General features: G+C 40.9%; 44 protein-coding genes, 1 tRNA gene and 1 pseudogene. 23 read left to right on the top strand and 23 right to left on the bottom strand.

Annotation, left to right across the window (positions count from 1 at the left end; all coding sequences use genetic code 11):
• The first annotated feature begins 489 nt into the window (after nucleotides 1-489).
• Nucleotides 490-918: a hypothetical protein gene (locus tag SC428_RS20385; RefSeq protein WP_180355076.1), complete on the top strand. Its 429-nt coding sequence runs from the start codon at nucleotides 490-492 to the stop codon at nucleotides 916-918.
• Nucleotides 919-993: 75 nt separating this feature from the next.
• On the opposite strand, the gene actP is transcribed toward SC428_RS20385, so the two are convergent.
• The 3 genes from actP to acs all read right to left on the bottom strand — a co-directional run bounded on the left by actP (nucleotide 994) and on the right by acs (nucleotide 4,973).
• Nucleotides 994-2,643, bottom strand: coding sequence for a cation/acetate symporter ActP (gene actP / locus SC428_RS20380; protein ID WP_070927482.1), 1,650 nt, complete (start codon nucleotides 2,641-2,643; stop codon nucleotides 994-996).
• On the bottom strand, nucleotides 2,640-2,951 hold the full coding sequence (locus SC428_RS20375; protein ID WP_070927484.1) for a DUF485 domain-containing protein: 312 nt from the start codon (nucleotides 2,949-2,951) through the stop codon (nucleotides 2,640-2,642). Before SC428_RS20375 ends, actP begins: the two co-directional genes overlap by 4 nt.
• Before the next feature lie 66 nt (nucleotides 2,952-3,017).
• On the bottom strand, nucleotides 3,018-4,973 hold the full coding sequence (acs, locus tag SC428_RS20370) for an acetate--CoA ligase (RefSeq protein ID WP_318710002.1): 1,956 nt from the start codon (nucleotides 4,971-4,973) through the stop codon (nucleotides 3,018-3,020).
• A gap of 529 nt (nucleotides 4,974-5,502) precedes the next feature.
• Here acs and sodA point away from each other — a divergent pair.
• The 5 genes from sodA to SC428_RS20345 all read left to right on the top strand — a co-directional run bounded on the left by sodA (nucleotide 5,503) and on the right by SC428_RS20345 (nucleotide 11,242).
• Nucleotides 5,503-6,129 (top strand): superoxide dismutase [Mn], encoded by a 627-nt coding sequence (gene sodA / locus SC428_RS20365; protein ID WP_070927488.1) that lies wholly within the window; start codon nucleotides 5,503-5,505, stop codon nucleotides 6,127-6,129.
• 318 nt (nucleotides 6,130-6,447) lie between these two features.
• Nucleotides 6,448-8,145: a molecular chaperone HscC gene (locus SC428_RS20360; protein WP_318709999.1), complete on the top strand. Its 1,698-nt coding sequence runs from the start codon at nucleotides 6,448-6,450 to the stop codon at nucleotides 8,143-8,145.
• A complete protein-coding gene (locus SC428_RS20355; protein WP_318709997.1) occupies nucleotides 8,145-9,563 on the top strand; it encodes a J domain-containing protein in 1,419 nt (472 codons plus the stop codon). Before SC428_RS20360 ends, SC428_RS20355 begins: the two co-directional genes overlap by 1 nt.
• Before the next feature lie 61 nt (nucleotides 9,564-9,624).
• Complete coding sequence (gene yiiM, locus SC428_RS20350) at nucleotides 9,625-10,305, top strand: 6-hydroxyaminopurine reductase (RefSeq protein WP_140182497.1); 681 nt, start codon at nucleotides 9,625-9,627, stop codon at nucleotides 10,303-10,305.
• Between the two features lie 16 nt (nucleotides 10,306-10,321).
• Nucleotides 10,322-11,242, top strand: coding sequence for a LysR substrate-binding domain-containing protein (locus SC428_RS20345; protein WP_070927497.1), 921 nt, complete (start codon nucleotides 10,322-10,324; stop codon nucleotides 11,240-11,242).
• A gap of 25 nt (nucleotides 11,243-11,267) precedes the next feature.
• Here the strand turns inward: SC428_RS20345 and SC428_RS20340 are convergent, their stop codons facing one another.
• A complete protein-coding gene (locus tag SC428_RS20340; RefSeq protein WP_283126582.1) occupies nucleotides 11,268-12,143 on the bottom strand; it encodes a pirin family protein in 876 nt (291 codons plus the stop codon).
• A 478-nt stretch (nucleotides 12,144-12,621) separates the two neighbouring features.
• On the opposite strand from SC428_RS20340, the gene SC428_RS20335 reads away from it, so the two are divergent.
• Nucleotides 12,622-13,812: a lactate oxidase gene (locus SC428_RS20335; RefSeq protein WP_318709993.1), complete on the top strand. Its 1,191-nt coding sequence runs from the start codon at nucleotides 12,622-12,624 to the stop codon at nucleotides 13,810-13,812.
• Nucleotides 13,813-13,860: 48 nt separating this feature from the next.
• Here SC428_RS20335 and trpS read toward each other — a convergent pair whose 3' ends face one another.
• The 11 genes from trpS to pilM all read right to left on the bottom strand — a co-directional run bounded on the left by trpS (nucleotide 13,861) and on the right by pilM (nucleotide 23,617).
• On the bottom strand, nucleotides 13,861-14,898 hold the full coding sequence (trpS, locus tag SC428_RS20330; RefSeq protein WP_070927501.1) for a tryptophan--tRNA ligase: 1,038 nt from the start codon (nucleotides 14,896-14,898) through the stop codon (nucleotides 13,861-13,863).
• 19 nt (nucleotides 14,899-14,917) lie between these two features.
• Nucleotides 14,918-15,610 (bottom strand): phosphoglycolate phosphatase, encoded by a 693-nt coding sequence (locus SC428_RS20325; RefSeq protein ID WP_070927503.1) that lies wholly within the window; start codon nucleotides 15,608-15,610, stop codon nucleotides 14,918-14,920.
• Nucleotides 15,607-16,281 (bottom strand): ribulose-phosphate 3-epimerase, encoded by a 675-nt coding sequence (rpe, locus tag SC428_RS20320; RefSeq protein ID WP_070927505.1) that lies wholly within the window; start codon nucleotides 16,279-16,281, stop codon nucleotides 15,607-15,609. The genes SC428_RS20325 and rpe overlap by 4 nt, the downstream gene beginning before the upstream one ends.
• 34 nt (nucleotides 16,282-16,315) lie before the next feature.
• Nucleotides 16,316-17,200 carry an adenine-specific DNA-methyltransferase gene (gene dam / locus SC428_RS20315; RefSeq protein ID WP_140187129.1) on the bottom strand — a complete coding sequence of 295 codons (885 nt, stop codon included), beginning with the start codon at nucleotides 17,198-17,200 and terminating at the stop codon, nucleotides 16,316-16,318.
• An 80-nt stretch (nucleotides 17,201-17,280) separates the two neighbouring features.
• On the bottom strand, nucleotides 17,281-18,192 hold the full coding sequence (locus tag SC428_RS20310; RefSeq protein WP_318709984.1) for an SPOR domain-containing protein: 912 nt from the start codon (nucleotides 18,190-18,192) through the stop codon (nucleotides 17,281-17,283).
• Between the two features lie 318 nt (nucleotides 18,193-18,510).
• Nucleotides 18,511-19,599, bottom strand: coding sequence for a 3-dehydroquinate synthase (aroB, locus tag SC428_RS20305; RefSeq protein ID WP_070927509.1), 1,089 nt, complete (start codon nucleotides 19,597-19,599; stop codon nucleotides 18,511-18,513).
• A gap of 32 nt (nucleotides 19,600-19,631) precedes the next feature.
• A complete protein-coding gene (aroK, locus tag SC428_RS20300; protein ID WP_070927511.1) occupies nucleotides 19,632-20,153 on the bottom strand; it encodes a shikimate kinase AroK in 522 nt (173 codons plus the stop codon).
• A gap of 506 nt (nucleotides 20,154-20,659) precedes the next feature.
• Nucleotides 20,660-21,706, bottom strand: coding sequence for a secretin N-terminal domain-containing protein (locus tag SC428_RS20295; protein ID WP_070927513.1), 1,047 nt, complete (start codon nucleotides 21,704-21,706; stop codon nucleotides 20,660-20,662).
• Nucleotides 21,696-22,247 (bottom strand): hypothetical protein, encoded by a 552-nt coding sequence (locus tag SC428_RS20290; protein ID WP_318709978.1) that lies wholly within the window; start codon nucleotides 22,245-22,247, stop codon nucleotides 21,696-21,698. The genes SC428_RS20295 and SC428_RS20290 overlap by 11 nt, the downstream gene beginning before the upstream one ends.
• Nucleotides 22,237-22,779 carry a PilN domain-containing protein gene (locus SC428_RS20285; protein WP_070927517.1) on the bottom strand — a complete coding sequence of 181 codons (543 nt, stop codon included), beginning with the start codon at nucleotides 22,777-22,779 and terminating at the stop codon, nucleotides 22,237-22,239. Before SC428_RS20285 ends, SC428_RS20290 begins: the two co-directional genes overlap by 11 nt.
• Complete coding sequence (pilM, locus tag SC428_RS20280; RefSeq protein WP_140187122.1) at nucleotides 22,766-23,617, bottom strand: pilus assembly protein PilM; 852 nt, start codon at nucleotides 23,615-23,617, stop codon at nucleotides 22,766-22,768. Before pilM ends, SC428_RS20285 begins: the two co-directional genes overlap by 14 nt.
• Before the next feature lie 116 nt (nucleotides 23,618-23,733).
• Between pilM and mrcA the strand changes: the two genes are divergently transcribed.
• Complete coding sequence (gene mrcA / locus SC428_RS20275; protein WP_318709975.1) at nucleotides 23,734-26,265, top strand: peptidoglycan glycosyltransferase/peptidoglycan DD-transpeptidase MrcA; 2,532 nt, start codon at nucleotides 23,734-23,736, stop codon at nucleotides 26,263-26,265.
• Between the two features lie 87 nt (nucleotides 26,266-26,352).
• Here mrcA and nudE read toward each other — a convergent pair whose 3' ends face one another.
• Nucleotides 26,353-26,904 (bottom strand): ADP compounds hydrolase NudE, encoded by a 552-nt coding sequence (gene nudE / locus SC428_RS20270; protein WP_070927523.1) that lies wholly within the window; start codon nucleotides 26,902-26,904, stop codon nucleotides 26,353-26,355.
• 499 nt (nucleotides 26,905-27,403) lie between these two features.
• Between nudE and SC428_RS20265 the strand changes: the two genes are divergently transcribed.
• From SC428_RS20265 to pckA, 4 genes are all read left to right on the top strand, one after another.
• Entirely contained in the window at nucleotides 27,404-29,497 is a 2,094-nt protein-coding gene (locus SC428_RS20265; RefSeq protein WP_070927525.1) for an IgaA/UmoB family intracellular growth attenuator, read from the top strand.
• Between the two features lie 50 nt (nucleotides 29,498-29,547).
• Entirely contained in the window at nucleotides 29,548-29,958 is a 411-nt protein-coding gene (hslR, locus tag SC428_RS20260) for a ribosome-associated heat shock protein Hsp15 (protein WP_070927527.1), read from the top strand.
• A gap of 25 nt (nucleotides 29,959-29,983) precedes the next feature.
• Entirely contained in the window at nucleotides 29,984-30,856 is an 873-nt protein-coding gene (gene hslO / locus SC428_RS20255) for an Hsp33 family molecular chaperone HslO (RefSeq protein ID WP_070927529.1), read from the top strand.
• Between the two features lie 204 nt (nucleotides 30,857-31,060).
• On the top strand, nucleotides 31,061-32,680 hold the full coding sequence (pckA, locus tag SC428_RS20250; protein ID WP_318709966.1) for a phosphoenolpyruvate carboxykinase (ATP): 1,620 nt from the start codon (nucleotides 31,061-31,063) through the stop codon (nucleotides 32,678-32,680).
• 63 nt (nucleotides 32,681-32,743) lie between these two features.
• Here the strand turns inward: pckA and SC428_RS20245 are convergent, their stop codons facing one another.
• Nucleotides 32,744-33,442 carry a pirin family protein gene (locus SC428_RS20245; protein WP_070927533.1) on the bottom strand — a complete coding sequence of 233 codons (699 nt, stop codon included), beginning with the start codon at nucleotides 33,440-33,442 and terminating at the stop codon, nucleotides 32,744-32,746.
• A gap of 548 nt (nucleotides 33,443-33,990) precedes the next feature.
• On the bottom strand, nucleotides 33,991-35,190 hold the full coding sequence (locus tag SC428_RS20240) for an NAD(P)/FAD-dependent oxidoreductase (RefSeq protein ID WP_272580621.1): 1,200 nt from the start codon (nucleotides 35,188-35,190) through the stop codon (nucleotides 33,991-33,993).
• Between the two features lie 465 nt (nucleotides 35,191-35,655).
• Between SC428_RS20240 and pitA the strand changes: the two genes are divergently transcribed.
• Nucleotides 35,656-37,143 (top strand): inorganic phosphate transporter PitA, encoded by a 1,488-nt coding sequence (gene pitA, locus SC428_RS20235; protein WP_272580620.1) that lies wholly within the window; start codon nucleotides 35,656-35,658, stop codon nucleotides 37,141-37,143.
• Nucleotides 37,144-37,255: 112 nt separating this feature from the next.
• Here pitA and uspB read toward each other — a convergent pair whose 3' ends face one another.
• Nucleotides 37,256-37,591, bottom strand: a complete 336-nt coding sequence (gene uspB / locus SC428_RS20230; protein WP_070927568.1) for a universal stress protein UspB — start codon at nucleotides 37,589-37,591, stop codon at nucleotides 37,256-37,258.
• Between the two features lie 708 nt (nucleotides 37,592-38,299).
• On the opposite strand from uspB, the gene uspA reads away from it, so the two are divergent.
• Nucleotides 38,300-38,734 carry a universal stress protein UspA gene (gene uspA / locus SC428_RS20225; RefSeq protein WP_070927539.1) on the top strand — a complete coding sequence of 145 codons (435 nt, stop codon included), beginning with the start codon at nucleotides 38,300-38,302 and terminating at the stop codon, nucleotides 38,732-38,734.
• Nucleotides 38,735-39,003: 269 nt separating this feature from the next.
• Nucleotides 39,004-40,335 (top strand): NADP-specific glutamate dehydrogenase, encoded by a 1,332-nt coding sequence (gene gdhA / locus SC428_RS20220; protein WP_070927541.1) that lies wholly within the window; start codon nucleotides 39,004-39,006, stop codon nucleotides 40,333-40,335.
• 77 nt (nucleotides 40,336-40,412) lie between these two features.
• Here gdhA and rsmJ read toward each other — a convergent pair whose 3' ends face one another.
• Together rsmJ and prlC are read right to left on the bottom strand one after the other, a co-directional pair.
• Nucleotides 40,413-41,177 carry a 16S rRNA (guanine(1516)-N(2))-methyltransferase RsmJ gene (gene rsmJ / locus SC428_RS20215; RefSeq protein ID WP_070927543.1) on the bottom strand — a complete coding sequence of 255 codons (765 nt, stop codon included), beginning with the start codon at nucleotides 41,175-41,177 and terminating at the stop codon, nucleotides 40,413-40,415.
• Nucleotides 41,170-43,212, bottom strand: coding sequence for an oligopeptidase A (prlC, locus tag SC428_RS20210; RefSeq protein WP_070927545.1), 2,043 nt, complete (start codon nucleotides 43,210-43,212; stop codon nucleotides 41,170-41,172). Before prlC ends, rsmJ begins: the two co-directional genes overlap by 8 nt.
• Before the next feature lie 254 nt (nucleotides 43,213-43,466).
• Here prlC and SC428_RS20205 point away from each other — a divergent pair.
• The 7 genes and pseudogenes from SC428_RS20205 (at nucleotide 43,467) to SC428_RS20175 (ending at nucleotide 49,581) form a co-directional block, all read left to right on the top strand.
• Nucleotides 43,467-43,561, top strand: a tRNA-Sec gene (locus SC428_RS20205).
• 209 nt (nucleotides 43,562-43,770) lie between these two features.
• Nucleotides 43,771-44,988 (top strand): tyrosine-type recombinase/integrase, encoded by a 1,218-nt coding sequence (locus SC428_RS20200; RefSeq protein ID WP_104873094.1) that lies wholly within the window; start codon nucleotides 43,771-43,773, stop codon nucleotides 44,986-44,988.
• 119 nt (nucleotides 44,989-45,107) lie between these two features.
• A complete protein-coding gene (locus tag SC428_RS20195; RefSeq protein ID WP_231405885.1) occupies nucleotides 45,108-45,320 on the top strand; it encodes a hypothetical protein in 213 nt (70 codons plus the stop codon).
• Between the two features lie 395 nt (nucleotides 45,321-45,715).
• On the top strand, nucleotides 45,716-46,300 hold the full coding sequence (locus SC428_RS20190) for an antirestriction protein ArdA (protein ID WP_104873093.1): 585 nt from the start codon (nucleotides 45,716-45,718) through the stop codon (nucleotides 46,298-46,300).
• Between the two features lie 357 nt (nucleotides 46,301-46,657).
• Nucleotides 46,658-46,970 (top strand): annotated as a pseudogene (locus SC428_RS20185) (ArsC/Spx/MgsR family protein); the annotation flags it as partial.
• Between the two features lie 272 nt (nucleotides 46,971-47,242).
• Nucleotides 47,243-48,721, top strand: a complete 1,479-nt coding sequence (locus tag SC428_RS20180) for a SulP family inorganic anion transporter (RefSeq protein ID WP_173914478.1) — start codon at nucleotides 47,243-47,245, stop codon at nucleotides 48,719-48,721.
• Nucleotides 48,722-48,723: 2 nt separating this feature from the next.
• Complete coding sequence (locus SC428_RS20175) at nucleotides 48,724-49,581, top strand: universal stress protein (RefSeq protein WP_104873092.1); 858 nt, start codon at nucleotides 48,724-48,726, stop codon at nucleotides 49,579-49,581.
• A gap of 71 nt (nucleotides 49,582-49,652) precedes the next feature.
• Here SC428_RS20175 and SC428_RS20170 read toward each other — a convergent pair whose 3' ends face one another.
• A complete protein-coding gene (locus SC428_RS20170; protein ID WP_104873091.1) occupies nucleotides 49,653-51,650 on the bottom strand; it encodes a BCCT family transporter in 1,998 nt (665 codons plus the stop codon).
• A 169-nt stretch (nucleotides 51,651-51,819) separates the two neighbouring features.
• The gene (locus SC428_RS20165; protein WP_173914476.1) at nucleotides 51,820-52,449 is read right to left on the bottom strand and encodes a recombinase family protein; all 630 of its coding nucleotides are present in this window, start codon (nucleotides 52,447-52,449) and stop codon (nucleotides 51,820-51,822) included.
• A 176-nt stretch (nucleotides 52,450-52,625) separates the two neighbouring features.
• Here SC428_RS20165 and SC428_RS20160 point away from each other — a divergent pair, with 176 nt between their 5' ends.
• The gene (locus tag SC428_RS20160) at nucleotides 52,626-55,652 is read left to right on the top strand and encodes a Tn3 family transposase (RefSeq protein ID WP_272675323.1); all 3,027 of its coding nucleotides are present in this window, start codon (nucleotides 52,626-52,628) and stop codon (nucleotides 55,650-55,652) included.
• Nucleotides 55,653-55,862: the final 210 nt, after the last annotated feature.

Below are 55,862 nucleotides of genomic sequence, written 5' to 3'. Positions count from 1 at the left end.
ATGCCGAACTCAGCAGTGAAACGCCGTAGCGCCGATGGTAGTGTGGGGTCTCCCCATGTGAGAGTAGGGAACTGCCAGACATTAAATTAGTGAAGAAGCCACCCATTGGGTGGCTTTTTTGCGTTTGAAAAGAAATAATATTTTTCATAAATATGATATCGATAAGTAAGCTTTATAACTTTAACAATTAGTTTTTCATAAATTAATTTGTTTAAATGTTAAATGGTGTCTTTTTTAGTTAGACAGCTTTTATAATTTGGCTATTGATATCAATATATAAGCTATAAAAAATGATTTTATGATCACTGATTTTGTTGTTTTATGTTTTCTATTTACCTGCCTTTCTTAAGATACTTTCTCATTAAAATAGATAATAAATGTTAAATTGATGTTGCAAAAAGTTAAATATATACTAGTAAGAAGTAACTTAATCAGATGTTATGAATGTTTTTGCACACGGTAATGCACTTATTTATCAAGGTGAATAAGATGAAAAATATAAAATCTGTTAATAGCCAAGTATTTAGGGATATTGTTGCTGTTAGTAAGCAAAAGGAGCTTGAATTCAATAATGGACAAGATGGGGCAATAATATTATCTCTATTAGTGATGTTTTTTACGCCCTTTTTATTGCTTAATGAAGTACGCCAGTTTCTACAAATAGATTACAGTTTTGCTGCTATGGCTAGTATCGCGGTGGTTAGCCTTATATTAACCGTTATTCTTTATAAGGTGTTTAAGATTAGCCAAAAATTTGCGGATAAAGAAACATCATTAAATTCATTGTTATCAATGTATGTACCTAATAATAAAGCTGAATTTGAGCGTTTTAAAGCAGAAACAAGAAATGAACCAACTCATTTTTTTGAGTTGGTAAATGAGTGGATAAGTACCGAAAAACTGACCTATGCAAAATAACTCAGTTTTATAGGATTAAAAAAGCGGCTCAATTAAGAGCCGCTTTTTTATGTTTCTTTCTAGAGGTAGTAAAGGTTAATGTGTTTTGCCTTGTTCAATCCCCAAACCAATTTGAGAGCGAACAAACTGTTCTCTAAAACGCTCTCTTTCCATTTTGCCGCGCTCTGAGTTATCCGTTACAGAGAATAGCCACGAAGCTACAAATGCGACAATCATTGAAAAGAATGCCGGATACTCATAAGGATAAATCGGTTTTTCATGATGTAAGATGCTGACCCAAATGGTTGGACCTAAAATCATAAGCACAACCGCAGTAATTAAGCCTAGCCATCCGCCAGCTAAGGCGCCACGAGTGGTCAGTTTTTTCCAATACATGGATAGCAGTATGATAGGGAAGTTACAGCTTGCCGCGATAGAGAAGGCTAAGCCAACCATGAAGGCGATATTTTGGTTTTCAAATAAGATCCCTAATCCGATGGCAACGAATCCTAATATAACGACGGTTATTTTAGATACGCGTAATTCTTCTTTTTCGTTAGCTTTACCATCTTTAATCGCCATTGCATAAAGATCATGGGATACAGCCGAGGCACCGGCTAATGTTAAACCAGCCACAACGGCGAGTATAGTGGCAAATGCAACCGCAGAGATAAATCCAAGGAAGAAATTTCCACCGACTGCATCTGCAAGGTGTACTGCCGCCATATTGGTTCCACCAATAAGCTTACCGGCTGCATCTTTAAAGTCTGGGTTTGCACTAACAAGAACTATCGCACCGAAACCGATGATGAAAGTGAGAATATAGAAGTAGCCAATGAAACCTGTTGCATAGAATACGCTTTTACGTGCTTCTTTCGCATCACTAACGGTGAAAAAGCGCATGATAATATGAGGTAGCCCTGCGGTACCAAACATCAATGCTAAGCCAAGTGAAAGCGCAGATATCGGATCAGAAACTAAGCCTCCTGGACTCATAATCGCGATGCCGTTTTTATGAACTTCTACCGCTTCTTTAAATAGTGTATTGAAATTAAAGCCAACATGTTTCATGACCATGACAGCCATAAATGTTGCACCGGCTAATAAGAGGATTGCTTTGATTATCTGTACCCATGTTGTCGCTAACATCCCACCAAATAGGACGTACAACACCATGAGGATCCCAACGATCACGACAGCGATATGGTAATTCAAGCCGAAAAGCAATTCGATCAGTTTACCTGCACCAACCATTTGCGCTATTAGATAGAGGGCGACAACAACCAGTGAACCTACAGCGGATAAGATCCTTATTGGCCTCTGTTTTAATCGATATGAGGCTACATCAGCGAATGTATAGCGACCGAGGTTACGCAGACGTTCTGCAATAAGAAATAGAATAATTGGCCAGCCGATTAGAAAGCCGATGGAGTAAATCAGCCCATCATAGCCTGATGTATAAACTAGAGCTGAAATACCTAAGAATGATGCAGCAGACATAAAATCGCCGGCAATTGCCATTCCATTTTGAAAACCGGTAATTTTACCGCCAGCAGTATAGTAATCTGAACGGGAGCGAGTTCTTTTTGAAGCCCAGTAAGTAATATAAAGTGTAAATCCGACGAATAACAAGAACATAATAATGGCTTGAATATTGACCGGCTGTCGCTCAACATCGCCCGTCAGTGCATCAGAGAATGCTGCTGAAGAGGCAAAAAGTAGGATAAGGGGTAAGATTTTTATCATTTTTGCACCTCTTTTAGTATTTCAGCGGTTAAGCGATCATATTCACCATTTGCACGAATAACATAGATACCGGTTAATACAAAGGAGATAACGATGAGGCCCACACCGACAGGAATGCCACGGGTGATATAAGAACCTTCAGAGATTGGTGTTCCTAGCCAGCTAGGAGCAAAGGCAATAAGAAAAATAAAACCGACATACAGTATTAATGTGATAGCTGACAACAACCATGAAAATCGACCACGTTTCCTTACCAATTCTTTAAAGCGAGGGTTATTCTCTACCTGTTGATAAGCAGTAGCATTCATCAGAGTTCTCCTCTGTTATACGTTATACTTTATGTAAGGCCGCTCAATAGAGACGGCCTTTTGGCGTTATGACATACTCATTGATTGTTTTTCTTCGAGTAGTTTTTCGACAACACCTGGATCTGCTAGCGTAGAGGTATCTCCTAAGTTACTAGTATCACCTGATGCAATTTTTCGTAGGATACGGCGCATGATCTTACCAGAGCGGGTTTTCGGAAGAGAATCCGTCCAATGTAGAACATCTGGGGTTGCGATTGGGCCGATTTCTTTACGTACCCAATTGCGGACATCGGTATACAACTCAGGTGATGGTTCTTCCCCTGAGATTAAAGTGACATAAGCATAAATCGCTTGCCCTTTAATACTGTGTGGAATACCTACAACGGCTGCTTCCGCTATTTTTGGATGGGCAACTAAAGCTGATTCTATTTCAGCCGTTCCTAGACGGTGACCTGAAATATTTAATACATCATCGACACGCCCAGTGATCCAATAATAGCCGTCTTCATCGCGACGGGCACCATCACCACTAAAATACATCCCTTTGAAGGTTGAAAAATAGGTTTGTTCAAAACGCTCATGATCACCATATAAGGTGCGAGCTTGACCTGGCCATGAATCAACAATCACAAGGTTACCTTCGGTAGCACCTTCTAGAGGCTCACCAAGGTTATCAACCAAAGCAGGACGAACGCCAAAGAACGGTAATGTTGCAGAACCTGGTTTCAGCATCGTAGCGCCAGAAAGTGGTGTGATCATAAAGCCACCCGTTTCTGTTTGCCACCATGTATCAACAACAGGGCAACGGCTGTTCCCGATCTTCTTATAGAACCATTCCCAAGCTTCAGGGTTTATTGGTTCACCAACAGAACCGAGGATCCTCAGTGAACTACGGTCGGTACCTTCGATTGCTTTATCGCCTTCAGCCATTAATGCACGGATGGCAGTTGGAGCGGTATAAAGAATATTAACTTTATGCTTATCAACCACTTGGCTCATACGATTAACTGCTGGGTAGTTAGGTACACCCTCAAACATTAATGTTTGAGCGCCATTCGATAATGGACCATAGAGTAGATAGCTATGGCCTGTTACCCAACCGACATCAGCGGTACACCAGTAGACTTCGCCTGGATGATAATCAAAAGTATATTTGAAAGTTAGCGTGGCGTAGACCAAATAACCGCCAGTGGTATGCAATACACCTTTTGGCTTACCTGTTGAGCCTGAAGTATAGAGAATAAATAATGGATCCTCTGCATTCATTTCTTCAGGAGGACAGTCTGCGCTAACCCCTTGAACCAAATCATGCCACCATAGGTCACGGCCTTCTACCCAACTCGGTACATTCCCTGTACGACGGTAAACAATGACGTTTTTGACGGTAGTAACATTAGAATTGGTTAATGCATCATCAACATTTTTCTTCAGTGGAATAGCACGGCCAGCACGTAAACCTTCATCGGAAGTAATAATTAGCTTAGCTTTACAGTCGATAACACGTCCAGATACTGCTTCGGGTGAAAAGCCAGCAAAGATCACGGTATGAATGGCACCAATGCGTGCGCAAGCTAACATGGCAACTGCGGATTCAACGACCATAGGCATGTAAATGGCAACCACATCGCCTTTACGAATACCTTGCTGTTTCAGCACATTGGCGAATTGGCTAACATCATGATGTAGCTCACGATAAGTGACATGTTTAGATTGAGAAGGGTCATCGCCCTCCCAAATGATGGCGGTTTGATCACCTTTTTCTGCCAGATGGCGATCTAAACAGTTAGCGCTTAAGTTAAGAGTTCCGTCTTCAAACCAGCGAATACTGATATGGCCTGGGTCGAAGGAGGTGTTTTTTACTCGAGTATAGGGTTTGATCCAATCAACTATTTTCCCTTTCTCACCCCAGAATTGCTCAGGGTTTTGAATAGAGAGTTGATACTCTGTGTTGTACTGTTGCTCGTTTATCAGGGCATTTTCTGCAATTTCAGCAGGAACGGGATGCTTAGTTATTTGAGTCATATTTTTATCTCCTTGCAGATGTTAATACTATGTCAAAAAATGGTTAACTAAAGCAGGAAATATAAATTTGTTTTTCTTTTGCGCGGAAGATCACGTATTAATTGTAATGGATTTAACAGGATTATCATTTGATGCGAAATGTCTAAATGGAATAATTATCTAATTATGTTATTAAAGGTAATATTAAAGAAAATCAAAGGGTGCTAATGTTGGTATTAGTTGCTAAATAAATAGCCAATGCTAGTTAATGAGAAAGACCACATAAACACCATGGGTTTGATAATGATTTTCATTAACAGTAAAATCACTATAATAAAAGTTATTTTCACAAGGTGTGAAGTATGCTCGTGATACTTCAAGTTGCAGGGTTTTCGTTGGGGTATAAGTGACTAGGCTACGTTCGCTGAGTCACCGTGTTTATCTATACTTCTCGACTATCTGCACCTCGAATTATTTAGAGCATATATACCCGATGTGCCGTACCTTTTGAGTAAACGGTGTAAATTAATAAGTCACTGGAGACAATACAATGAGCTATACATTACCTGCTTTACCTTATGCTTATGATGCGCTGGAACCTCATTTTGATAAGCAAACCATGGAAATTCATCACACCAAGCATCATCAAACTTATGTAAACAATACGAATACTGCATTAGAAAAATTACCTGAATTAGCAAATCTAGACATCGATGTGCTTATTCAGCAGCTAGATAAAATCCCTGCTGACCAACGTACTTTTGTGCGTAACAATGCTGGCGGCCACTCAAACCACAGCTTTTTCTGGAAAGGTTTGAAGCTAGGTACAGAGTTGAATGGATCTCTAAAAGCAGCGATTGAGCGTGACTTCGGTAGCGTTGATGCGTTTAAAGACCTGTTTGAAAAAGCGGCTGCTTCTCGTTTCGGTTCTGGCTGGGCTTGGCTGGTTCTGAAAGATGACGGTAAACTTGCTGTTGTTTCAACTGCTAACCAAGATAGCCCTCTGATGGGTGAAGCTATCTCTGGTGCATCAGGCTATCCAATCATTGGCCTAGATGTATGGGAACACGCTTATTACTTGAAATATCAAAACCGCCGCCCTGATTACATTAAAGCGTTCTGGTCAGTAGTAAACTGGGACGAAGCTGCGAAACGTTTTGCAGATAAAACCAAGTAAGTTATTAAATTAACAAAAACTCGTGGGCGTGGTCTTTATTGGCTGCGCCTTTTTTATTTATATTTCAAATTGTAGGTTGGTATCGTAGCCACTAAGTTACAGTGTTTATCTAATGTTCTCCGCCTCTCTTCACTTGCTGCCTATCTATTGCCTCTATCGCTTTCCTTTGCTGAATCAATCTCAGTTTTGTCTCGTTCCAAACTTTTTTGTTTTATTTATAATCAAGTTTATTAATATTGTTAATCTATAAATGTATGCACGGGCTTCATTTGCTCTGAAGTTGAAATTGTCGGCAATAAGGGAAATAAGGAAGATAAAATGGCATCTAGTATGGTGATGGGAATCGATCTTGGTACCAGTAATAGCGCGGTGAGTTTGTGGATTGAAGGACGCTCTGTTTTAATTCCAAATAAACAAGGAGATGTGCTGACACCTTCTGTGATAGGCCTTGATGATGACGAGCAGATTTTAGTGGGTCATTCAGCTCGTGCACGTCTGCAAAGCCATCCACAATTGACTCAAGCCAGTTTTAAGCGCTTTATGGGAACTAATGCGACCTTACCATTAGGCCATCTTACTTTTCGCGCTGAGGAGCTTTCAGCCTTACTTTTGAGGCAATTAAAAGATGATGTAGAAGCTTGGCTAGGTTATCCCGTAAAAGATGCAGTGATCACAGTTCCTGCCTATTTTAATGATGTACAACGCCGAGCAGTGAAAACAGCGGGGCAGCTTGCTGGGTTGAACGTATTGAGATTGCTTAATGAGCCGACGGCAGCATCGCTGGCTTTTGGTTTATTGGAAAATAAAGAGCACAAATATTTGACGTTTGACCTTGGTGGGGGAACTTTTGATGTTTCTATTATCGATATGTTTGAAGGGGTCATTGAGGTTTGTGCGAGTAGCGGTGATGTGCGTTTAGGCGGAGATGATTTCAGTGAAGCTATCTATCAATGGATGTTGAATCAACAACCTCAATTAAAAGCCTCTCAAGCTGAAGTTAGGGCACCGCTGCTGGAAAAAGCAGAATTATTAAAAATCGCTTTAAGCCAAGGGAATGAAGCAACGGAGGCTTGGTCTTGGCAGGATAAAGAGTGGCAATGGACGATGAACGAGCAAGAGTTCAGTACTTGCTGCCAACCTTTATTAACCCGATTGCAGCAGCCGATTGTGCAAGCATTGCATGATTCTCGATTCACTCTCAATGACCTTGATGACATCTTATTAGTGGGTGGTGCTACACGGATGCCTTTAATTCGCCAAACGGTCGCTCGCCTTTTTGGTCGTTTCCCGCGGCATGATCTGAATCCAGATGAAGCCGTTGCATTGGGTGCGGGTGTGCAAGCAGGAATGGTCATGGCTGATGCTGCGCTTGATGATGTTATTTTAACGGATGTGATGCCGTTTTCGTTGGGAATCGAAACCTCTAAAAAAAATGCAGTGCATTATGAGTCAGGTTATTTTTTACCGCTGATCGAGCGAAATACTTTTCTACCTGTTAGTAAGATGCAAACTGTTAGCACAGTTGAAGATAACCAAACACATATTCTATTAAAGATTTATCAAGGGGAAGCACGGCGCGTACAAGACAACGTGTTTCTTGGTGAAATGGATATTGATATTCCTGCAAAACCTGCGGGAGAGGTAGATATTGATGTCCGATTCACTTATACCGTTGATGGATTGTTAGAAATTGAATGTCGTTATCAAGGCAACCCTGAAGTGTTTCGTCTGGTAATAGAAAAAGTACCGGGGCAGATGAGCGAAGAACAAATTGCACAAAGTTTACTGAAAATAGCAGATCTAAAACAACACCCAAGAGATAGGCAAGAAAACAGGGTGTTATTAGCACGTTGTGCTCGTTTATATGAGTTTTTACTGGGTGAAGATCGTTATTGGATAGACCAAGTGACAACGGAGTTTGAAAGAGCTTTAGATAGCCAAGATCAGCGCCGTATCGCTGCAATTCGCGAGCAGGTCGAGCAATTTTTAGGTCGTTATGAAGGAGACTCACATTAATGAGTATGTGGGAAATACTAGACATCGCCCCAACGGTGGATGAAAAGGAAATTCGTCGTGCCTATGCACGGCAAGTAAAAAAATATCGGCCCGATAGTCACCCAGAGGAATATCAGCAACTACGTGAAGCTTTTGAAGAAGCAAAACAATATGCGCTGTACGCTGACTTTCATGACAGTGAGGACGATGATGACCAATCTTTAATTTCCATTGATTCATCAACAGTGGAAGAAGAGGTTTCAAATCCACCTTATCAATCTGAACTGGCGATGACCTACCCTCTTTCTAATATCAATGTGTTTGAGACTCCTGTTGAAATAGATGCATTACCCGTTGTTGAGATCCCTTATAACTCGGAGCAACTTGAGCGTATTGCTGGCCTGTTAATTAAAGATGAAAAGTTTGGCATGAACGAACTTGCCTTACTATGGGCTGAGGTAGCCGAACGGGGCAGCTTACTCATTCATCAGCAGTTTCATGAAGAGTTTTCGTGGGTATTATCACAGCAAGAAGGCCTTACTGAAGCCATTGTCGAACATGTTTCAACATTTTTGGGCTGGCGGTTGAATGAATATAGCTCAACACACACCATTCCGTTCTATGTACAAAATGCAATTAATGAGCAACTACGCCAAACTGAGGTCGCTCGTGCTTGGAAACAATGTCAAATCGAAGCGGTACAAGGCGATTATCTGGTTGCTGCATCAATGCGTTTATTGGTAAGTGAGCAAGAAAAAGTCTCTTTCAAAGTTCGCTTGATCCCTGGACTCATTCCTCAAATATCACAGCAAGTTGAACAATTAACCTATGAATATCCAGAACTGAAAGATAAATTCAATCCAGCGGTGCAGTCCTTTGTACAGCAACCTAGGATAGCGTTTAATTGGCGTGGTATTTTTTTGTGTGTATTTTGGGGGTTACTGCTGAATATGGTGGCTGCCCGACCAGAGGTTAGCCCCACGGTTGCAATTATTGCTGCCGTTATCATTGTTTTTTATTTATTTATTAGCGACATAATAATGTTTTGGCTACATTCAAAACCAAAACTATTTAAATGGTTTTTGATAATTGAATTCTTTGTGACCCTGTTAGTGATGCTGAATTTAATTATTGGCCTGTTTTTATCGTTATCAACTTTCTTTGTTGCGTTAGATGTGGGACCTGCGCAAGGTGCTAGAGCAATGGTCTTTTTTATCTTTATTGGCTTAGCATGGTATGCGTGGCCGAGAAATAAACCTTTATTGCGCATGCCCGGTATGGCGCTGTATAGAATATTTGCGAGCCCTTGGATTATTTTAGAGTGGCTTAAATTTTCATGGTTTTCATTGACTTGGTTGGTGGTGATCTATTTGGTTTACTATCGAGTGGCTTATGAGCTACTGAAGTTTTTTACGTTAGAGCACCAATTAGGTTTATGATAATCTCCAGTCATAAATATTAATTTACTGAATTTAAAGCCATTATTAAGGTGTGATATCAATGTTAATTCATCCACAAGTCTATATCGGCCAAGTTCAATCTACACGTGCGTGTGGAAATAGTGCGATTCATAAGCGTCAAGTTGATGGGTTGTTATCATTAGGGCAGTTAGGGCTTGAGGGTGATGAACAAGCTGAAAAACGTTTTCATGGTGGTCCAGATCGCGCATTATGTCATTACCCAGCAGAGCATTATCAATTTTGGGTAAATGCTTACCCTGAACTTGAAGCGCTATTTGTTCCTCCTGCTTTTGGTGAGAACATTTCCACACAAGGTATGACCGAACAGAATGTTTTCATTGGTGATATTTATGCATGGGGCGATGCGCGTATTCAAGTTACCCAGCCTCGTTCCCCTTGCTATAAGCTTAATGGTCTCACAGGTATTGAAAATTTCGCACAGAGGATGCAAGAAAATGGGCGCTGTGGTTGGCTATATCGTGTGGTAAAAACGGGCTCTGTGAGCGCTACAACACCCATAAAGCTTTTAAGTCGCAATAGTGATGTGTCAGTACAAGAAGCTATTATGATCGCTTTTCATGCACCATTTGATGAAGAGTTATATCAGCGCCTATTAGCAACAGCAGGGCTGTCTGCTAGCTGGAGCCTAACTATGCAGAACAGATTAGAACATCGGCGAATTGAAGAGTTCAGCCATCGGTTGTTTGGCAAACGGGGTTGATATAAAGAGGTAAGTAATGCGATATGATTTAAATGACCTCTACTATTACGTTAAAGTTGTTGAACATGGCGGGTTTTCACAAGCGGGTCTTGCTTTGGGGATCCCGAAATCTAAGCTGAGTCGTCGCATTGCTGATCTTGAGCAAAAACTCAATGTTTCTTTAATTTACCGCTCAACTCGCCAGTTTCATGTGACTGAAATCGGTCAAACCTTTTATCAGCAATGTAAAAACGTGGTTGAGGAAGCGGAGTTAGCTGAAGAGTTGATTTGTTCTGTACAAACTCAACCTAAAGGAACCATTAAACTATCTTGTCCTATCGCGTTATTACAGGTGTATATGCAAGATCTGCTCATCGATTTTATGGTTAAGTGTCCTGAAATCAATATTCAGATTTTAGCGGTTAATCGTCCTGTGGATGTCATCAGTGAGGGGTTAGATTTAGCGCTTCGAGTTCGCCCACGGCCATTAGATGATTCTGGGCTAATGATGAAGGTGTTAGGTTATTCACAACGCTTATTGGTTGCTAGCCCATTGTTGTTTAAAGAAAGCCCTCCATTACAAACACCAGAACAGCTGGTGGATTACCCTATGTTGGCCAATTCTGAGCATTCACAGCGTTATACCTTGACCTTGAAACATAACGATGAATCGAGTTTCACACAGCATTTCACCCCTAGATTAGCGACAACAGATATCTTGACGCTACATAAGGCGACATTGAGTGGTCTTGGTATTGCGCGGTTACCACTTGAAGTGGTTGAAAAGGAATTAAAAACGGGTGAACTGATCGAAGTGCTACCTGAGTGGCATTTTCCTGAAGGTATCATTCATGCGGTATATCCTTCAAGGAAGGGGATGTTGCCAGCCGTGAAATTATTATTGATGTATTTAGCTGAAAATATACCTGCGGCAGCAAAAAAATCAGTTCCCCGATAAATGTATTATCAGGGAACGATTATGTTTAATGATCTTGTGTAATACGACCAAATTTTCCGTTATTAAAATCATCAATAGCGTCTTTGATATCTTGCTCACTATTCATGACAAAAGGTCCGTAACCGACAACAGGTTCATTGATCGGATCACCACTTAAGAACAGCACCAATGCATCTTCAGTGGCTTCTAGGATGATATTGGTGTCGCTATCATCTAGAATGATTAATTCACTTTCGTTTATATTCGCTCGACCATCGACAATTACTGATCCGCGTAAGATCACTAAGCCTATATAACGGCCTGCTTTGGTTTGAATACCAACATTTTTCCCTTTATTGAGTTGTAGATCCCACACATCAATAGGGGTAAATGTACGAGCTGAGCCGGCATTGCCAAGATAGTCACCTGCGATAACTCGTAATGTTCCCGCTTCATTTGGCAAAGCAATATTGGGTATTTGGTGACTTTCTAGCAATTGATACCCTGGAGCGGCTGATTTGTCTTTTGCAGGTAGGTTGACCCACAACTGCACCATATCTAGTGTACCGCCCGTTTTCATAAAATTATCTGAGTGGTATTCCTGATGCAAAATACCCGATGCCGCAGTCATCCACTGGACATCACCCGGTCCGATGACTCCACCTTCGCCAGTTGAATCATGGTGAGCAACTTCACCACTATAAACAATAGTGACTGTTTCAAAACCACGGTGTGGGTGTTCTCCTACCCCTCTATTTCCTGTATTTGATGGTGGGAAATCAGTCGGGCCAGCGCGGTCGAGTAATAAAAATGGATTCAGATATTTTCCGTGATTGCTATAGCTAAACAATGAACGGACAGGAAAGCCATCACCGACCCAGTGGCCTCGCGGTGCATTATAGATACCAATGATTTTTTTCATGGTTGTGCTCCTAAAATCTGTTTTGATGAGCAGATCATAAAGCAGTGTTTAGGGAAGGAGTAGTGGCAAAAATAGGCTTCATTGTTTCATTTTTGGAACAATGAAAGCATCGCTAATTATTCTATTTTTAGAATTGTGTTTATCAAAATTGTGACTACTCAGAAAGAGGGTAATTAGTTATTGTAAATCATAATATGATATTTAATGTTTCTACCAAGGTGTAAAAGGTTATTGATCAATAATGAGTAATTAAGTTCTCAACGTTAGTTTATAGAATGTGTCGCTAGGTCGCTTAGGTTTTTGATAAGCGGCCTATACTCGTCATACTTCAAGTCGCAGAGCTTTTCATTAAGGTATAAATGTTAGCTGAATCAAAGTGTTTATCTATGTTTCTCATCTACCTTCACTTGTCGCCTACCTGCAACTCGAATTGTTTTGAGTGTATTTATATTATTTCTATAAATTACAGGAGAATTGAATGAAAAAATTAGTTGCCTCTTTATTAGCTTCACTGTTTTTCGTTGGCAATGCTTATGGGGAAAAGACTCAAGCTAGTACACAAGAAAAACCATTAAATATTATTAACTTGTATGAGTTGGCTAGCGAAGCATCAAAAAATATGGATAAAGGTGCTTCTGGATATATTCGTGGTGGCGCTGAAGATGAACTGGTTTTGGAAAACAATAGGCGTAGCTTTAATCAAAAATTTATTTTGCCTCGAGTCATGCAAAATATTAAAACTTCGGATATTGACTTATCAACACAATTGTTCGGGATCCCTTTAAAAACACCTATTATTCAGTCTCCTATGGCCGCTCAAGGGTTAGCTCATCAAGATGGTGAACTTGCTAGCGCCAAAGGTATGGCGAAGGCAGGCTCTATTTTCTCATTAAGTACTTATAGCAATAAAACGATTGAAGAAGTGGCTAAGGTTGCAGGGGAAAATCCGTTTTTTTTCCAGTTTTATCTCAATAAAAATACTGAATTTAATGAGTTTATACTGAATTATGCAAAACAAAATGGGGCTAAAGCGATCATTTTGACGGTGGATTCGACGGTTGCAGGTTATCGTGAAGATGATGTGCGTAATAATTTTAACTATCCTGGGAAATTTGCCAACGTAGAAGCATTTGAAAAATATCAGCGGGGTAAACAGCAACTGACGCCAAGTGAAGTTTTAGTCGAAGCTAAACAAGCATTAGTTTTTTCTGATATTCAATATGTTAAACAGCTTTCAGGATTGCCTGTGATTGTTAAAGGGATCCAATCGCCTGTTGATGCGCATCATGCTATTAAGGCTGGCGCTGATGCTATTTGGGTTTCAAACCATGGTGGTCGTCAGTTAGATAGCGGTCCAGCTTCATTTGATATGCTACCTGCAATTGCAAAAATGGTTAATAAACGGGTACCAATTATATTCGATAGTGGGGTGCGCCGTGGTTCACATGTATTCAAAGCGCTCGCTAGTGGGGCGGATATCGTTGCAGTAGGAAGGCCGATTTTATATGGTTTGCATTTAGGTGGTGCAGAGGGGGTCAATTCAGTGATAGAGCATCTGAATAAAGAGCTTAGGATTAATATGCAATTAGGTGGCGTAAAGGATATTGAACAGATACAGCGAACAGTGCTTTATACTCAGACTGAACTGGAAACTCGTTTTCTACAGTAAAAGGTCGCCAACAACGTTTAGTTAGCGACCATAAATTTATTGTATCGATTAAGGGCGTTTAACAAAACCGATGGCTTGATAGACTTTATCCAGTGTTTCTTGTGCACGAGCTGCTGCTTTGGTTGCACCTTCATCCATGATTTTATTGAGTAAAGCTTCATCATTACGGAAGTGGTGGTAACGCTCTTGCAAGGTCGTCAACATCCCTGCCACGGCTTCAGCAACCGCACCTTTTAGATGACCGTACATCTGGCCTGCAAACTCAGCTTCCAGCTCTGGGATACTTTTACCTGTAATGCCTGACAGAATATCTAACAGGTTTGATACCCCTGGTTTATTTTCAATATCATAAATAACACGAGGTGGCTCTTCTGAATCTGTCATGGCACGTTTAATTTTCTTCGCCGCACCTTTTGGATCTTCAAGTAGCGCGATCAGGTTATTACGGTTTTCATCCGATTTAGACATTTTCTTTGTTGGATCTTGTAATGCCATTACGCGAGCGCCGCCACCTGTTGGAATAAACGGATCTGGTACGGTGAAGATATCCCCATAAATCGCGTTAAAACGTTGGGCTACATCGCGGCTTAATTCAAGATGCTGTTTTTGGTCAATCCCAACAGGAACTTTGTTGGTTTGGTATAGCAAGATATCTGCCACCATTAATACAGGATAATCAAATAGACCGGCGTTGATATTTTCTGAATGACGCGCTGATTTGTCTTTAAACTGAGTCATGCGGCTTAATTCGCCAAAGTAGGTATAGCAATTCAGTGCCCAGCTCAGTTGTGCATGTTGTGGAACATGGGATTGGACAAATATAGTACTTTTTTGGTGATCGATGCCGCAAGCAAGATAAAGTGCTAATGTATCGAGAGTTCTTTTACGTAGTTCGTCTGGATCTTGACGAACTGTGATGGCATGTTGGTCAACGATACAGTAGATGCAATCGTAATCATCTTGCATCTGTACCCACTGACGCAGCGCACCCATGTAGTTACCGATGGTTAATTCACCGGAAGGCTGCGCGCCGCTGAATACGATAGGTTTTTGGGATGGCTTTTGTGTTGCAGTGGGTTCACTCATTTCTTTTTATATCCTTTCGTTATTTTGTATCAGATAAACCAATGCTAGGCAGGATATCTGAAAAGTGTGTTAATACACAGTCAGGCTCACTTAGTGCGATAGATTCGCCATAGTTATAACCATAGGTTAGGCCAACACAAGGGCACTGTGCACTTTGTGCAGCGATAATATCATTACGGGAATCACCAACAAAAAGCAATTCCTCTTTTCGTAAACCAAACTTACCCATAGTGAGATACAAAGGGGCTGGATGAGGTTTCTTTTCTTTTACATCATCGCCACCAAGCACCAGTGAAAAATAGCTGTCGATAGCCAGCTTTTTGAGAAGTGGTGCGATAAAAGGAGTCGGTTTGTTGGTCACAATCGCCATAGGTAAACCATGTTGTGACAGTTTTTCGAGGGTTTCTTTCACTTCAGGAAACAGCTCACTACCTGTTGTGACTGATGTTGCATAGAACTTATCAAAGCTGTGGCGCGTTGCCTGATGAAGCTCAGGTGTGATGGTTGCTCCCGCCCATGTTAATGCGCGGTCAATCATGACATCAGCACCATTACCTACCCAAATGGAAACGCGCTCTTTGCCTGCGGGCGAAAAACCTTGCTCTACTAAGGCGTTATCCAGTGCTTCGGCTAATCCACCAGCACTGTCAACCAGAGTACCATCTAAATCAAATGCAATTGCTTTAATGTTTTCTAAACTCGGCTGTGTCATTGAGATACCTTTTGTAATTCCTTACGCATTTGATCAATGACGGCTTTGTAATCGGGCTGACCAAAAATGGCAGATCCTGCAACAAAGGTGTCTGCACCAGCAGCGGCAATTTCCGCAATGTTGTCGATTTTAACACCGCCATCGATTTCCAAACGAATATCATAGCCGCTCTCATCGATCATTTTACGGACTTGGCGCAATTTAGTGAGGGTCTGTGGAATAAAAGATTGCCCACCAAATCCAGGGTTCACTGACATCAGTAAGATCATGTCCACTTTGTCCATAACATACTCTAAATGACTCAGTGGAGTGGCAGGGTTAAATACGAGTCCAGCAGTACAGCCATGTTCTTTTATCAGCTGTAATGTTCTATCGACATGTTCACTCGCTTCAACATGGAAGCTGATATGGCTAGCACCTGCTTTAGCAAAATCAGGAATAATTCTGTCAACGGGTTTGACCATCAGGTGAACATCAATAGGAGCTGTGATGCCATAGTCACGTAGTGCTTTACAAATAGGCGCGCCAAATGTGAGGTTAGGGACATAATGGTTATCCATAACATCAAAGTGTACGATATCAGCACCTGCGGCCAGTACTTTTGCGGTGTCTTCACCTAAACGGGCAAAATCTGCAGATAAAATAGATGGGGCAATGAGAAAATCTTTCATTATTGTCTCCGATTATTTAAATGTTACCTGAGAGTCATTTCACGCCGGGCGAGAAGTGCTTAGCTGTTGTTTTCACAATTTGTTTTGGCAGATTGAGGGTTGGCTCACCATTATACAACGCTAGCAGTTCATTTACTTTATTTCGGTTAAGTATATTCCGGCTGATAGTACGACGCACTTTGACTATGTGTAATTTAGCTTGATGATACCATTCACGAGTTGCGGGTGTGTCATGATTTGAAATCAGAACGGGAATTTTGCGATCTGAAGACAAATAGTGGGCTAACTGAGCTAAGTTTCTTTGTTCTTGTGCACTAAAAGCATTGGTGTGATACGCAGTGAAGTTTGCCGTCTCGGAAAGTGGTGCATAAGGCGGGTCACAATAAATCACTGATCCTGATTCCGCAGATAAAAGAGTACTTTCATAATGTTGGGTGATAAAGGTTGCCTTTTGTGCTTTGTCTGCAAACCACAATAGTTCTTCTTCTGGGAAGTAAGGTTTTTTATAGCGGCCAAATGGCACGTTAAATTCACCGCGTGAGTTGTAGCGACATAGACCGTTGTAGCAATGGCGATTTAAATATAAAAATAATACGCTACGCTTGATAGGATCTATGGAACGATTAAATTCTTCACGTTTTAAGTAATACTGCTCAGCGGTATTAAATTCAGGCGTAAAGATCTCGCGCACCTCCCCAATAAATGAGTCTGTGCGATATTTTACAGTATTGTAGAGGTTGATTAGGTCACTGTTGATGTCAGCTAGGACGTAAGCGTCATAGCTGGTGTTTAGGAAAACAGAACCAGCTCCTACAAAGGGCTCGATCAGACAATCCCCTTGTGGAAGATGTTTTTTGATATCCTCCACTAGTGGGTATTTGCCGCCGGCCCATTTCAAAAAAGCGCGTGTTTTTTTCATGCCGTCTTATTGTTACAAACGTTTAGAGTAAAATTGAGTACTCTGTCAGGACAGCATAGTGCGCCCGCTATAAAACGTTATTATTTTTGATCCTGTTGAACTTGTTTCATATTTCTTACCCATGGCTTTTTCGCTTGGATATCAGCAGGTAAAGTGGAAATTGCACTTTTTGCTTCATTCACTGAACGATAATTACCATGGATTAATACATACCAAGTTTTCCCATTGCGGATTGTTTTATAAACTTTATAGTTCGTCAGTTTATGTTGTTTAGCGAAAGCTTCTAATGTGTCAGAGCGGCTTGCACTGCTTAATTGTAATGTATAGTTCCCTGCTGGTGCAGACATTAAGTTACCACTTTGGCTATTGCTTGCAGTGGTGGTTTTCGCCGGCTGTTTTGGTTGTGCCGGTTGTTTGGTTTCAACAGGTTTTGTTGGAACTTTTTCTGGTTTTACTGGCGTTGTCTGTGGGGTTTGCACAGATGGCGTCTGAGTAATTGGCGGTGGAGCAATATTTTGTGTTTGCGTATTGTTTGTTGAACCTTGGTTAATTGATTGGCCTTGGTTCAATGCATCTGCCACATCACCTGGGATTTCTATCCGTTCACCATAATTATTTTGCTGCTGTTGTGGTTCGCTCTGAGTTGGAGTTGGACTCACTGGCGGCATGTTGATTTCTTGGGTTTGACCTTGCAGTGAACTATTACTCAATGAGGAAGAACCTGACAGATCGATATTACGTCCACTTGAGTCAGAACTATCAATTTGCTGCTTTTCGTGTTCAGTTGGTGCTTTTAAGGCTGAGCTAATGGCAATAATCAACAATAACAGTACCAATACACCGACACCAATCATAATGTGCTGGCGTGATAACGTCAGCTTAGGCTTTGCCGATGATGATTGTTGACGGCTACGACCTGTTGGTCGGTCGGATGTATCTGGCCGTAGATCATTTTGTGCTTGAGGCTGATTATCTGGTTTAAATTCGTCCATTTTGCCCTCCCAAAAATATATTGCCTTGTAATCGAGATAAATGTGTCTCTGTATTACGGCTGCTTACTAGCTAGTAGTGTATACCTGCAATCCTGCAAAGGATAGTTTTCGTCATCCCGTTTTTCATATGATATACGAAATAGCTAACACATAGTTAAAAGTCTAAGTGTTTGAGTTAGTGTTGTAACCTGAAACTTTAGATATATGGCATAATTTAACGACTTTAAGACATATCTGCCAGAAACATTTTAAAACCCTCGGTTTTAGAGACGTTATTCGCTGTTTCTGGCGGTAAATTATACAATCAGATTCAGATTTTCATGGTAAGCAGGAAGATATCGCATTCAATACAGTTTGCGACTCTATGTCTGAGCGCAGTTCTGCATGACCGATAGCGGTAGGTAAGATCAAATGTAATTTGCCTCCCATGACTTTTTTATCTCTCATCATATGAGGTAAATAGTCATCAGCGGTCATTTGTTTTGGTCCTGTAACAGGTAAATCAGCGCGTTCTAATAGGGCAGTGATGCGCTGTGTTTGAGCTGAGGTAAAGGTACCAATACTTTCTGCGGTTTTCGCTGCCATAACCATACCCGCGGCAACGGCTTCACCATGCAACCAAACACCGTAACCCATATGTGCTTCAATAGCATGGCCAAAGGTGTGCCCAAGATTCAGTAGTGCTCTTAACCCACTGGTTTCTTTCTCATCAGCAGCGACGACTTGTGCTTTGAGTTCACAGCAACGACGGATACAGTAAGCCATTGCTTGGTTATCCAATGCCATGAGCGCATCAATATGGCTTTCTAACCAGCTAAAAAACTCACCATCAAGAATAATGCCGTATTTAATGACTTCGGCAAGACCTGATGATAGTTCACGTTTAGGCAGTGTTTTTAGGCAATCAAGATCGATAATAACAGAGGCGGGTTGATAAAATGCCCCGATCATATTTTTGCCTAGAGGGTGGTTAACTGCGGTTTTACCACCAACAGAAGAGTCTACTTGAGAAAGCAACGTGGTAGGAACTTGGATAAAGCGTACCCCACGCTGATAACTTGCCGCAGCAAATCCTGTGAGATCGCCGATAACCCCACCGCCTAAAGCAATAAGGGTCGTATCGCGACTATGACGTTTTTCCAGTAAGGCAGTGAACACATCATTCATAATAAACAATGATTTATATTGTTCACCATCAGGTAATATGATGGAATCTACTGAGACACCTAATGCTTCAAGTACTCGGGTAACTTTATCTAAATAGATAGGTGCGAGTGTTTCATTGGTCACCACCATCGCACGTTGACCTGACTTCAGTGGCCAAAATGCATCGGGCTGGTTATAAAGACCTGAAGCAATAGTGATTGGATAACTACGTTCTTCCAAAGTAACAGTGACTTTTTCCATCTTGCTTTACCTTGTGCCATTACTGGGTTGAGTTAGTTTTTTTCTAACAGCTCAATGATTTGGCTAGCGACAACTTTGGCACTTTGCTCATCTGTATGGATTGTAATGTCAGCAATCTCTTCATACATAGGGTTGCGTTCAGATGCCAATTTCTCAAGAACCTCGCGAGCGGGCTCATCCACTTGTAATAATGGACGCTTTTTATCGCGTTGAGTACGAGATAATTGTTTCTCGATAGTGGTCTCAAGATACACAACAACACCACGAGCGGATAGGCGATTTCGGGTTTCTTTCGATTTTACTGAACCGCCACCCGTTGCCAATACGATGCCTTGTTTTTCGGTAAGCTCATTGATGATTTTTTCTTCGCGATCGCGAAAGCCTTCTTCGCCTTCTAGGTCAAAGACCCAGCCTACATCTGCGCCTGTGCGTTTTTCAATCTCGTGATCAGAGTCGAAAAACTCCATATTAAGCTGTTGAGCCAATTGACGACCAATAGTGCTTTTGCCGGCACCCATCGGTCCAACCAGAAAGATATTGCGTTTCTCTGCCATGTTTTTTGGTATTACTACGATTATTCGTTAATGATAACCCGCCCCGCCAATCAAATTAGCGACGGGACCTAAACTGAAACCTCATGAGTGATAAGTGAGATCAGATAAGAAAATTATCTCAATACATCAACCTGAATTGCAACTATATAAATGAGGCACTGAGCGAACAAAGTGCCTCATTTGGTGTTACTGGTTTCTATAATTATGCCGTCTATGTTGCCTAACGTTTTGTTCAACAATGAGTTTTAGCAGAATTACCCTGATATCAAAGATGCAGAGTACCTGCTAATTTATAGAGCAAATTTATTGCGGCTATTTAATAAGCGGCTGATAGCTTGTTCTTTAATCTACCGATAGTTAGAACACTCAATGGATAACCTTGTATGCTAAAACGACGCCAGCGTCAAATTTATCCGGTAGGTTTATGACATAAAAAATAAATTTTAGGCTTCATATTCCTTTTATTTTTCTGTAATGCATTGAAATATATTGGTTATTGTTTGGTGCTAAATATTGATCAGCTTAGGTGTAATAAAAACCATAAGAACCCTACGGTCAATATGTTTACCTGTATGTGTAAATAATCTACCTAGAAAAGGGATCTCAGAAAGAACAGGTAAACCTGATTCGGTGCTTTCTTGCTTTTGTTGGAAAATTCCTCCAAGTATCAAGGTTTCATTATTTCGAATGGTTACTGAAGTGACTATTTCTTGCTTGTTGATCGCTAAGTAGTGGTTATCACTTGCCGTAAGCGCCTTATCTGGTGAGTTATGGCTAATTTTCAGTAATAGCTCAATGTGGTCACTTCGTGAAATTGTGGGTGTTACCTCCATTCCTAATACCGCATCTTTAAATTGAACATGTGTTTTCTTTTCTGTGCTGGTTACATAAGGAATTTCAGTTCCTTGCTGAATACTGGCTGGGTGTTTATGAGATGCGACTAGTCGAGGGCTAGCAATAATTGACAGTAAGTTTTCTTTTTCTAATGCATTCAGTTTGAGTTCGAGTAAGCCTTCTCCGAGCCTGAGTAGATTAAAATTGAATTGCCCTGCCACAGAAACTGCGTCATAACGATTATAACGTTGATAACGACTATTATTTGGGCTTCCAGATAACATACCCCACTCTAACCCCAGTTCTTGAAGTGCTGTTCGGCTACTACTGATAATGTGTGCGGTTATCTGAACTTGCTGTTTAGGAATATCTAATTGTTTTAACCACTCACCGATAAGTTGTAATCGGTTTTTGGTTTCCTTAATCACTAAGCTGTTAGTTGCTAAATGGCTGGTGGCGCTGCCCTCTTTAGATAACAGCGCATCGCCTACTTGGTTTAATTGCTCAAGGGCATCTTTAGCGTTAATTGAGGTCAACGTAAAAATTTTTTCAGTAAATAGGTTTTCTGGAGGTGGTGTTACGGAAGGGGGCTGTTGGGATAAAACTTCATGATTAGTTTCTATTAACTGAGGAATAAATGGGTCGCGTAACGCCTGTGAACTAGCGTTAAATGAAATCGTTAAAATACCAATAACTACAAAAAATAATTTATTGCGCATTATTTTTATCATCCGTGATAAATGAAATAGTTAGAGTAGCTGCTAATTGGCCATTATGTGGTGTGAAACTGGCTCCGGAGAGCAACCCTATTTGATGAGTTGGTGGTGATATTAGAGCATGAATAAAACGATAAAGTTGAGGGTAATCCCCTTGAACTTCAATTGTATAACTTTTTTCCTGAGTTTCTGTATTCGTTGAGGGTTGTAATCGATTAAGAACAACATTTGTACGGGTTACGGTTTGCTGTAAATGAGTGATAAATTCACTTGGATCTCGCTGAGATGAATTCACCTTGTATTTTAGTGCGACTATTTGCGAATTCAGCTGTTCAAGAGAGGGTAATTGTTGATGTGTGATTTGCATATGTCGTGATTGAGCGTCGAGATCGTGTATCTCATGCTCTAGCTTGGCTAATTGAAGTGCAATTGGTTGCCAATAGAAATAAAAATAAGTGAATAAAATAAGTATCATAGCCACACTCGTAGGCAAGAGCCGTTGCCACAAAGGACGATACCAAAAGGCAGAAGTGTTACTGTTCATGCCCTTCCTCCGAGATGTTTGCACTGACATGTAAGTAATTCACTTGGCGTGTCTTACCCATTTTGATGAGTTGTGTTTGATGCAACAGAGGATTGTTTTCTATTTGATTTATTAATTGGCTTATATCTTGAAAATCATAGCTATATGCGGTGATGTTTAAATGTTTATTGGTAAGAACGACATGGGTTAGCCAACTCTTTGTTGGGGTAATTACGGATAATTGTTTAAGAATATCCAGTTGCCGTAAATTATTTTGTGAGTCTTCATCGAGCCTTTGTTGATGGCTAAGCCACAGCTCCAGCTGGGCTTGTTGCTGTTTAATCGTATCTATTTGTTGCTGATTAAGCATGAGTTGTTGTTCAAGTTGTGTTTTAGTGGTTTGCAGATATTGCTGCTGTGATTGTTGCTGGAAATAGCAATAGATCATCATCAGTAAGGCGCAGCTACTTTGCATGATCAGTATTATCAAACACTGCCATTTTCGGCGGGTAATTCGCTGATGCCGCCAAGGCAAAAAATTAACCTGATACATATTTATCGCCTTCATTGTCTTTTTGGCGTAGCGCTAAGCCAGCTGCAATTACATAGTCACCCAGTTGATGAGGGAGTGTAATAGAGTATCGCTGAAATGCTTGTAGTAGATTCCATGAGTGTTTGGCTTGTGACTGATGGTCGTCGCCAATGTAATACACTGGGTGCGGTTGAGATGTATTGGTTTCAGTGAGAAGAGGGAGTAATTGATTGAGGGTGGTAATATCGCTATCTTGGATTTGATTGTAGTTTGCCGGTTGGCTTATTGGGCCCGACCATAACCATTCACCTTGCCGATAATGCACTAACCAGCTTTCATCGGGCAGCCCCGCTAAGCGGGCAAGATAACGTAAAACACATGGTGCAACATCAATTGCGGTTAGTATAAAACCACTATTTTGAAACAACTCTTGCCAAAACAAGATTTCAGAGCGGCGAACGCCATTTAAATAGGCGCTGCGGTTGATCACTCTATAATCAATTGTGAGTTCTTCTATGCTCAATGGAAACAATTTTTCTGCTTGGGCACGTAAATACCAACCCAATTCAGGCTGTTGTAATGTAAGTTGTTCAGGTAACGTTATTTGTTGTTTTATCGTTCTTAACGAGGGAAATGCGATAGAAACTTGACAATTTTTCGGTAATTTCCGACGCCATTGTACTAATATATCCAGTAGGATAGCGCGTTTTTTATTTTCAGATAGGTCGGAAATTTGGTTTGGAATAGGGTGTTGCCAACATTCACATAGATGCCAATGTTTACGGCTCCGCCGTGCTGCCACAAGCTGTATTGTTGTTTGGCAAAGGTCGATCCCAACATGCCAGAGTTGTGAATACATAGATAATATCCTTATTATTAACCGTTAAATTACGATTTCTATTGAGCTGTATAAGCTTTATACTACGCGCCATATATATCTAAACCCTCCTGTCTGTTGAGCATGGGAATTATCCGGTGAAGTTCGTAAAATATTTTTTCATTATTGTTATTTGTTGCATTTTTTTGGGAACAGCTTCGATTTTTGGCATGTACAAGTATGTCGAAGGTGAGCTGCCTGACGTTGCGACAATGAAAGACATCCGCTTACAAACGCCAATGCAGGTTTTCAGTGCCGATGGAGAGTTGATCGCACAGTATGGCGAAAAGCGCCGTATACCATTGCCATTAGCAGATATTCCACCCCTTATGATCAAGGCATTTATTGCTACTGAAGATAGCCGCTTTTATGAGCACCATGGTATTGACCCTATTGGTATTTTTCGTGCGGTCACGGTAATGGCGTCATCAGGGCATGCATCCCAAGGGGCGAGTACTATCACCCAGCAACTAGCAAGAAACTTCTATTTGAGTCCAGAAAAAACCTTGATGCGTAAAGCAAAAGAAGCGTTTCTTGCGGTGAGAATTGAGCAATTGTTTACCAAAGATGAGATTATGGAGTTGTATCTCAATAAGATCTATTTAGGTAACCGAGCTTACGGTGTAGGTGCTGCGGCTTATGTGTACTTTGGTAAAACGGTCAATGAGTTAACCCTCAGTGAAATCGCGATGATTGCTGGCTTACCAAAAGCCCCTTCAACATTTAACCCATTGTATTCTTATGAGCGTGCAGTTAACCGTCGTAATGTGGTGCTTGGGAGAATGTTAGAAGAAAAATACATCACTCAAGATCAATATGAGCAAGCGAAAAGTGAAAAAATTGAGGCGTCATATCATGCGCCAAAAGTTGATTTTTCAGCGCCTTATTTAGCAGAAATGGCTCGTCAAACACTTTACGAACAACATGGTGAAGATGCGTATACCGATGGCTATAAGGTTTACACCACGGTTATTCGTAAAGACCAACTTGCTGCGACAGATGCAGTGCGTAATAATTTGATCGATTATGATGTTCGCCACGGCTATCGTGGCCCTACAGAAGTGTTGTGGAGTGCGCCAGAAACGGCATGGACTAGCGAACAGATTATTGAAAAACTGAAAAAATCCCCTGTTTATGGCCCGCTGCTACCCGCTGTTGTGCTTTCAGCTACGGACAGTGAAGCTACTGTTCAATTGGCGGATGGTTCAACGGAAAAAATTTCGTTAGCGGGTGTCCGTTGGGCACGTAAATTTATCTCTGATACTCAGCAAGGCGCAACGCCAAATAAAGTAAATGCGGTTATCAAAGCTGGGGAGCAAATTTGGATCCGCAAGGTAAAAGACAGTTGGTGGTTAGGACAAGTACCTGATGTAAACGGTGCTTTCGTCGCATTGAATCCAAATAATGGCGCAATTATTGCGTTGGTAGGTGGTTTTGATTTCAACATGAGTGAGTTTAATCGAGTCACTCAATCGTTACGCCAAGTGGGTTCAAACATCAAACCATTCTTATACACAGCGGCGATGGATAAAGGGCTAACACTTTCTTCATTACTGAATGACGTGCCGATTAGCCGTTGGGATGCAGGGGCGGGTTCAGATTGGCGCCCTAAAAACTCACCACCTCGCTATGATGGGCCAATTCGCTTAAGGCAAGGTTTAGGCCAATCGAAGAACGTCGTGATGGTGCGTGCAATGCGCGCAATGGGAGTTGATTATGCCGCTGATTATTTAACGCGTTTTGGTTTCCCTGCTGAGAATATTAATCGCACAGAAGCTTTAGCCCTTGGTGCGCCTTCTTTCACACCAATGCAGATGGTAAGAGGGTATGCGGTAATGGTGAATGGTGGCTATCTTGTTGACCCTTTCTATATTCAAAAAATCGAAGATGTTGATGGTAAGGTATTGTTTGAAGCTCAGCCAAGAATTGCTTGCCCTGATTGTACTGATATTCCAGTTATTTACGGTAATACTGAGCGTACCATCGCGTTGAAAGGTGTTGATGATGAGTCGACGGAAGAAGTCACTCAATCAGATGATAATACGGTACAACAAGAGCCAACAATGGAAATGGCATCAGCCACGCCCGAAGAGGTAACAGCAGAAGATAAGTATGCACCTCATGTGATCAGCACACCATTGGCTTTCTTGATCCGAGATGCAATGATGACCAATATATACGGTGAGCCGGGTTGGTCAGGAACGGGCTGGCGTGCAGCGAGAGATTTGGGGGGGCGCCGTGATATTGGTGGTAAAACGGGAACCACTAACAGCTCAAAAGATGCATGGTTCTCAGGTTATGGCCCAGATGTTGTTGCATCAGCGTGGATCGGTTTTGATGATAATAGACGTTCGTTAGGCCGTACCGCCGCTAGCGGTGGTGAAGCAGGCGCTAAGAGTGCTCAACCTATGTGGGATGATTTTATGAAGTCTATCCTTGAGGGGGTGCCTGTAACGATGATGAAGCCACCTAAAGGGGTAATTTCAGTATCTATTGATAACCGCACAGGCAAACTAGGCAGCTCTCGTAAAGAGTACTTTATTGAGGGAACGGAGCCTAAAGAGCATGTAGTTCAAGAAGTGGGCACGACCATCTTTGAAGAGGGCGGTGGGAGCCAAGAACTGTTTTAATTCTCTCTTTGCAAGGGAGTATTATTGATATGAGTTAAATAGGAAAATCGTGATTGATTTTCCTATTTATTTTTAGAGGTAAAACATTTAAACGCGATGTTTTAAAAAGCGTTCAAGGTAAAATAGTGCACTGATATTACGAGCTTCATTAAAATCAGGGTGTTCAAGTAATTCCATCATGCGAGCAATGGGCCATCTGACTTGTTGCAGCGGTTCTGGCTCATCACCTTCTAATTTCTCACTATAGAGATCATCTGCAATCAGAATATTCATTTTACTCGAAAAGTAAGAGGGCGACATAGTGAGTTTCGCTACCTGCTTGATTTGGTTGGCACCAAAGCCTATTTCTTCTTTTAGTTCACGTTGTGCTGCTTCTATTGGTGTTTCACCAGGGTCGATGGCACCTTTAGGGAACCCGAGTTCATAGTCTTCAATACCGACAGCATATTCACGAATGAGGATCACACTGTCATTGATGATCGGAACGATAAGCACGGCTTCCCGTTTCCCTGGGCGCATTCTTTCATAAATGCGTTTTTCACCGTTGCTAAACTCGAGGTTAACAGATTGAATACTGAATAGTTTTGAATGAGCAACGTCCTGAATACTCAGAATTTTTGGCTTTTTAAGCTCTGTCATAATGATCCCCGAATAGGGTAGATGAATAAAAAATAATAGAGACAAAAAAATGTCACTTTTTATACTGCAAGTTGTTATGGCTCACATCACTATGACCCATCTCAAAAAAAATTGATAGAGATTATAGGGCTAATAAAATTCAGTCGTTATACTTGCGAAGCTTCAAGTTGTGTGTTGAGTGTGGTAAATAGAGAGTGCGATACTCGAAATACGTGAGTAATCATTGCGTGGTTAGCGTATTAAAGGGCTGTGGCGTAAAGCAAACGAGTATCTGCATTTTCGATATTAAACCACGAGTGTTGAAACAACTTTGTAAACAGTTTGACATATTTTGGTGGCTTGAAAGCGTATAAAAATAGCACAGATTAATAAATAAATTTTTTCAATTACAACGTATTGTAAATTAAGATAAAAATTAGAAATAGAATAGGAATTGGCTTATTTAGGGGCAGCGTAGTGATTGCTATGCTTTTCTTGATATTATTTCATTGGGGCAAAGATGCTTAATTACGTCATTATAACGGCTATATTAATTATTAGCCTAACTATAATGGCTTCCTTTCTGTATTTCAGACGGGGGCGGAATTCTGGTGTCTATCAGATCCCTTCTCAGGCTGAGCCCTCTTTTCGAAAGATGATTGACTCCGACTACCAAACAATTTCACAATATCTGCGCTCTAATTTGTCTTCTTCCCTAAATGTTGAACAATCACGGTGGCAATTAAAAAAGAATCCAGTCATCGCAACGGTTTGTAATTCAGTCACGCGTTTTAATCTGCGCCAAGAAAAAACGGATAGCTGGCGTTATTTTATCGATACCCTTGAAGTTAAGCTTCCTTCACAGCTCGAACCTTATTTACAGCAACAAAACGTGATGGAGTTGGTTGATACAAATCATCTACCACTTATTATTTCTTTGAATGGTTTTTCATTGAAGGATTTTAATGATGAATGGTCTGAGGATGAAGTCAGTGAAAGAACGGCACCGGAAGCTGCGATTCATGAACGTGGCGAGCCAAATGTACAGGTTTTACGTGTGCGTCAAGAAACTGTCGAAGAGCATCGCTTAAATCATTCATCAAGCTGGGTTGGCACGCTTTTTATTTGCTTGAGTTTTTTATTAGGGTACTTAGCGTTATTAGCGCTTCCTTTCTTGCAGTCATGGGGTTTTGTTGGTGCGTTTATTTGTTTAATTATTGGGTTATTGGCTTTATTTCGCGTTCGTGTATTTCCCCAGTCCTTACAAGATGTGCAATGTGTATTTGGGCAGCCTAAACGGTGGGAATTGTATGGCGAATTGGATAAAAGGCAATCATCAACAGTTTCTATCGGTGGTACCGATCTTTATTACCCCCCTCATTGGGAGCCGTATATTCAGCGTGAATTGAATAAAGCGACCAATATAGATATGTACCCATCAGGGCATGTTTTGCGTTATGGGCAGTTTCTTTCATTGCATGGAGAGGAACGTTATTACCCGTATCGCCGATATAAAAAAAACCTTGTAATACTCGCAACAGGGTTATTAGTTTTGGTTTTAATGTTTTCTTATCAATCAATGAGTTTACCTATTAAATTAGGGGTTGCGTGGCTAGACGGTGCTGAAACCGTAAAAGTCACCAATGTCACAGAATTGGAAACACATCAATTAAAAATCGGCGATAGCTTAACGGCCAAAGGCGTTGGGATGTGCTATCGGCCACCTAATTTCTCTGATTCAAATCAAGCACAATTTGCGCCTTTTGATTGCTCAGGTATTTATTGGAACAATATGAGCTTGTCTCCTGATCCGGAATCGGTGATTGTAGATCGTGCGACAAATTTATTAAATGCAGTACAAAGTCAATTACATCCTGAAAAAAGCGGTGTTGGCGTTAACCCTCGATTGCAACGCGATATCATGAAGTCAGGCATGAATATTATTTTTGATTTCTCTGAGATCATATTGAAAACCAATGAATTATGCTACGAAGAAAAGGCCTGTCCAAAATTAAAAAATGCGTTAATTAATTTAGGTAGTACCGATGATTGGGACGCATTGGTTGCGAAGGCCTCTACAGGTAAATTGAGTGGTGCGCATGTTTTATTACGCGCAGGAAGTGCAGAGGCCTTGGAAAAGCTCGTTGAAGCCACCACATATGAATTTATCAAAGGCGAAGTTGAAAAAGAGGCCGCTAAATTGAATAGTCCTCCTCCTGGGGGGGTGTTATTTATTAGTGATGAAAATAAAGCATTAGTAGATTCTATCGTAGGGAGCGTCTTTAATGATTTGACTCCCTTACAACGTTGGTTGGAGCTGAAACGTATAGCTGGCTTGCTGGTGAATACTCCATTCGATGTTGAAGGTATTGTTACCCAATTATCCACTGATGCAAACGGCACATTGCACATTACGCTTCATAGTAAGCCAAGTGACGCAGTAATGTCTCAATATGTCAGTAATTCCTTATTTGCACTTTTTCTTGCTATCGTTGTGATACTGAATGGTACTTTAGTTGTATCTCGTGTCATAAACAATAAAAGGCGCTTGCGTAATATTCAACAGTATTACGATAAGTGCTTCGAGGCAGGCAATCCCTCCAATCAAAGTTAATTTTCGAATGGTGGCAGCCTCATTTTGATGATTTACAGTGAGGTAACATCATGAAACAAACATCAACAGAACCGGTTCGCCTTGATAAATGGCTATGGGCAGCGCGTTTTTATAAAACTCGTTCGATTGCTCGCGATATGATTGATGGTGGAAAAGTTCATTATAACGGGCAAAGAACCAAACCCGGTAAGATAGTTGAGCTAAATGCACTGATTAGGCTGAGGCAAGGAAATGATGAACGTACTGTCGAAGTATTGGAGATAAGTAGCCAGCGCCGAGGCGCTCCTGATGCACAGTTACTGTATCGTGAAACCCAAGAAAGCCTAGAGCAGCGCGACAAAGTCGCACAAGCGCGGAAGATGAATGCATTAACTATGCCTCATCCGGAACGGCGACCTGATAAAAAAGAGCGTCGAACCCTGCTAAAATTTAAACAAACGAATTCCCATGGCTCCTCCTAAGGAGCCAACGTAATAGAGAGACATTATGGCTAAACAAGACCTACTCCATCGCTTCCTGTTTGAACAGCACGCTGTGCGTGGAGAAATGATTACTGTCGACGATACTTTTCAACAGATCTTAGATAATCACGATTACCCTGAAGCTGTGAAAGGGCTATTGGGTGAATTGCTAGTAGCAACCAGTTTGCTGACGGCGACATTAAAATTTGACGGTGATATTACTGTACAAATTCAAGGTGATGGTCCTGTGAATTTGGCGGTTATCAATGGTAATAATTTACAGCAAATGCGCGGTGTTGCTCGGATCAATGGTCCAGTCGTAGCAGGCAGCTCATTGAAACAAATGGTTGGTAATGGCTATATGGTCATAACCATCACACCAACTCAAGGTGAGCGTTATCAAGGGATCGTAGCGATTGAGGGCGAAACCATTGAAGAGTGTATTGACGCTTATTTTATGCAGTCAGAGCAGTTACCAACTCGTCTATTCATTCGTGTAGGCGAAGAAAATGGAAAAGCGATTGCTGGTGGCATGTTATTACAAGTTTTACCTGCGGCAGATGAAACGAGTCATGAATTTTTCGATCACTTAGTACAATTGACAGCCACAATTAAAGGTAAAGAGCTGAGTGAGCTTGATGTGAAAGAAGTTTTGCATCGTTTATATCATGAAGAAGACGTGACCTTATATGATCCTCAAGCGGTAGAGTTCCGTTGTACTTGCTCACGTGAACGTTGCGAAAGTACGTTACTCACTTTATCAGAAGAAGATGTTGCCGATATATTGCAAAAAGATGGAAAAATTGATATGGAGTGTGAATATTGTGGCGCGCACTACATATTTATTGAATCTGATATTCAAGGGTTAAAAAAGGAACTAAATCAGCAACTTCACTGATACGATTTAGCAACCTAATTATGTGATCAGGGTGCAATTTTGCACCCTTTTTATATATTTTTAAAGGCTTATTACGTGCTCTAAGTCTCATAATGAATTAAAAAAAATTATACATTTTCAATTCTTTGATAGCTATCGCTGTTAATTAGTCGTAAAGAATTATGATCATCTGTAGATTAATTATGATTACCTGGAGCAATAATAATGAGCGCTAAAAGTATGACCCCGAAGGATCTCGAGCAGTATGGCATTCATGATGTAGCAGAAGTTGTTTATAACCCTAGTTATGAGCTGCTATTCAAGGAAGAAACCAAACCTGAATTAGAAGGCTATGAGCGTGGTACCGTGACAACATTAGGTGCCGTTGCTGTTGATACTGGTATTTTTACCGGTCGTTCACCAAAAGATAAATATATCGTACGTGATGATGTCACTCGCGATACTGTCTGGTGGGCTGATCAGGGTAAAGGCAAAAATGATAACAAACCGATGACTCAAAAAGTTTGGAGTGAGTTAAAGCATTTAGTCACAGAACAGTTGTCAGGCAAACGTTTATTTATCATTGATGCATTCTGTGGTGCAAACGCAGATACTCGCCTGAAAGTACGCTTTATCACGGAAGTGGCGTGGCAGGCTCATTTCGTTAAAAACATGTTTATTCGCCCAACTGATGCAGAACTGGTCGGCTTTGAACCAGACTTCATTGTGATGAACGGAGCGAAATGCACTAACCCAAATTGGAAAGAGCAAGGTTTGAACTCAGAAAACTTTGTCGCTTTCAACTTAACTGAACGTATGCAGTTAATTGGTGGTTCATGGTACGGCGGTGAAATGAAGAAAGGTATGTTCTCTATGATGAACTACCTGCTGCCACTAAAAGGCATCGCATCTATGCACTGTTCGGCTAACGTGGGCGAGCAAGGCGATGTTGCCATTTTCTTCGGCCTATCAGGTACAGGTAAAACGACTCTATCGACAGATCCAAAACGTAAGCTAATTGGTGATGATGAGCACGGTTGGGATGACGATGGCGTGTTTAACTTTGAAGGTGGCTGCTATGCGAAAACGATCCACCTTTCTAAAGAAGCTGAGCCAGACATCTATGGCGCTATCAAGCGCGATGCGTTGTTAGAAAACGTCACCGTATTGGCTGATGGTAGTGTTGATTTTGATGATGGTTCAAAAACAGAAAATACACGAGTTTCTTACCCTATCTATCATATCGACAATATTGTTAAACCTGTGTCTAAAGCTGGCCATGCAACAAAAGTGATTTTCTTAACTGCTGATGCATTTGGCGTATTGCCTCCAGTTTCTCGCTTGACGCCAGAGCAAACCCAATATCACTTCCTATCTGGTTTTACTGCGAAATTAGCAGGTACTGAGCGCGGTGTTACAGAGCCAACACCAACGTTCTCTGCTTGCTTTGGGGCTGCATTCCTTTCATTGCACCCAACACAGTATGCAGAAGTATTAGTGAAGCGTATGGAAGCGGCTGGCGCTAAAGCTTATTTAGTTAACACAGGTTGGAACGGTACTGGTAAACGTATTTCAATCAAAGATACGCGTGCAATCATCGATTCGATCTTAAGTGGTGACATCGAGAAAGCGGATACTATTGAATTACCGATCTTTGATTTGGAAGTACCGACAGCGCTGCCGGGGGTTGATACTAATATTCTTGACCCACGCAATACTTATGCAGATAAATCACAATGGGATGAGAAAGCGAAAGATTTGGCTGAGCGTTTCGTGAAAAACTTTGATAAGTATACAGACACTCCAGCGGGTGAGGCTCTGGTTAAAGCCGGTCCTAAGCTGTAATTAGCGGTGAGTTTTAAAACGCGGAGGCCCTCAATAGAGGGCCTTTTTGATATGGATGGAACATTAATCAGCGGCAGGTAAATCGAACAGTAAGATTTCACTACCTTCGCTTGCTTTGATCGTCAGTTGGTTCTCTTGCCAAATCGCTAAGCCATCACTGGTGGTTGCGGTTTGACCATTGACTTCAACTGCACCTTTGACGACTTGGATCCAAACAACACGCTTATCAGCAATTGCATAAGTGTGCGTTTCATCTTTCGGCAATGCCCAGCGCCATAGTGTCATATCTTGATAGACTTTTAATGAGCCTTCTCTTGCGTCTGGCGATAGAACTAATTGCTTACCACCTACGGAATCAAAACGTTTTTGTGCGTAGCGAGGCTCGATACCTGTTTTTTCAGGTAAAATCCAGATTTGATATAAGTGTAAACGGTTTTTATCATCAGGGTTATATTCTGAGTGACGTATACCCGTACCTGCGCTCATGATTTGGAATTCACCGGCAGGTATTTGCTCCATATTACCCATACTATCTTTATGTTCTACGGTGCCTTCAAGAACATAAGTTAAAATTTCCATATCTTTATGGGGGTGGGTACCAAAGCCTTGACCCGCATCAATAAAGTCTTCATTGATGACACGTAGTGCTGAGAAGCCCATAAATTGTTCATCATAGTAATTAGCAAACGAAAAAGTATGCCAGCTATCTAGCCAGCCATGATTAGCATGGCCGCGGTCATTTGCTTTACGTAAATAGATCATTGTGTCATCTCCTTAAAAGCCTACCCAACTCAGTGTGGGTCAGCTCTAAACTTGTTGGTAACAGTTTAGCTAATTTGACTAAAGAGAGAAGTAGATAGGATTGACCATAGGATCCAAAAAATTTGAATAAAAAAGAAGACAAAAAAATAGCCAGCGCAAGGCTGGCTAAACTAAACACTGGAAGCAATGTGAGCAATGTCGTACTGCCAAAACAGTAGCTGAGTAAGCTATGTCGTGGGAGTGTTTTGATGATAATAGTTATCACTATCGTTTGTAAAGTGTTTTTTTTAATCAAAAAGATATAATTTATAATAAAAATCGCAATTATATGATTTCTATAAAAATTAAAAATATCCATTATTTTTCAATGGATTAAATTTTTTCCACTAAAACGAGATTTTTGAACAATACATATTAATAGTAGGGCTATTATTCGTTAACATGTAGAGATTACATTAAAATAATTTATGTTTTTTGTGGTTATTGTTATTGATTAGGTAAAGCTCACAATGGCTGCTTAGATAACAGCCGGACATCGTTAGCGCTTTTTAATTGGCCTTAAAAGGGAGATTTTCTGCACATGCAGACGCAGAGCTCCATGCCCACTGGAAGTTATATCCCCCGAGCCAGCCGGTCACATCGACCACTTCACCAATAAAATACAGCCCTTTGCTTTTTAACGACTCCATCGTTTTGGACGAGATCTCGCGTGTATCAACGCCTCCTAATGTGACTTCCGCTGTACGATAGCCTTCAGTGCCATTTGGTTGCACTTGCCATTGATGGAGTGTGTTATGCAGAGCTTCAACCTGTGGGTGATTGAGTTGTTTGAGTGTGCACTCAGGGATTTGCCCTAGCTCTTGTAGTATTTCAATTAGGCGCTTAGGTAATAGTTTAGTCAGTGTGGTTTTGAGTGATTGGTTGGGGTGAGATTGGCGCTCTTCGGACAAATATTCAGTCAGAGACGTTTCAGGAAGTAAGTTAATACTCACAAACTCACCAGGGTTCCAATAGTTGGAGATTTGCAAAATGGCGGGTCCAGATAGGCCACGGTGGGTAAACAGAATGTTTTCTTTAAACAACGTTCCATCTGCGGCTGTGACCGTTGCTGCGACAGACACACCGGATAGAACTTGCAGGTGGTCTAACAAAGGCTTATGGAGTGTAAAAGGCACTAGAGCGGCACGAGTCGGCAAAATATGGTGGCCAAACTGCTCCGCAAGTCGATAGCCAAAAGGTGTTGCTCCAAGGCCCGGCATCGATAATCCTCCGGTTGCAACCACAAGTGAGTGTGTACTTACTTCATTTCCATTTGAAGTGATAACAAAGCGGTTATCTATTTTTTCTACACGGGTTACTTCACTGCGTAATTTAATCGTGATATTTGGCAAATCACATTCTGCTTCTAACATATCCACAATATCTTGAGCGCTATTATCGCAAAACAGCTGACCTAATGTTTTTTCATGATAGGGAATGTTGTATTTGTTGACTAAGGCAATGAAATCCCACTGTGTGTAGCGAGCAAGTGCTGACTTACAAAAATGTGGGTTTGCGGAAAGGTAATTGCTGTGATCAGCATAGATATTGGTAAAATTACAGCGTCCTCCCCCTGACATAAGAATTTTTCTGCCGAGTTTTTTGCCGTTATCCAAGACAAGCGTATTTAGTCCGCGTTTTCCTGCTAGTGAGGCACAAAATAGTCCCGCAGCACCTGCACCAAGAATAATAACGTCATAATTTTTCACAATAAAAATTCTCTATATATATTTGATTCTAAAATACTAATCATGATGGGAGTATCTATTTTACGTTATATTTCAACCATTGTAATGTCACGGGCAATGAAAAGTCTTGAATACAATATTATAATTAGGTTTTGCTGAACTTTTGAGCTGGTTTTTTGCTGTTCGGTTAAAGGCTTTATGCGATTAATTAGCTTAGAATGATTATCGAAAAAAGTGGGTAGCTTCCGAGAAATTCGCCAAAAAAGATGAATTAACTCAGATTTGAGTGAAATTCTGATAAAAAAGTTTCGAAAAATCAGAATAAAAACAAATCATGTAATGTATTGATAAATATAGGATAATAATCATGTTGTACTTTTTTGATTGGTAGTTAAATCAAAAAAAGGTTAGATTTCGCTTCCACCGCTAGCGTTTGTCACTGATAATGCGCCGCGTTCATGACCAACATAAAATGGCTTAACGTCTATGCTACATCTTTTTACAGGTTTAGAATTTTACACTGGCTTATTGTTAGTTCTGGCACTGTTATTTGTGCTGTTCTATGAAGCTATAAATGGCTTTCATGATACCGCGAATGCGGTAGCTACGGTTATCTATACTCGTGCAATGCGGGCGCAGTTTGCGGTCGTGATGGCGGGTGTGTTTAACTTCTTTGGTGTTCTGCTGGGAGGGTTGAGCGTTGCTTACGCAATTGTTCACCTACTACCAACAGATCTTTTGCTTAATGTGAGCTCAGCTCACGGCCTTGCAATGGTGTTCTCACTATTGTTAGCTGCAATCATTTGGAACTTGGGAACTTGGTATTTTGGTATCCCTGCATCAAGTTCTCATACCTTGATCGGGGCGATTATCGGTGTTGGTTTAACTAACGCAATAGTCACAGATTCATCCATCGTTGATGCGTTGAACATACCTAAAATGATCAGCATTTTCATGTCTCTTATCCTTTCTCCTGCTATTGGTTTTGTGATTGCTGGGTTGATGATTTTTATTCTACGCCGCTATTGGAGTGGAACTAAAAAACGTCGTCGCATCCACTTAACGCCAGCAGAGCGGGAGAAAAAAGATGGTAAGCGCAAGCCACCATTCTGGACTCGTACTGCGTTGATCCTTTCCGCTGTTGGCGTAAGTTTCTCCCATGGTGCGAATGATGGCCAGAAAGGTATTGGTCTTATCATGCTTGTGTTAATAGGTGTTGCTCCTGCGGGCTTCGTCGTCAATATGAACTCTAGCGGTTATGATATCGCTAGAACACATGATGCCGTTGTCCACTTACAACAATACTATGAGACACATAAACCGGCTCTAAACCACGCGATTGAAAATACCCCAGCTATTGTCGATGAAGATGAACTCAGTAAAGAATTCCATTGCGATAGTTCACGTACGTCAATTGTTCTGGCTCAAGCGCAAAAAATGCTAAATGGCATTCAAAATTATGATGAGCTGACGCCTGACCAACGTAACCATATGCGCCGTTTATTGATGTGTATCTCTGATACCGCGAATGCGGTAGCGAAGTTGCCTGAAACGAGCTCACAAGATGCCAGTTTGCTGAAAAAGCTGAGTAATGACCTGTTGTATACGGTTGAGTATGCGCCGTTATGGATCATTATTGCGGTGGCATTAGCACTGTCTATCGGAACCATGTTTGGTTGGAAGCGAGTTGCTGTCACTATCGGTGAGAAAATTGGTAAGAAAGGCATGACCTATGCACAAGGGGTTTCTGCACAGGTGACGGCAGCGGTATCAATCGGTGTGGCAAGTTATACTGGTATGCCAGTTTCCACGACTCAAGTCTTGTCATCTGCGGTGGCAGGTACCATGGTTGTTGATGGCGGTGGTGTACAGAGTAAAACAATTAAGAGCATCGCGCTAGCGTGGCTACTGACTCTGCCTGTCTCGATTATCCTTTCGGGTGGTTTGTACTGGATTGCATTGATGGTGATCTAGTCGTTCTTACTGAAAAGACTAATAAAATCAATAATAGTGATGAGCTGAATAAGTTCATCACTATTTTTTGTCTTAAAAAGAATGTCGATGAAAAGTGGCTTCTACCACCTCATTAAGCGGTAACAAGTAAGTAAATTAGGCTAACGGCAACAAGTAAACTTAGTTGGCTAATTTGCACAAATTGTTTACGGATCCTTTCACAGCGCGCTATGACCTCTGGATCAAAATGGTCTAGATATTGTTTATTGTTAATGTAACGTACAAGTTTTAGTTGTTTATTCAATTGCCCATGAGTAGTAAAAAAACCATTACCATCAACAGATTGGTAAAGTAGTGGGTCGGTATCCCGTAGGATATAGAGTAAAACGCGGATCGAAGAAAAATAGCGTATCATATTAATGATACATAGAATGCATAAGGCCCAGAACAAGGCAATCATACTGAACATACTCACCTCCTCAGATATCAGCCAGCGCTGTTGTAACAAAGGAAATAAAGCAAACACAGTGACAATCAAGCTCATTATTCATTGTAGGATAATACGCTGCCTAAAAAAAGTGCAAAGGGAAGCATTTTTAAACGATTTTTGTTTGTATTGGTGTGGATTGGAACGTGATATTGGGTGAAAAGGTGTAATAAAAGGACAATTTGCTAGCACTTCGGGTGTACTGGTTATACTTCAAGTTGTAGGGGCCTCTTTTAAGGTATGATAGCCCATTAATCACAGTGTTATCGATGTTCTTAGCTGCACTTCGAATTATTCAAAGCATTGATTGCGAAATATCACACATCATTCTCGTTTATATATTAATATTAAGTAGATGATGTTATTGTTTTATAAAATGTTATGCGGCTAAAGATTGACGTGGCTAATCTGCACAGATGTGATCGACGTGACAATTGGTATCACGATATGCAGGTATATTAACTATACTCGTTGTATTTGAAGTTGCAGTGTTTTGCGTTGAGGTATGTTGGCTACGCTCATTTGTGCCAGTCACATCGTTTTCTATGCACTTAGCGGCGCTTTCACTGTCGCCTAGCTGCATCTCGAATTCGAATTATTTAGAGCTTATAAGATATGTGGTGAGTTAAGAGGCTAACCGAATAGGCTCTTAACTTATCATAAAATCAGCATTCGGAAGGAGTTTACTTTATGGCATACAAACATATTCTCGTAGCGGTAGATTTATCACCTGAAAGTAAGGTGTTACTGGATAAAGCGGTTTCTATGGCGAAACCTTACGGGGCTAAAGTATCCATGATCCATGTTGATGTGAACTACTCAGATCTCTACACCGGTCTTATCGATGTGAATTTGGGCGACATGCAACAACGTATCACGGATGAAACGCGTAATTCGCTAAAAGATCTTTCTGCTGGTGCAGGTTATGAGATCCAAGAAACACTGAGTGGTAGTGGTGATTTAGGCCAAGTTCTAGTCGATGCAATTAAAAAGTATGACATGGACTTAGTGGTTTGTGGTCATCACCAAGACTTCTGGAGCAAATTGATGTCATCAGCGCGTCAGTTGATTAATACTGTTCATGTTGATATGTTGATTGTTCCGCTGAATGACGATGAAGAATAATCGATTCAGTTAGAATTGAAACATTATTCACTAAAAACGCTTGCTTATGCAGGCGTTTTTTTTGGGTAAAAAAATTTAAATTAAGTGAGTTATTGGTAGGTCAAGAAATTTTTTTTACTCCAGAATAAAAAAAAACCTTGAAACTTGAATACAAACTAGTGATATATTCAATAAGCAAATACAAATCAACCTCACATTTCCTAAAAAATAATCATAAGAAAGGGTGAGAAACATCACAACATAAAATTTAAAAAAGGAAGACACAACCAATGAATTCATTATCTTCATTCTTGGAGTCTGTACAAAAAAGAGACCCTCAGCAACCTGAATTCCTTCAGGCCGTTCGTGAAGTATTTACCTCACTTTGGCCATTCCTAGAAAATAACCCGAAATATCGTGAACAAGCATTACTTGAACGCTTTGTTGAGCCAGAAAGAGTGATCCAATTCCGTGTCTGTTGGGTAGATGATCAAGGCAAAGTACATGTAAACCGTGCTTGGCGTGTTCAATATAGTTCCGCTATCGGTCCATTTAAAGGCGGAATGCGCTTCCACCCATCAGTTAACCTTTCTATCTTAAAATTCCTTGGCTTCGAACAAACATTGAAAAATGCACTGACAACATTACCGATGGGTGGTGGTAAAGGTGGTTCTGACTTTGATCCAAAAGGCAAAAGCTACGGTGAAGTGATGCGTTTCTGCCAAGCTTTGATGACTGAATTGTATCGCCATTTGGGTGCAGATACTGATGTTCCAGCTGGGGATATTGGGGTAGGTGGTCGTGAAGTTGGTTTTATGGCCGGTATGATGAAAAAATTATCTAACGACACGTCTTGTGTGTTCACCGGTAAAGGTCTTTCATTTGGTGGTAGCTTAATTCGCCCAGAAGCAACCGGTTACGGCTTGGTTTATTTCACTAACGCAATGTTAAAACGCCATGGTTTAGGCTTTGAAGGCATGCGTGTTGCTGTGTCAGGCTCAGGCAATGTTGCTCAATACACAATTGAAAAATGTATGGAATTAGGTGCTAAAGTCATTACTGCATCAGACTCTAACGGAACAGTTGTTGACGAAGCGGGCTTTACCCCTGAAAAACTTGCGCGCCTAGAAGAAATCAAAAATAGCTATGGCCGTGTCGAGGCTTATGCGAAAGAGTTTGGTTTAACCTATCTGGCTGGTAAGCAACCATGGTGTGTACCTGTTGATATCGCGTTACCATGTGCCACTCAAAATGAGTTGGATCTTGAAGCGGCAGAACTACTTATCAAAAATGGTGTGAAAGCTGTGGCTGAAGGTGCAAATATGCCAACAACGATCCCAGCAACAGAACGTTTTCTTGAGGCAGGTGTATTGTTTGCACCAGGTAAAGCCGCAAACGCAGGCGGGGTTGCAACATCAGGCTTAGAAATGGCACAAAATGCGGCACGTATGGGCTGGAAGGCGGAGAAGGTTGATGCACGTTTGCATCACATCATGTTAGATATCCATAACCACTGCGTCGAGTTTGGTGGTGAAGCGAAGCAAACTAACTATGTACAAGGCGCAAACATTGCAGGCTTTGTGAAAGTCGCTGATGCAATGCTCGCACAGGGTATTTTGTAATTTCCTGATTAAATGAACATACGCGAAAAGGCGGCTGTATTATATTGATAACTCACTGGTACATACGCCTTTCGTTGTTATGTTTTAATGCATGGATAAATATCAAAACGATGGCTTTTGGTTGTGACTGCGGACGGCGCTTTTTGCCCCGCAAGGGGTTCTGCATAGTCAGGGCGTTTCACCACCACACGGCGTTTTGCTAGCGCTAAAGCGGGCGCTAACAAAGCATCTGCATCATCATCTGCGCCTACTAGTGATTGAAAAACGCGCATTTCTTTTTTAACCAATGCACTTTTTTGACGATGTGGATACATCGGATCAAGGTAAATCACGTCAGGTGGTGTCGTGATATCCGCTAAGGCCGTAATACTTGATGCATGAATTAAGGACATCCGTTGTTTCAGCCATTCACCGATTTCACTATCTTGATAACCACGTTGTAGGCCATCATCAAGTAAGGCTGCTACCACAGGATGACGTTCTAACATGCGTACCTGACAACCCACAGAGGCTAGCACAAAAGCATCTCGACCAAGACCTGCTGTCGCATCTATGACATCCGGCAAATAATCCTTTTTGATCCCCACGGCTTTTGCAACCGCTTCTCCTCTGCCACCACCAAACTTACGTCGATGTGCCATTGCCCCTGACACAAAATCAACAAAAATACCGCCTAATTTAGGTTCATCCAGTTTACGCAGTTGTAAGTTTTCAGGGGTGAGAACCAATGCCATAACCGCATCGGGGCTGTGGATGAGTTGCCATTTTTCCGCTAGTTGGGAAAGAGTGCCTTGATCGGCACCCTCTTCACAGATCAGTTGGATCTTGACGTGATCAGCCATCGATACCATAGCTCTTCAACATCGCATCTAACTCAGGTTTACGTCCACGGAAACGTTCGAACAGTACCATTGGCTCCTCTGAGCCACCACGGCTAAGAATGTTATCGAGGAATGATTGGCCTGTTTCACGGTTAAATATACCTTCTTCCGCAAAGCGTGAGTAAGCGTCTGCTGCCAGTACATCGGCCCATAAGTAGCTGTAATAGCCCGCTGCATAGCCACCGGCAAAGATATGGCTAAATGCATGTGGGAAACGGCTCCACTCAGGCGATGGTACAACAGCCACTTTTTCTTTTACCGCATATAAGGTTGGCATCACTTGAGCACCTTTAGCTGGGTCATATTCAGCATGTAAACGGAAATCAAATAGACCAAACTCTAGCTGACGTAAAACAAACATAGCGGATTGATAGTTTTTAGCCGCTAACATGCTATCAAGCATTTCGCGAGGTAATGGTTCGCCAGTTTCATAATGACCAGAAATAAATTCGAGCGCTTCAGGCTCCCAGCACCAGTTTTCCATAAACTGGCTTGGTAATTCGACGGCATCCCACGGCACACCATTGATGCCAGCAACATCTGCTACATCGATTTTGGTCATCATATGATGCAGACCATGGCCAAATTCGTGGAACAGTGTGATCACTTCATCATGAGTAAACAGAGCAGGTTTATCACCAAGAGGTTTATTAAAGTTACAGGTTAAATAGGCGACAGGGTTCTGTAACGAGCCATCTTTGTGTACCATTCTACCTGCACAGTCATCCATCCATGCTCCGCCACGTTTGTGTTCTCGCGCGTACAGATCAAGATAGAAGCTACCACGTAGGGTATTGGTGTCATCATAAAGCTCAAAGAAGCGCACGTCTGGATGCCACGTTTCGATATCTTTGCGTTCTTTGGCGGTAAGGCCATAGATACGATGAACAACCTCAAATAGGCCTTCTACAACACGCTGCTCTGGGAAGTAAGGGCGTAGCTGTTCGTCGCTGAGTGAGAACTTATGTTGTTTTTGTTTTTCGCTGTAATAAGCCAGATCCCAAGATTCGAGCTTATCAACACCATAGTGCTGCTTAGCGAAAGCAGTTAATTCGGCTAATTCATCTTTACCTTGTTGATGTGCACGATCAGCTAAATTAGTCAGGAAGTCTAATACTTGTGCAGGCGACTCCGCCATTTTAGTTGCCAGTGATTTTTCAGCAAAGTTTTTGAAACCAAGTAGTTGAGCCAGTTCATGACGTAATGCCATCAATTCTTCAATTAGCTCACTGTTATCCCATTTACCTGCATTAGGTCCTTGATCTGATGCTCGAGTGCTGTACGCGTGACTCATTTCACGACGCAGCTCAGCGTTATCAGCATAGGTCATAACAGGCAAATAGCTTGGCATATCCAGTGTTAGCAGATAGCCTTCCTCACCTTTAGCTTCCGCCATGGCTTTTGCGGCAGCAATAGCGCTTTCCGGCATACCAGCCAATTGTTTCTCATCTTTAATGAGCTTAGTCCAACCCATGGTGGCATCAAGAACGTTATTGCTGAATTTAGAGGCAATTTCAGACATACGTGCGACAATTTCGCCATAACGCTGCTGCTTTTCAGCTGGCAGGCCAATACCAGACAATTCAAAGTCACGTAAGGTATTTTCGATGGATTTTTTCTGCGATTGGCTTAGGGATGCAAACTGTGCGCTATCTTTGAGAGACTTATAAGCTTGATATAGAGGTTCATGCTGACCCATCCATGTGCTGAATTCAGAAAGCAATGGTAGGCATTTTTCATAGGCTTCACGCAGCTCTGGGCTATTTTTGACCGAATGAAGGTGGCCAACAGGTGACCATACACGTGATAACTTATCGCTTGCTTCTTCAAGCGGCTGGCATAGGTTATCCCATGTATATTGATTAGTTGCTGATAGGATATTTTCGACAGTTTGACGATATTCCGTCAGGACTTGTTGAACCGCAGGGAATACATGCTCAGGTTCAATTTTAGCAAATTGGGGTAGTACAGAATCGGTTAATAATGGGTTTGTCATATAAACATCCTGTGATTGCAGGCTTGCACGGGTAGGCCAAGGCTTACTGTATTGACAATAAGTGAAACGGCTAACTTCGAGTGAACGAATGTAACACGCCACTGTGAATATGAAAATTATATGGGGGCAGAAATAGAAACCTCAATACAAGATAACGCTTTTTGTTCTTAATAATTATCAATAAATGTGACTATTTTATTCAGTAAGCTTTGGAAAACTATTGATTCGGGCTATAATTGGTGCTCAATCAAAAAGGAAGATCGTCGTCTCCGGTGAGGCGGCTGGATTTCAAATCCAGTTGGGGCTGCCAGCAGTCCCGGGCAGGTTCGACTCCTGTGATCTTCCGCCACACAAGCTCAACACACCTCCACTGAAGTCAATTAAATCCTTTAAATTCAACCTATAAAAGCAAATCATAGTCAACTCAGTTCAACTGAGGTTACTCCACATCAACCCCCAGTTGGGGGTGTTAATCGGGGGTGCATTTAGGTATGCTATATCTTGCACCCCCAAATTCTCATTTTCTTTGAAACAGATAGGGCTTACGGAGGTTTTATTATGGCTCTGAGTGATATAAAAATAAAAACGGCAAAGCCGCTAGATAAGCCCTACAAACTTTCTGATTCAGGTGGGTTATATCTGATCGTTAATCGCAATGGTTCTAAATATTGGAGAATGAAGTACCGCTTCGCAGGCAAAGAAAAAATGCTTTCTATTGGTGTTTACCCGAAAGTGACATTAGCGGAAGCAAGAAACCAGCGTGATGATGCGAAAAAATTGTTGGCTCAAAATAAAGATCCAAGTGAACAAAAGCAATTAGCTAGATTAGAAAAGCACTTAGCTTCTGAAAGTACTTTTGAAGCAGTAACTCGTGAGTGGCACACCTCTAAAGCGGATCGCTGGTCACTACGTTACCGTGATGAAATTATTGATACCTTTGAAAAGGATATCTTTCCTTACATTGGTAAGCGTCCGATAGCAGAGATTAAGCCCTTAGAGCTACTTGAAACTTTGCGTAAGATGGAGAAGCGCGGAGCCTTAGAGAAGATGCGCAAAGTCCGCCAGCGCTGCGGGGAGGTCTTTCGCTATGCAATTATTACTGGTCGAGCTGAATATAACCCAGCCCCTGATCTGGCTTCTGCTTTAGCTCCACCGAAGAAACAACACTTTCCATTTTTAACCGCTGAAGAGTTACCTTATTTTCTAAAGGATCTAGCAGGGTATACAGGTAGTGTGATCACCAAAACGGCAACTAAAATTATTCTGCTGACAGCTGTACGTACACAAGAGCTCCGCTATGCGCGTTGGCAGGATATTGATCTAGAAAAAGGGATTTGGGAAATTCCTGCTGAAGTGATGAAAATGAAGCGACCACATGTAGTGCCACTATCTAAACAGGTGATCGAGCTGTTTAATTCACTCAAACCACTGTCAGGGCATTATGAGCTTGTGTTTATAGGCCGTAATGACCATAGAAAACCGATCAGTAAGGAAAGCGTAAATCAGGTTATTGAGTTGTTGGGGTATAAAGGAAGACTAACAGGACATGGCTTTCGTCACACGATGAGTACAATCCTGCATGAACAAGGATTTAATTCAGCATGGATTGAAACCCAGCTCGCGCATATCGATAAAAACTCTATTCGAGGAACCTATAACCATGCGCAATATTTAGAAGGTAGGCGAGAAATGATGCAGTGGTATGCCGACTATATCGATTCATTGAGAAATGGTGGCAATATTGTTCATGGGAATTTTCATCGTCAAAACGCATGATAACTAACCACGATTTATCGTAATACATCTCATTCAATAAAGAAGCTTTATCACTGAAAGCCTCTGTCCTCACGGACAGGGGCTTTTTTGCTTTTAAATCAACCTAAAAGGAAATTATTATGGAAAATTACATTCGTTGCCCGGCCTGCGATTCAACTCGCATTCGTGAACGTCATATTGGGAAAAAGACAGGAGCTGTTGCTGGTGGCGTATCAGGCGCACTAGCTGGAGCGTCTATCGGCTCTGCTGTTCCTGTTGTAGGGACGATTGCTGGTGCTGCGGTAGGCGCTCTATTTGGACGTTTAGTCGCTGGAGCTACTGCTGGGCTGTGAGTGGTTCAGCTTTAGATGGCGTGGTATTTGATCGTTATGAATGTATCGAGTGTGAATACACGTTTGATTGATAGCCATAAGTTAACGGAAACCCCTGATGGGGTTTCATCTCTTAGGAGTCTGTGAGTCTGAACTGACCCTAGTTTATTGGCAGGGGCTTTTTTCGTTTTAACCCACACAAAAATAAATCATGGTAAAAAACATAACATGTTATCGGGACTGTGAGTCTACTCATCATCTTGATCTAAAACGTCATTAATCATTTTTAAAGCGAGTTGCCTGTTTTTCAGCTGATTGGCTTTTTATATCAATATCATCTTCTAAAGGGAAATAGCTCCCTTTATCAAAATATCGCCATTAATTAAATCACAATACATCAATAATAGGACACGAATATGCGTATAACAGCGACGGCTTCCCCATGCCTAAAATCGGGGATGATTTCTGTTTTTATTACGAATTTAGGTAAATATAACGAAGGTGAACTGGTTGGTGAGTGGCTTGAGCTTCCGGCAACCTCAAAAGAGATCGAACACTGTTTAATGCGGATTGGCATTGATGGCATTCACTATGAAGAGTATTTTTTGACCGACTATGAATCCTCCATTGATGGCCTTTCTTCTTACATTTCAGAATATAGCCTTTTAGATGAGTTGAATGAGTTAGCCTCGCGATTAGCCATGTTATCGCCTGATGAAATTAACCTTTATCAGGCAGCCATTGAAATCAGTTCTTCAACGAGTTCAATCCATGATTTAATTCATTTAGCGGATAATTTAGATTCTTTCCAGCAATTAGCGGGGGTCAATAATGAATATGATTTAGGTTATTACTGGATAGAAGAAAGTGGTTGTTATGATTTAGCCCAACTGGGGCATTTATCCCATTACTTTGACTATGAACGCTATGGACGTGATGTTTGTCTTGAACAAGGGGGGATTTTTCACAGTGGAGGATATGTTTATCATATAAGTGGGTAGATAGGATAACAGAATGGGAGTCAAACCGCTTTGATCCCATTGGGCGGAGAATAAATAATGCAATAGTATCCCAATAACATCCATAAGCTAGAACACCAATCAAACTAAACTCTACTATAAGCCATCTTTACGGATATCCGTAAAGATGGCTATTATGGTGTTCTTTTTTTATTTAATGCAAACCATTAAATGGATATTTATCTTACTGTGATGACAAATGCACTAGTAGAAGGGGTTACGCGCCCATTTCATCGAAAAGTCCAAAGTTTGCTCTTAGCCCTGTAATATCAAGGGATACAGGCGATATCTTATACGATAGCATTAACACTCGATGCTATTACATTGAAAAATTAAAATTTAGAAACCCCACCGTCTAAGGATATGTTAGTAAAACTTATTGCCGATATGAAAATTACGGTAAGGGCGTTATTACGAAAAAATGTTGAACGGTATGAACAATTAGCCTTAGAAAATGATATTTATACCGATGACCAACTGATTGATTTTATGTTGCAATACCCAATACTGATTTGATATTGCACCAATAGGAACTAAACTTTACCGACCATCTGAAGTCGTATTGGAGATATTATCTCATCCGCAACAACATGAGTTTATCAAAGAAGATGGTGAGCTTATTGTAGACATACAAGTTGTCAGAGTTAAGTAATATACTTATCATGGTGCGTGCATTGATGTATAGTACCAATGCGCTCATGCTAATAGGGAACTTAATTACGTACTGTTAGTCTTGATTTTTTAAAACTTGCTATCAATAGGAACAGATAATTATATTATGCGTCTTACGCCACCCTGAGCTCCCGCCCTCCTTTTAGGTTGATACTAAATCAGCCAATTTCGTCATCCCTTCTTAGGGATAATTTCGCTTATTTAAAATACACTCGCCCATCAAGGGATTGATAGATTACAAGGTAATCCAATATGCTGTTGTCCTCCACTCGTCAGGACTGGCTAGGTAACATCCGTGGGGATGTGCTTGCCGGTATTGTTGTTGCTTTAGCGTTAATTCCTGAAGCAATCGCTTTTTCAATTATTGCCGGCGTCGACCCTAAAGTCGGGTTATACGCAGCATTTTCCATTGCGGTAATTATTGCTTTTATCGGAGGACGCCCCGGTATGATTTCCTCCGCAACGGGAGCAATGGCACTTTTAATGGTCGTTCTTGTGAAAGAACATGGCCTTCAGTATCTATTAGCCGCGACGGTTTTAACCGGGATATTTCAAGTTATCGCAGGATATTTAAAGCTCGGTAATTTAATGCGGTTTGTTTCACGCTCTGTCGTAACGGGGTTTGTTAATGCGTTAGCTATCTTGATTTTTTTAGCCCAACTTCCAGAGTTAACCCATGTGAGTTGGCATGTTTATGCCATGACCGCGGCAGGCTTAGGGATTATCTATCTGTTTCCATTAATCAATAAGACCATTCCTTCACCATTAGTGTGTATCGTTGTATTAACGGTAATTTCAATTAGTCTGGGTCTTGATATCCGCACAGTCGGTGATATGGGCGTTTTGCCTGACAGTTTACCTATCTTCCTTGTGCCTGATATTCCCTTGAATATCGAAACGCTACTGATCATATTACCTTACTCACTAGCGCTTGCCGTTGTTGGCTTATTAGAATCGATGATGACCGCAACGATTGTGGATGATTTGACTGATACAACCAGTGATAAAAATCGAGAATGCAAAGGGCAAGGTATTGCGAATATTGCCACTGCATTTATTGGCGGGATGGCAGGATGTGCGATGATTGGTCAATCCATCATCAATATAAAATCGGGTGGCCGAGGCCGATTATCGACACTGGTTGCCGGTATTGTTTTATTGTTAATGGTGGTTTTTCTTAATGATTGGGTATCAAAAATCCCCATGGCGGCGTTAGTTGCTGTGATGATTATGGTGTCAATTGGAACCTTTTCTTGGCGATCCCTTGCTGATATACGAGTTCATCCGCTATCAACCAGTGTCGTTATGATAGCCACCGTCATTGTTGTCGTTTGGACCCATAATCTGGCTTACGGGGTACTTGTCGGGGTGCTCATCGCAGCGCTTAATTTTGCTAATAAAGTCGCGCGATACATGACAGTTACATCAAGCAGAGATAAAAAAGCACGCCATTATGAGGTTCGAGGACAAATTTTCTTTGCTACATCAGAACGCTTTGTTAATGCTTTTGATTTTAAAGAAGACATTGATAAAGCGATTATTGATGTGGATCATGCTCATTTTTGGGATATCACCTCCGTCAGCGCGTTAGATAAAGTGGTGATTAAGTTTAGACGTGAAGGCATTGATGTTGAAATTAAAGGGATGAATGAAGCCACTGCAACATTGGTTGATAAATTTGGTATTCATGACGACCCGAAAAAAATTGAAAAATTCATGGGAGGTCATTAATTATGGTAGCAGATATCATTCAAAAAAATTGTGTAATTGGGTGTATTGACCGTTCGTCTTCGGCAATTGCTGTTTGCCACGCCAGTGCTTGGATAGCCCAAACACTCGACCTACCACTGACACTGTTACACATGAATGAAAAAATCTCGACATCAGCACACCATGATTTAAGTGGGATCATCGGATTTGATACCCGAGAAACTTTATTGAGTGAACTCGTGGATATTGAGGAAAAGCGAGCGCGCTTAACCCGAGAGGAAGGCCGACAATTATTGATGAGTGCAAAAAAAATCACTCAAGATTTAGGTCTTCATGATGTTAATACACTTCAGCGACAAGGAACGTTAGCCGAAGTACTCAATCAAGATGATACGCATATTGTTGTACTCGGTCGTCGAGGCGAGCAATCTGAATTAACGGGTCATATTGGCAGTCAACTCGAAGGCATTATTCGACTTCAAAAAAACTCAGTGCTTATCTGCAAGCGAAACTTTACCCCACCGAAAAAGATGCTGATTGCATTTGATGGCAGCGAGGAAGGTGAACGAATCATTCATCGGTTAACACAAGTGAAATTATTAGCCGGTAGTGATTGCTATCTGGTGATGTACGGTAACCAAGACTGTCAGCTCAAAAAAGCACAAAACCAACTTCATCAAGCCGGTATTCAGGTGAAAGTCAATTTACTTGAGGGTGACAATAGCATCGTTGATGAGTTGTGTAACTTTGCAGTACAACACCATATTGATTTGATCATCATGGGGGCTTTTGGTCATTCGCGATTGAGGCAATTTTTTACCGGAAGTCATACGACAGAGATGATACATAAAACGCCCGTGTCATTACTCATCATTCGTTAGTCTTTTCGTCTATAGTCATTATTACCAAGAGAGGTGACTCGCTTTCGTCACCTCTCTATCATAATAAGTGGCTACGATTTATCGACAATATGAATAAAATGAATGTGTTTTTCATATTGATCGAGGATATCATGAATAATCTGCGCTTCACTCCATCCCATAATATCGTAGTCTTGCCCACCTTCCTTTAAATAAACTTCAGCGCGGTAGTATTTCTGAGACTCATTATTTTCATCATCATCCATACCCACTAATGCAAAAGAAGGCGTCAAATAGTCCCGTAATCGTATTTCATAGAGGAAATTGAGATTCTCACCAAATTGTACTTCAAGAGTCACCCTATCGTCTTTCTCATTATGGATAGCGACCTCGGTCCCCTGCTTTTCCAACTCAGTAACGACTGACTGCATAGCCGGCTCAATCACTTCCGCCATGAAACGTTTAACCTGATTACGTTTAGGAAAGAACGCTATTTTACGTAATCGACGCTCCCATGATAACCCCCCACGTCCGGTATTCGGTGCTAAGGTAGCAAGCTGTTGACTGTCTTTTTTATACACATCAATCCGTAAAGCTTTTAGCAATCCGACGATAGCAATCAATAAAATAATCGCAAAAGGTAACGCGGTCGCTATCGTCATAGTTTGCAATGCCGTTAATCCGCCGGCCAGTAAAAGTGTGATTGCAACGGCCCCCATCAAAAAGGCCCAAAAAATACGTTGCCAAACGGGTGTGTGTATTTCACCACCCGAGGCTAACGTATCGACAACCATGGCCCCAGAGTCTGCAGATGTCACAAAAAAAACAATGACCATCAGCATAGCGACAAAAGAAAGAACAGATGAAAACGGAAAGTAATTTAAAAACTCAAATAAGGCGAGAGCAACATCTTTTTGAACGACTTGTGCCAACATTTCAGCCCCATTATCACGGATCAAATGGATGGCACTATTTCCAAAAAAAGTCATCCAAAGCAGTGTAAACCCAGCAGGAACAAACAAAACACCTGTAACAAACTCACGAATAGTACGGCCTCGAGAGATCCTCGCAATAAACATGCCCACAAAAGGGGACCATGAAAGCCACCATCCCCAATACAATAATGTCCATCCCCCTAACCATTCACTCGATTGCGGCTCATAGGCATAAAGATTGAAGGTTTTATTGATGATATCTGAAAGATAAGCCCCGGTATTTTGGACAAAAGATTTAAGTAACAGTACTGTCGGGCCTAAAATCCCAATTAATAATAATAATAAACCCGCTAAACTTAGGTTGAGTTCAGAGAGAATTCGTATGCCTTTATCTAAACCACTGACGACTGATAACGTCGCTAATCCCGTGATCACCACGATCAAAATTACTTGCATCGTTGGACTGACAGGAAAACCAAATAAATGTGCTAATCCTGCGTTGACTTGCAAAACACCAAATCCAAGCGAAGTTGCAACGCCAAAAACGGTGCCAACAACAGCAAAAATATCAACGGCATGTCCCATTGGGCCATAGATACGTTCACCAATGATGGGATAGAGAGCTGAACGCAATGTAAGCGGTAAGCCATGTCGATAACTAAAAAAAGCGAGAATTAAGGCGACAATGGCATAAATCGCCCAAGCATGTAAGCCCCAATGGAAAAATGTAATTTCCATTGCTTCTCTTGCAGCTTGAACAGTTTGTGGGTCTCCAACGGGGGGAGCAAGATAGTGCATCACGGGTTCTGCGACCCCGAAAAACATCAGTCCAATGCCCATTCCAGCAGAAAACAACATAGCGAACCAGGAAAGATAACTAAATTGCGGTTGAGCATGATCTGGACCGAGTTTGATTTGGCCAAATCGAGAGATCCCTAAATAGGCGACGGTCAATAAAATTAATGCAACGGCCAGAATATAAAACCAACTGGCATTCTCAAAAAGTTGAGCTTGTAGGGTTTTTAACAAAATTTCAGAACGTTGAGGAAAAATAGCGGCTACTGCAACGACACATAAAATAATAAAAGCAGAAACAAAGAAAACGGGCGGATTTATCTTCCCCCACGTTTGAGACTTTTGTGGTGATGATGACATTCAATCTCCCTTTTAATGCGTGCTCATGATTGTCATGAAGCTCGGTTTATGGTGATAAATATAAATTATTTAATTAAAAAGTATCCAATCTCTTGTGTATACTTAAATATCTCTCTTATGTCATACCAAGCCGTATGACTATAAACTGGATAAACGAATAGAGGGACATTTATTGTACTATTTTCATCAATTTTGATACTTTCGAAATAGTATGCCGTGAGCAACCTATCAGGTTTTCTATTTGGCTATAGCTTTTTTTCTCCATTAGAAGACCTTCAATTTTTTGGTGTAATATCTTATTGACCGGACGACCTTTATACTTCCCTTCTTGTTTGGCTTTTTGCACTCCTTGCGCTTGACGACGCCGTCTATCTTCGTAATCCTTTCTTGCAACCGCTGCCAGAATGTCTAACATCATACTGTTAAGGGCTGCAAGCATTCGTTCTGTAAATTCATCGGTGCGACTCATAAACTGGTAACTGGTTGGCAGATCTAAAGAAACGACCTTTAACCCTTTATGTCCAATGAGATATTTTAATTTTTCCCAGTCATCGGTATTCAAGCGGCTAATTCTATCCACTTGTTCAACTAAAATAATATCTCCGGGCATGGCCACATTGAGTAAGCGAAAGAGTTCAGGTCGGTGAAGCTGAGCGCCTGACTCATTTTCTTCAAACCAGCAGGCAATTTGTAGCCCCATTCCTTCAGCAAATTTCAACAGTTCATTTTTTGCTCTTGAGGCATCTTGTTCATGCGTAGAAGCACGTAGATATCCATAAATTCTTATATTTGTCTTCATCGGTGCACTATACATTAGTGTTGTTATTTCGGTGCATTATACATCTGTTTTTCATACTTACTACACTGGATTTCACTTAGTGTAGTTAAGGTAGACTTAAATTGCACTTCTGTATCGATTACGCGCGCATTCATTATATGATGTTGTTTATTTTTAGAGGATAGAACATAACCACAATGAAAGAGATTAAATCAGGCCGTATTCAAATTTTGACTGAACAGGAAATTCATGAGCTCTATTCTCGTCCAATATTTAATCAAATTGAGCGTGAAGAATATTTTTCATTAGATCCGAGTATCAAAAAAATCCTCGCTAAAATGGGAAAAATTGAAACGAAAATATATTTAATTCTTCTGATCGGTTATTTTCGCGCTAAGCCTGTTGTTGCTCAATTTAAGCTACGAGAGGTTAAACACGATGTTGACTACATTTATGCGACTCATTTTCCAAATAGAAAACCGAAATACCCCTTTATTGCTAAAAGTACTCGTGCAACATTGATAGCGAAAATGTATGAAATACTCGGTTTTTCGCGGCTATTAAAGCGAGATAAACAAGCTTTGATAGAGCGCTTAAATGATGTCGCAACAATCTGCACATATCCCAAATATATTTTTGATGAATGCCTCGCTTTTTTAGGTCAAAACAGAATTGGATTAGTGGGTTATTCCACTTTGCAAAATATGGTCACCACGATTTTAGCTAATGAGAGGCATCGAACCGAGTTGATCCTGTCAAATAGCGTGCCACCAATAATACATAAAAAATTAAAGAAGATACTGCATACAAAAGGAGTATTAAATAGTCTATCTGGTCAACAAGGCGCAGCTAAAGATTTTACACCTACAGAGCTCGCAAGTGAAATTGAAACGCATAACACCATAAAAAGTGTGTATCCCGACGTAAAACGTCTTGTTGGTGAATTGAGATTATCATTAGGTAACTTAAGCTATTATGCATCGATTATTCAACATCAATCGATTTATAAAATTCGTCGATTTTCCGAATGGCAAGGCATGTTATATCTGGTTTGTTATCTATTTTTTCGCTATCAAGAAACTAATGATAAATTGGTAACAGCTTTTTTGTATGTGACGAGAAAGCAAAGGGAAGCTGCGAGTGCTTCAGCTAAGTTACGCATTGCAGAAGAACTGGAAATTATTCGTGAAAAGTTAATGCATGCGGGTAATATTTTACACCTCTTTGTTGATGAAACCGTCAGTGACAATACGCAATTTGGTGATATTCGCCAAAATGCATTTACAATGATCTCTAAAGATGAAATTCAGTTAATAAGTCAACATCTTAATAAGAATAATTTTGATAAAACCCATTATGAGTGGCTATACATTGATACACAATACAGAAAAATTGCGAATACGATGAGATCACTTTTTCTCGCTATTGATATCGAATGCGAACCAGGATTACACCTGCTGTCTTCCCAATTATTAACAGCAAAATTAGAACTTCAAAAAGATAAGCACATTTCTACCGTCGATCAGCGATTACTGTTAAAAAACGATAAACCTTTTATCTTGATAGATGAACAGGTTAATACTCAACGATTTGAATACTATTTATACCAAAAAGTAGCTAGGATGATTGAGAGTAACCATATTTACATCAATGAAAGCGCTAATAACAAGCGTTTAGCCGATGATTTGATTTCAGCCGCCGAGTGGAAAAAAAGCCATGTCATCATTCAAAAAACAGGGTTAACTCGGCTCAATACGCCAATAGAACAAACGCTTTCGGAATTAACGCAAAAATTGAGCGATCAAATAGAGCGTATTGGTCGTAATATCCATGATGGAGCCAATGATTTCGTGACACTTCAACCGCGTTCAAATCAGTTAACATGGAAACTGGCGAATAAACGCTGGAAAGATGATATTGATAATCCCATATATAACCAGCTCCAACATATGGGGATCATTGAAATTATGGACTATGTTCATCAAAAAACGGGTTACTTAGATGCATTCAAAAATATCGCCTCAAAAAAGAAAAACACTAAGGCCAAAGAGGGCGATTTACTTGCTTGCATATTTGGAAATGGCTCAAACTATGGTGTTCATCATATGTCATCAATATCAGATAGAGCCATCGGTGTGCTTAGAGCCGTCAATGATGGGTATATTAGACCTGAAACAACGAGTGAAGCTAATGATATGATATCTGATGCTTTAGCAAAACTCCCCATTTTCAAATATTATACGATTAACGAAAGTACCCCATTTGGTAGCATTGATGGCCAAAAACATGGTTGCCGAATCAATACATTTAAAGCCCGTTTTTCTGCCAAATACTTCCGAAAAGGGAAAGGTGTATCGGCACTCACATTAGTTTCAAATCATGTACCAATAAACACGAAAGTGATTTCAGCCAATGAATATGAGGCCCACCACGCATTCGATTTACTCTATAATAATACCAGTCATATTCAGCCCAAAACATTAGCAACAGATACGCATGGCGTTAACAACGTAAATTTTGCTATCCTTGATCTTTTTGGATATCAGTTTGCCCCGCGATATGCAAAATTTAAACACGTTTTTAATGAATTGTTTGACATAGAATATGATGAGATCCTTTCCCTGAAACTTAAAAAATCGCTCAATTTATCACTCATTCAGGAAGAGTGGGAAAATATTCAATGGATAATTTGTTCATTAAGCCGTAAAACGACAACACAAAGCACGGTGATTACTAAGCTTTCTAACAGTAAGAAAAACAATCGCACCTTAGCGGCTCTTCGTGAATATGACCGATTAATTAAGTGCTTATACGTTCTCGATTATGTTGATAACAAAATGCTCAGGCAGTTCGTCCAGCAAGCACTTAATCGGGGTGAAGCTTACCATCAATTACGGCGTGCAATCGCGTCAATTAATGGTAATCAATTTAGAGGTGGTGATGATTACCAGATAGAACAATGGAATGATTGTGCTCGTATCATCGCTAACTGCATTATTTATTATAATTCTGCATTATTATCCAGTTTGATTGAAAAATTTTCGCGTGAAAATAATCAAGAAGCGGTCAATATGATAGCTGAGTTATCGCCTGTTGCATGGCAGCATATACAGTTAGCTGGTAATTACACCTTTGGCCTTAAAAAAGATAATATTGTACTGGAAAGATTACTGGAGAATTTAGATCCTCTCATTTCAGAAGAGTCATTAAGCTTAGCGGCATAGTCTATTTATATTATTAAATTACATATCGTCTGTAGCCCTTGATACCAAAGGGCTACGAGTAAACTTTGGACTTTTCGATGAAAGGCACTGTTGCAAAGTTTAAGTAGCCGGTATGCTAAATTAACTATTTCATTAATGAGGTCCGTTTGGTGAATGCATTTAAAGGTCGTCATTTCACTGGTATTATCATTCTTTGGGCTGTACGTTGGT

The organism is Providencia sp. 2023EL-00965 (genome assembly GCF_033550225.1).
Lineage (GTDB): Bacteria > Pseudomonadota > Gammaproteobacteria > Enterobacterales > Enterobacteriaceae > Providencia > Providencia manganoxydans.
This window is presented reverse-complemented; position numbering and strand designations above follow the sequence as displayed.

Bases quoted from the DNA above. Each gene is read 5' to 3' on its own strand.
- uspB (WP_070927568.1), bottom strand. From the start codon at position 37,591: ATGTTCAGTATGATTGCCTTGTTCTGGGCCTTATGCATTCTATGTATC.
- SC428_RS20180 (WP_173914478.1), top strand. From the start codon at position 47,243: ATGCTGTTGTCCTCCACTCGTCAGGACTGGCTAGGTAACATCCGTGGG.
- sodA (WP_070927488.1), top strand. From the start codon at position 5,503: ATGAGCTATACATTACCTGCTTTACCTTATGCTTATGATGCGCTGGAA.
- uspA (WP_070927539.1), top strand. From the start codon at position 38,300: ATGGCATACAAACATATTCTCGTAGCGGTAGATTTATCACCTGAAAGT.
- pitA (WP_272580620.1), top strand. From the start codon at position 35,656: ATGCTACATCTTTTTACAGGTTTAGAATTTTACACTGGCTTATTGTTA.
- prlC (WP_070927545.1), bottom strand. From the start codon at position 43,212: ATGACAAACCCATTATTAACCGATTCTGTACTACCCCAATTTGCTAAA.
- SC428_RS20265 (WP_070927525.1), top strand. From the start codon at position 27,404: ATGCTTAATTACGTCATTATAACGGCTATATTAATTATTAGCCTAACT.
- yiiM (WP_140182497.1), top strand. From the start codon at position 9,625: ATGTTAATTCATCCACAAGTCTATATCGGCCAAGTTCAATCTACACGT.
- rpe (WP_070927505.1), bottom strand. From the start codon at position 16,281: ATGAAAGATTTTCTCATTGCCCCATCTATTTTATCTGCAGATTTTGCC.
- SC428_RS20325 (WP_070927503.1), bottom strand. From the start codon at position 15,610: ATGACACAGCCGAGTTTAGAAAACATTAAAGCAATTGCATTTGATTTA.
- nudE (WP_070927523.1), bottom strand. From the start codon at position 26,904: ATGACAGAGCTTAAAAAGCCAAAAATTCTGAGTATTCAGGACGTTGCT.
- SC428_RS20175 (WP_104873092.1), top strand. From the start codon at position 48,724: ATGGTAGCAGATATCATTCAAAAAAATTGTGTAATTGGGTGTATTGAC.
- actP (WP_070927482.1), bottom strand. From the start codon at position 2,643: ATGATAAAAATCTTACCCCTTATCCTACTTTTTGCCTCTTCAGCAGCA.
- gdhA (WP_070927541.1), top strand. From the start codon at position 39,004: ATGAATTCATTATCTTCATTCTTGGAGTCTGTACAAAAAAGAGACCCT.
- SC428_RS20245 (WP_070927533.1), bottom strand. From the start codon at position 33,442: ATGATCTATTTACGTAAAGCAAATGACCGCGGCCATGCTAATCATGGC.
- SC428_RS20285 (WP_070927517.1), bottom strand. From the start codon at position 22,779: ATGTATCAGGTTAATTTTTTGCCTTGGCGGCATCAGCGAATTACCCGC.
- SC428_RS20310 (WP_318709984.1), bottom strand. From the start codon at position 18,192: ATGGACGAATTTAAACCAGATAATCAGCCTCAAGCACAAAATGATCTA.
- SC428_RS20165 (WP_173914476.1), bottom strand. From the start codon at position 52,449: ATGAAGACAAATATAAGAATTTATGGATATCTACGTGCTTCTACGCAT.
- aroK (WP_070927511.1), bottom strand. From the start codon at position 20,153: ATGGCAGAGAAACGCAATATCTTTCTGGTTGGACCGATGGGTGCCGGC.
- SC428_RS20375 (WP_070927484.1), bottom strand. From the start codon at position 2,951: ATGAATGCTACTGCTTATCAACAGGTAGAGAATAACCCTCGCTTTAAA.
- SC428_RS20290 (WP_318709978.1), bottom strand. From the start codon at position 22,247: ATGAACAGTAACACTTCTGCCTTTTGGTATCGTCCTTTGTGGCAACGG.
- hslO (WP_070927529.1), top strand. From the start codon at position 29,984: ATGGCTAAACAAGACCTACTCCATCGCTTCCTGTTTGAACAGCACGCT.
- SC428_RS20360 (WP_318709999.1), top strand. From the start codon at position 6,448: ATGGCATCTAGTATGGTGATGGGAATCGATCTTGGTACCAGTAATAGC.
- SC428_RS20160 (WP_272675323.1), top strand. From the start codon at position 52,626: ATGAAAGAGATTAAATCAGGCCGTATTCAAATTTTGACTGAACAGGAA.
- SC428_RS20170 (WP_104873091.1), bottom strand. From the start codon at position 51,650: ATGTCATCATCACCACAAAAGTCTCAAACGTGGGGGAAGATAAATCCG.
- SC428_RS20355 (WP_318709997.1), top strand. From the start codon at position 8,145: ATGAGTATGTGGGAAATACTAGACATCGCCCCAACGGTGGATGAAAAG.
- trpS (WP_070927501.1), bottom strand. From the start codon at position 14,898: ATGAGTGAACCCACTGCAACACAAAAGCCATCCCAAAAACCTATCGTA.
- SC428_RS20335 (WP_318709993.1), top strand. From the start codon at position 12,622: ATGAAAAAATTAGTTGCCTCTTTATTAGCTTCACTGTTTTTCGTTGGC.
- SC428_RS20340 (WP_283126582.1), bottom strand. From the start codon at position 12,143: ATGAAAAAAATCATTGGTATCTATAATGCACCGCGAGGCCACTGGGTC.
- SC428_RS20385 (WP_180355076.1), top strand. From the start codon at position 490: ATGAAAAATATAAAATCTGTTAATAGCCAAGTATTTAGGGATATTGTT.
- rsmJ (WP_070927543.1), bottom strand. From the start codon at position 41,177: ATGGCTGATCACGTCAAGATCCAACTGATCTGTGAAGAGGGTGCCGAT.
- SC428_RS20295 (WP_070927513.1), bottom strand. From the start codon at position 21,706: ATGCGCAATAAATTATTTTTTGTAGTTATTGGTATTTTAACGATTTCA.
- SC428_RS20200 (WP_104873094.1), top strand. From the start codon at position 43,771: ATGGCTCTGAGTGATATAAAAATAAAAACGGCAAAGCCGCTAGATAAG.
- SC428_RS20190 (WP_104873093.1), top strand. From the start codon at position 45,716: ATGCGTATAACAGCGACGGCTTCCCCATGCCTAAAATCGGGGATGATT.
- SC428_RS20345 (WP_070927497.1), top strand. From the start codon at position 10,322: ATGCGATATGATTTAAATGACCTCTACTATTACGTTAAAGTTGTTGAA.
- aroB (WP_070927509.1), bottom strand. From the start codon at position 19,599: ATGGAAAAAGTCACTGTTACTTTGGAAGAACGTAGTTATCCAATCACT.
- pckA (WP_318709966.1), top strand. From the start codon at position 31,061: ATGAGCGCTAAAAGTATGACCCCGAAGGATCTCGAGCAGTATGGCATT.
- SC428_RS20195 (WP_231405885.1), top strand. From the start codon at position 45,108: ATGGAAAATTACATTCGTTGCCCGGCCTGCGATTCAACTCGCATTCGT.
- acs (WP_318710002.1), bottom strand. From the start codon at position 4,973: ATGACTCAAATAACTAAGCATCCCGTTCCTGCTGAAATTGCAGAAAAT.
- hslR (WP_070927527.1), top strand. From the start codon at position 29,548: ATGAAACAAACATCAACAGAACCGGTTCGCCTTGATAAATGGCTATGG.
- dam (WP_140187129.1), bottom strand. From the start codon at position 17,200: ATGAAAAAAACACGCGCTTTTTTGAAATGGGCCGGCGGCAAATACCCA.
- pilM (WP_140187122.1), bottom strand. From the start codon at position 23,617: ATGTATTCACAACTCTGGCATGTTGGGATCGACCTTTGCCAAACAACA.